Origin of the sequence: uncultured Roseobacter sp., from assembly GCF_947495275.1 — a bacterium.
Lineage (GTDB): Bacteria > Pseudomonadota > Alphaproteobacteria > Rhodobacterales > Rhodobacteraceae > Roseobacter.
This window is the reverse complement of the sequence record NZ_CANLYL010000002.1, coordinates 403,068-458,605: the sequence shown is the minus strand read 5'-3', so window position 1 is coordinate 458,605 and position 55,538 is coordinate 403,068. Positions and strand designations below refer to the sequence as shown.

The window sequence follows — 55,538 nt, the reverse complement described above, 5'->3', positions numbered from 1 at the left end:
AACGCGCCCATGTGAATTTCCAAAGGCGACCAAAGCCACGAAACAGCGGGGTCGTGTTTCATTGCCCATTGCGGAAAAAGCCGATCTTCGACCGGCTCCGAGACCAGCGGCAGAACGTCCACGTGCCGATCATCCGCACAAATCCGTTCGAATGTGGACTCGACCTGAGCTTTGGGCCCTTCAAGTAATTGCAAAAAGATATCAAACCGGCAAATCAGGGCACCTGTAATATCGGCGCGGGCATTGCGCTCGCGAGATGTGGCCAAAATACTGGCCAGCATGTTCAAATCGTAACCAAATGGCCGCGACGCATATATAAGTTGCAGCATGGGCATCCCGCCTGCCCCCCCCGAGAACATAACACTACCATCTCGCTTGCGAGACCGTCTGTCCAGAAAAACGATGCCGTAGAATGAGATTGCGCCTCCTTCAATCTGAGGTCATGATCTGGCCAATAAAGGGGGACATCGAAAGATGCGTAAGTTTCTCGTCGTGCTTGATGACAGTCGCGAATGCCTGAATGCGATGCGATTTGCAGCCATGCGGGCCGCTCATACAGGCGGCGGGGTCGAAATCCTCTCCGTCATCCCGCCAGATGAGTTCAATCACTGGATCGGCGTGGGCGAGGTCATGCGCGAAGAGGCCCGTGAACGCATTGAGGTGCATTTCGAGGTCTTTGCCAAATGGATGCGTGACCGGCAGGGAATCGATCCCGAACTGGTGATCCGCGAAGGGCGTCCGGTGGAAGAAATTCTTGCCCGAATTCACGAAAATTCCGAAATCGGCGTTTTGGTTCTGGGTGCCGGCACGGACAAGAAGGGCCCCGGCCCGCTTGTGACGCAACTGACGAAAAGCGCTGGCGCTTTGCCTATTCCGATTACCATCGTGCCCGGCGATCTGAGCAAAGAAAAACTGGAAGCCATCACCTGATCCACAAATCAAACGTGTCCGGGCGTGATCCGGCTTGATTTGACAGATTAGAATGATTCCAAACCTTGACTTAGGAGGCACTGATCCGCATATCTGGATCAGCTTCAGGAGATGTCCCATGTTCATCCAAACAGAATCGACCCCAAACCCGGCCACCTTGAAATTCCTGCCCGGACAGACCGTGCTGGAAATGGGGACAGCCGATTTCCCAACGGCGGACACAGCTGACAAATCACCGCTGGCCACGCGAATTTTTGCGGTTGAAGGTGTAAGCGGCGTGTTCTTCGGGACGGACTTTGTGACCGTTACGAAAGAAGATGCGGTCGATTGGGATCATATCAAACCCGCCCTACTGGGTGCGATTATGGAGCATTTTCAATCCGGTCAGGCGGTTATGGCCGGGGACCACACACCTGTTTCCGGACATGCCGAACATACTGGCGAAGACGGTGCGATTGTCGGTCAGATCAAGGAACTGCTCGACAGCCGCGTGCGCCCGGCGGTGGCTCAGGACGGTGGCGACATTACCTTCCACGGCTTTGACCGCGGCGTTGTCTATTTGCACATGCAGGGGGCCTGCGCGGGGTGTCCGTCATCCACGCTCACCCTGAAAATGGGTATCGAAAACCTGCTGCGGCATTACATCCCGGAAGTTACCGAAGTCCGCCCGGTCGCTCCGTAACGCCTTGATGGCAAACGACAGCAATCAACAGGAAAAGATCACCGGCAGGTGCTACTGCGGGGCAAAATCGCTGCGTGCATCTTCCGAACCTCTAAGCGTTGTCTATTGCCATTGTTCTGATTGCAAGCGCGTCACTGGCGCGCCGCTGGCCGCTTTTGCAGGGTTTTCCGAAGCCATACTGACCATTTCGCCTGATCCGGGCCCGCCGTGCTCGCACCATCCGGGTGTGGATCGGTGGTTTTGCAAGGACTGCGGCTCGCCTCTGGCCGCGCGATACGACTATCTGCCCGGCCAGATTTACGTGCCGCTTGGACTTCTGGATCAGGCAGAGACGCTGCAACCTTCGATGCATTGCCATGCGGCCTCGAACTACGCCTGGCTGCATCTCGCGGATGGGCTGCCCAGGCAACAAAACAGCGGCAGAGACGCGCTTCTTTCCGACGAACCGGCCAGATAACGCCGCGCAATGTCACTCCCAAGCCCCATCATCCTGGCCTTTGATACCTCTGCGGCATTTTGTGCGGCGGCGGTTCTGGTCGGTGACCAGATCGTCGCACAGGCCGAAGAACACATGGCAAAGGGTCAGGCCGAACGATTGATCGGGCTTTGCCAAGAGCTGTTGCAAAGCGCTGGCCTCGATTTCAAAAATCTCAGTGCGGTTGGGGTCGGAATTGGTCCAGGGAATTTCACCGGCATCCGTATCTCGGCGTCAGCAGCGCGTGGATTGGCACTGGGGCTGGGCATCCCCGCTGTCGGCGTTTCGGGGTTTGACGCGCTCAGATTGGGAACCAGCGGTCCCTGTGCCTGTGCGATCGCTGCGCGCCGGGATCAATTGTATCTGGAAGTTTTTGACGGTGAAATTGCGCAGAAACCGATTCTGGTTCATGCAGATGAGCTGCCGGAATTCAAAGGACCTCTTGTCGGCGCAACCGGGCAGGCACCCCGGCATCAAGGAGCGGTTTCCATCGCCCGGCTGACGGCCGAGAGATACCAGCATACGCCCCCTCGCCCGGCACCGCTTTATCTGCGGCCCGCTGATGCCGCCCCGGCGCGCGATGCCCCACCGGTGATTCTACCGTGACGCCAGCGCAGATGGCCGAAATACATACCGCTGCCTTCCATGACGATCGACCGTGGTCAGAGATCGAGTTCGCCGATCTGACGGCGGGCAACCATATTGATCTGCTCACCCAAGTGGGTGGATTCGCGCTGATTTCGACGGTTGCTGGGGAATCAGAATTGCTGACCCTCGCGGTTCATCCTGCGCGGCAGCGACAGGGGATTGCGACCACCCTGATAGTCAGATGGCTCTCGATCCCTCGGATAAAGGCGGCATTTCTCGAAGTCGCCGCTGACAATGACATAGCACAGTCTCTCTATGTCAAACATGGATTCGCAGAATGCGGGCGGCGGGAAGGCTATTACAAGCGCCGTGATCGCAATCCGGTCGATGCGGTGATCATGCGCACTGAGCTAACCCACGGGTAACAAGCCAAAACCCCCGGCATCTCTTGAAAAACCGGTTGACCCTGCCCGTCAGCTAGGCCCTAATTTACGCAGGAACAGATTACCTCTGCTCATACTGGGTGACGAGACGCCGAACACTGCCGAAACGTTACCCCAAAATCACAACTGGGAGACCCCTGAATGACCCTAATGCATAAATTCCTCGGTGCCACCGCAGCGCTTGCGCTGTCAGCTGGTACCGCATTGGCAGACCCCGCGCTGATCTTTGATCTGGGTGGCAAATTCGACAAATCTTTCAACGAATCCGCTTATAATGGCGCGCAGCGTTGGGCCGACGAAACCGGTGGCAAGTATTTGGAAATTGAACTGCAATCCGAAGCGCAGCGCGAACAGGCGCTGCGCCGCTTTGCAGAAGCTGGCGCAAATCCAGTGATCACAACCGGTTTTGCCATGAGCGATCCAATCGGGCAGGTTGCGCCCGATTACCCTGACACCGTTTTTGTCACCATCGACGGATGGGTGCCTGATCAGGACAATGTATTGACCATCGGTTTCGCCGAGCACGAAGGGTCTTATCTCGTAGGTATGATGGCGGGAATGGCGTCTGAATCGGGCACCGTTGGCTTTATCGGCGGTATGGACGTGCCATTGATCCGTAAATTCGCCTGCGGCTATGCGCAGGGTGTCAAGGCGGTGAACCCCGATGCGACGGTCATTTCCAACATGACGGGCACCACGCCGTCGGCTTGGAACGATCCGGTGAAAGGATCTGAGCTAACCAAGGCGCAGATCAGCCAGGGCGCAGATGTGGTCTTTGCCGCAGCAGGCGGCACCGGTGTTGGGGTTCTGCAAACGGCCGCCGATGAAGGCATCCTGTCCGTTGGCGTGGACAGCAACCAGAACCCGCTGCACCCCGGCAAGGTTCTGACATCCATGCTCAAGCGCGTGGACGTGGCTGTCTATGACATCATGAAAGCGGGCGATGATGTGAAGCCCGGTTTCCGCGCGATGACGCTCGCGGATGAAGGCGTTGACTACGCAATGGACGAACACAATGCCGCCCTTGTGTCCGACGATATGAAGTCCAAGGTCGATGCTGCAAAGGCAAGCATTGTCGATGGATCGACGGCGGTTCACGACTACACTTCGGACGACAGCTGCCCTGCTCTGAGCTTCTGAGCATGAGCGCTGAAAACACGTCGGGGCGGCAGGAAACTGCCGCTCCGGGTTCTGCTCCGGCCATTGAACTCAAAGGTATTTCCAAAGCTTTTGGGCCGGTTCAGGCCAACAAGGATATCTCCATTCGCGTTATGCCCGGCACGATCCACGGGATCATCGGCGAAAATGGTGCGGGCAAATCCACCCTCATGTCGATCCTTTACGGATTTTACAAAGCCGATAAGGGTGAGATTTTCATAAGCGGTCGAAAAACCGAAATCCCCGACAGCCAGGCGGCCATTGCAGCAGGCATCGGGATGGTTTTCCAGCATTTCAAGCTGGTCGAGAATTTCACGGTGCTGGAAAATATCATTCTGGGCGCGGAAGACGGCGGTTTGCTGAAACCGTCCTTGTCCAAGGCCCGCAAGACGCTTTTGGAGCTGGAACACGAATACGGTCTCAATGTGGACCCCGACGCGGTGATCGAGGATCTGGGTGTGGGCATGCAACAGCGTGTCGAAATCCTCAAGGCGCTGTACCGTCAGGCCGATATTCTGATCCTGGACGAACCCACGGGCGTGCTGACACCTGCGGAGGCAGATCAGCTTTTTCGCATTCTGGACCGTCTGCGCGAAGAGGGCAAAACCATCATTCTGATCACGCATAAGCTGCGTGAAATCATGGAAGCCACCGATACGGTCAGCGTGATGCGGCGCGGTGAAATGACCGCAACCGTCAAAACCGCCGAGACCTCGCCTGCCGAACTGGCAGAGCTGATGGTCGGTCGCAAGGTTCTGCTGCGGGTGGACAAGGCCCCGGCCACCCCCGGCAAGGTGATATTGGACATCAAGGGGCTGCGGGTCGTGGATGACGCCGGTGTCGAACGGGTCAAGGGAATTGATCTGCAGGTGCGGGCCGGTGAGATTGTCGGCATTGCCGGTGTTGCCGGCAACGGGCAATCCGAACTGCTCGAAGTTCTGGGCGGCTACGCAGATGCAACAGGCGATATTCAGGTCAATGGGCAGCAACTTGATCTCAGCGGTAAACTATCGGACGGACGATCCCGGCGCGCACGCGGCATCGCCCACGTGCCCGAAGACCGCCAGCGCGAAGGCCTGATCATGGATTTCTCCGCCTGGGAAAACACTGCCTTTGGCTATCACCGTGATCCGGCCTATCAGTCCGGCATCCTGCTGAACAACAAGGCCATCAAAGGCGATACCGAAGCCAAGATGCAGCGCTTTGACGTCCGTCCGCCCAATCCGGCACTGGCGGCCAAGAATTTCTCGGGCGGAAACCAGCAAAAGATCGTCCTGGCCCGCGAGATCGAACGCAACCCTGACTTGCTTTTGATCGGCCAGCCGACGCGCGGCGTGGACATCGGTGCCATCGAATTCATCCACCAGCAAATCGTTGCCCTGCGCGACAAGGGCAAGGCGATCCTGCTGGTCTCGGTGGAGCTTGAGGAGATTCTCGCACTCGCAGATAGGGTTGCGGTGATGTTCGACGGACACATCATGGGGGAACGTCAGTCTGCGGAGACCGACGAAAAGGAACTGGGGCTTCTGATGGCCGGTGTGGGGAGCTAACGCATGGAAGTGATGCCAAAATGGGCCGAGGTGATCCTCGTGCCGCTCATCTCGCTGCTGCTCGCGGCGGTCCTGTCGGCGCTGGTCATAATGGCGATAGGCGAGGATCCGATTGAAGCGGTCAACCTGATGGTCACCGGTGCCTTGGGCAGCACCTACGGTTGGGGATATACACTTTACTACGCCACCAATTTCCTCTTCACCGGATTGGCCGTCTCGGTCGCGTTCCATGCTGGGCTTTTCAACATCGGTGGCGAAGGTCAGGCGATGCTCGGTGGTCTGGGCGTGGCGCTGGCCTGTCTGCTGATCCCCTGGCCGCATTGGACCCTCGCCATTCTGGGCGCGACCGCAGGGGCTGCCCTCTTTGGGGCAGCCTGGGCCGCGATTCCGGCTTATCTGCAAGCCAAACGCGGCAGCCACATTGTGATCACAACGATCATGTTCAACTTCATCGCTGCAGCCCTACTGAACTACCTGCTGGTCAATGTCATGCGCCCCCAAGGCAGTATGGACCCGGCCTCAGCCCGCTTTCCCGAAACGGTGCATTTGCCAACGCTGCATGATCTGCTGGCGCCCATCGGCATCAATTTTTCCAAGGCAGCCCCGGCGAATGTGACGTTTCTCATCGCGGTGCTGGCCTGTGTGCTGGTCTGGTTTCTGCTCTGGCGCACTTGGTTGGGCTACGAAATTCGCAGCTATGGCAAATCCGAACCGGCCGCGAAGTACGGCGGCATCTCCCCCACGGCAATCACCATGATCGCGATGCTGATCTCCGGTGGTTTGGCGGGAATGATGGCGATCAACAACGTCATGGGCGAAGCTGAACGGCTGGTCTTGAATGCTGTCGAAGGTGCTGGCTTTATCGGGATCGCGGTCGCGTTGATGGGCCGCAGCCATCCCTTTGGTGTGTTTCTGGCGGCCGTGCTTTTTGGGTTCCTCTATCAGGGCGGGGCGGAACTGGCGCTCTGGACGAACATCCCGCGCGAATTGATCGTGGTGATCCAGGCGCTTGTGATCCTCTTTACCGGCGCGCTCGACAACATGGTGCGCATGCCGTTGGAGCGCCTGTTCCTGATGATGCGCAGGGGGAATGTCTGATGGATTTCCTGACCCTCATTCAGCTTTTGGACAGCACCGTGCGTCTGGCCACGCCGTTATTGCTGGCCTGTCTTGCCGGTCTCTTTTCCGAACGCGCAGGCATCTTCGACATCGGTCTTGAGGGCAAAATGCTTGCGGCCGCTTTCTTTTCTGCCGCAATCGCCGCCCTGACCGGCTCTGTCTGGTTGGGCCTGCTTGCGGGGATCGCCGCTTCCATGGCGTTCAGCCTTCTGCACGGACTGGCCTCAATCACCTTTCGTGGCAACCAGCTCATCTCCGGCGTCGCCATCAACTTTCTGGCCGCTGGTCTGACAGTTCTGATCGCGCAGGATTGGTTTAGCCAAGGCGGGCGCACACCCTCGCTTATGGGCGGTGGGCGGTTCGAACCCCTGATCCTACCCTTCGCCGAGAGCATTGGAACCATTCCCTTTCTCGGACCGATCTATCAGGAATTGATCTCAGGTCATTCCATCCTGGTCTACATCGCCTTTGCCATGGTTCCGCTGACCTGGTGGGTCCTTTTCCGCACCCGTTTCGGGCTGCGTCTGCGCGCCGTGGGGGAAAACCCGGGGGCGGTCGATACTGCGGGTGTTTCAGTGGTGGGGCTGCGCTATGCGGCGGTGATGATCTGCGGCGTGCTCTGCGGAATCGCGGGCGCCTATCTGTCCACCGCCCTGCAGGCCGGTTTCGTCAAGGACATGTCCGCAGGCCGCGGTTTCATCGCACTGGCAGCGTTGATATTTGCCAAATGGCGTCCCTGGCACGCGCTTTATGCGACACTCCTATTCGGCCTTTTCGGCGCGCTGGAAACACGCCCGGATGTGATTCAGGCTATTTTTGGCATTAAGGTTCAGGGCGCGTTGCTCGGTGCGCTACCCTATGTGATGACCGTGATCATCCTTGCAGGGTTCGTCGGTAAAGCCATTCCGCCCCGCGCCGGCGGCGAACCTTATGTCAAAGAACGATAGCCGCATAAGGCCAGTTTCGCCAATTCTGTCAGTCCTCTTTTCTGCACAGCAGCAAGAGGCATTGATTTCACACCCGCCCTTGCTCTAACAGGGGACATGCAAATCTACCTTCCCATCGCCGAAGTATCGGTCAATGCCTTTCTGCTGCTGGGCCTCGGCGGTATTGTGGGTGTTCTATCAGGTATGTTTGGCGTGGGCGGCGGCTTTTTGATGACACCACTGTTGTTCATCATCGGCATCCCGCCCGCCGTAGCAGTTGCTACCGAAGCCAATCAGATCGTTGCCTCATCGTTTTCGGGCGTTCTGGCGCATCTGAAACGAAAAACCGTGGACCTCAGGATGGGCACGGTGCTGCTTGTCGGCGGCCTGATCGGGGCTGCTTTGGGCGTTGTGGTCTTTAACTATCTCAAGGCGCAGGGGCAGGTGGATCTGCTGGTCAAGCTCTGCTACGTGGTCTTTCTGGGCGTGATCGGCGGGCTGATGTTCATCGAAAGCCTGAACGCGATCCGCAAGACAAAATCCGGCAAGGCGCCCGCCCGCAAAAAACACAACTGGATTCACGGTCTGCCCTTCAAGATGCGTTTCCGCGTCTCCGGTCTTTATATCTCGGTGATCCCACCGGTTTTGGTCGGAATCTCCGTCGGCATTCTGGCAGCCATCATGGGGGTTGGCGGCGGTTTTATCATGGTCCCTGCCATGATCTACCTGCTCGGCATGCCTACCAAGGTGGTTGTCGGAACCTCGCTTTTCCAGATCATCTTCGTAACCGCCTTCACGACTCTACTGCACGCCACAACCAACTTTACCGTTGATATCGTTCTGGCGGTCTTGCTGCTGGTGGGTGGTGTCATCGGAGCCCAGATCGGCACCCGCATCGGCGTCAAGATGAAAGCGGAACAACTGCGTATCCTGCTGGCCCTCATGGTGCTGGTGGTCTGCGGCAAGCTTGCCCTCGACCTTCTGTTGATGCCGGCGGAGCTCTATTCCATCGGCGCGGCAGGTCACTGATGCGATACCTTGCGGCCTTTCTCATTTTCATTCTCACCTTGCCTGCCCTGGCCGAAGAAGTCGTGCTGGGATTAAGCAAGGATACCGTCTCGATCGACACCAGTTTTGACGGTTCCGAAATCCTCATCTTCGGTGCTGTCAAACGCGAAGCACCGATCCCGGCTGAGCCACGACTACAGGTTATCGTAACCGTGTCCGGCCCGTCGGAAGAAGTTGTCGTACGGCGCAAGGAAAAACGGCTGGGCATCTGGGTGAACACAGATGCCGTGGAAGTCGACCGGGCGCCCAGCTTTTATGCAGTGTCGACCAGCACCCTGCTCGGACTGTCCTTGACTGACACCGAAGACCTTCGGCACCGCGTGTCCATTCCCCGGGCAATCCGCTCGGTCGGCGCACCGGATACGATTGAGGATGCTACGAAGTTCACCGATGCATTGATCCGTATCAAATCCAAAGCGAACCAGTATCAGCTGAACGAAGGCACGATCAGCATTGATGAGCAGACGCTATTTCGAACCGCGATCAAACTGCCGGCGGCACTAACGGAAGGCGACTACAAGACACGTATCTTCCTGACCCGTGGCGGCAATGTGATCTCGAAATATGAAACCAGCATCTACGTCCGCAAGGTTGGTCTGGAAAGATGGTTGTTCAAGCTATCACGTGAAAACGCGCTGATCTATGGGCTGATGTCGCTAGCCATTGCGATCAGTGCGGGATGGTTGGCGTCTGCGGTGTTCAGGATTTTCCGGGCGTAGCGAGCGCGTTCCTGCGTCGGTGGGATGCGGCGGTATCTGCCGTCAGCCGCGCCCGATGTAGGGCATTGTGGTCGCCATCACCGTCATGAACTGCACATTAGCCTCGGCAGGCATCTGCGCCATATGCAGCACCGAGTTGGCGGCATTGCGCACATGCATGGTTTCGGTGCCGGGCTGCGTCTTTTTGAGCTTTTCCAGCAATTCGGTCTCTGCATTGCCAATGTCGATCTGACCGCAGGCGATACCAAACGGTCGCCCATCCAGCGAGAGTGTCTTGGTCAAGCCGGTCACCGCGTGTTTCGTGGTGGTGTAACAGACCGAATTGGGGCGCGGCACATAGGCCGATAGCGAGCCATTGTTGATGATCCGCCCGCCTTGTGGGGTCTGCTGGCGCATCCGCCGAAATGCCAGTTGTGCGGCGATGAACATGCCACCGATATTGACCTGCATGACCTGCGCCCATTCGGACAGCGGCACCTCGTCGATTGTGGCCGCAGGTCCAAAAAGCCCGGCATTGTTGAACAGCACGTCGAGCGGCCCAAAGGCCTCAAAAGCACCCTCCATCGCAACGGCATCCGTCACATCCGCTGGCAGGGCCACGGCACTGTCGTATTTGTCCGCCAAAGCCTCCAACCGCTCCGCACGCCGCGCGATCAGGCCCACGCGCCAACCGGCATCCAGAAAGACTTCAGCGGTTGCATGACCAATTCCCGAACTCGCCCCGGTAATGACAATCGACTTCACGGTATATTCTCCACTTCCGGTTCACTCAGGGTCAGCGCGGGTGCACTCAAGCTGCGCAGATCGTCTACGGCCAGAGGGCCTGTCGGCATCGACAGACGGTTGCGCACAACCCATATCAGGCGCTCCTGTGCACGGGTGATCGCAACATAGGCCAGACGTTTCCACAAGGGTTGACCGGCCTCTGATCGCCCCATGCGCGCCGCAGCGTAGAGATCTGGCGCAAAGACCTGTACCGTATCCCACTGGCTGCCCTGCGCTTTGTGAATGGTTACAGCAGCCCCATGCAGGAACGTCGCCCCCATGCGCGCGGCAAAGGGAATGAACGGCTCCTCTTCATCGGGCTTTTCGATTTTCACAATCGAGGCTGCAGATACCTGAGGATCCTCTGCGCCCATCACATGCAGGCGGCTGAAACCGGGTTTGCGACCTTCACCCAGATAGATGACCTGCGCGCCCTTGATCAATCCGCGCGCTTCGAGATCAAGGCGTTTTTTGCGATGTTTGAGCGGCAGCTCCAGGCCGTCGCAGATCAGGGGCTCGCCTTCGAGCAGAGCGTCTGTCGGTGCACCATGCACTTGCCGGAACGCGTTGATCAGCCGGATGCGTGTCGCATTGCGCCACACCAGAACAGGGCTGCGTGCCATCAGATCAACCTCAACCCTCTGCCCCCAAACCACACGTTCGTCACGGCGCGCCGCCTGCTCGACCATGCGCTCGAAGTCTTCGAAACCCACCTCGGGATCCCCCAGCGCATGGGCCAGATCAAGAATGGGGTTGTCAGCCTCTTGCCGGTGGATTCTCTGCAAGCTGAGCACCCGCGTTTCGGGCAGCTTTTCAAAGACCATCGCACCGGACTGATTTACCGGCGCAAGCTGAGCCGGATCGCCGAACAGCAAAAGCGTGGGGAAAATCTCCTTAAGGTCCTCGAACTGCTTGTCATCCAGCATAGAGGATTCATCGACAAACCCGATGTCCAGCGGTTCTTCGCGCCGTTTCCAGCCGGTAATGAAATCTGAACCGCGCAGGCCCGCGGCCGCAAGAGCACCGGGGATTGATTTGTTTGTCGCATAGAAGGCCGCAGCGCGATCAAGAGCGACATCTGTCAGCCCCTCTATTTCCGGGCGATCGTCGCCTCCCGTGGCCAGCCATTCTGCGATGCGTTCATACTCCGGATCGTAGACCGGCGTATAGAGAATACGGTGAATGGTTGTCGCAGGCACCCCGCGCAGACGCAGCACGCTTGCGGCTTTATTGGTGGGCGCAAGGATGGCCAGGGTTCGTTTGTCGCGCCGTTTTCGGGATTCGTAATCCCCTGAAACCACGTCGACGCCTGCCCCTTCCAGCGCCTTGTAAAGCTCTGCAAGTAATAGGGTTTTCCCCGAACCAGCCTTACCCGTGATCGCCATGACGGAAGTGGCAGTCCCCCGCGGCGGGGTCAGCAACTGATCGTCCAGATCAATGCCCGCACTGCGCAGCAGGTCGGTTACGCTGTCAAATGCGGAGGCTTGGTCATCGGAAAATGTAAGGGCCGGTTCGCTCATGGCGCGACCCTACAGGGGGGACGCGCCGGGGACCAGATGCGACCTGCGCTGTTTCAGCCAGCCTGCGCAAGCTGGCGCGTTTCAACCCGGCCAAACGCGCGGTCAAACCAAAGCCGGGACAATTCCAGAGAAACCCCGGCGCGCGCGGCAATCTTGGCCTGCGCCTGTGGCGTGAATTCCCACAAACCAACACTGATTTGGTCGCGGCCCTTGCCTTCACTGCCCAAAACTTCCGGGGACGACCCGATCATCCGGTAAATGCGTACCATGCGTGCATCAAAGACGCCCACGAAATGCCTCACCCCAAATCCGTTCATGATTTCACCACCTGCGAGCATCAGGGCTGCGGCGACCCGGCTGGGCGCATCACGGTTAAGGCAGAACCGGGTGCACTCCCAGATCAGCGGGCTGGTGATTGTCCCGCCCCCCATGAGTTGGGTGAAATGGTCGTTGACCATGGTACGTTCGGTGGTCGGCAAGAACCGCATGGATCCGCCGTGCGTGCCATCGGGCATTTCCCAAATGACATAGAGCGGATTCATCGCATCATATTCGTCACGCTCGTAACCTGCGTCATCTACATCCACTTCCCATCCCAGCCGCGCCTTGAACTGATCCGCACGATCTTTGAACATGGAAGCTTTGAGTTTGGGGTGGTTATCAAGCTGATCTGCGTAGATGTAACGAAGCATTGTGTATCCTTTGGTCAGTGCGAGGCGTGAACAAAGGATGGCTTGAGGATGCTTAACACCGCCCAACCCGCTCGTGCGGATTGGTAACCATTGAACGTCAAAACCGGTCGAAAATTACACGACAATCAGCCCGCGGCTCAGTGCCCGGGCGACGGCATGAGTTGTATTTGAAGCACCAAGTTTGAACCGGGCGCTTTCGATGTAGACCCGCAGTGTGTGCTCGGAAATCGAAAGCGTATCAGCGACTTGCGCGCGGCTATAGCCGATCGCAAGCAGTGTCATCGCGTCGATTTCGCGCGGGGATAGGGGCTGCGATTGTTCCGGTGCGCGGTTCGGCTCGAACTCCAGTGCCTTTTGGTTAAAATAATGCGCGATCAAGATAAGTTCGCGCCGGTTAGTTTCTGTAAACTCTTCCCATTCCGTGTCGTCGCAGGTGTGATTCACCGTAAAGAGGGCGAACTGCCCGTTAGGTCCGCGAATCGGAATTGAATATCCCTGATTTCCAATTCCGTATTCAATTGCCTCCGCCTGAAACGCCTTTACTGCCTTGCCGGACCAATCGAGCCTTTTCCAATCCACCGGGTGAAACCGTTTGTAGCACCCGGCGATGACCGGATCGATCCGTATGTAGTTCTGCTCCTGATAGTGTGCGGCCCATTCCAATGGGTAGGTGCCGTAGCCGTATTGCTCTCCGGCGCTGTCCACCCAGTGGTAGACCATATTGTCAATTCGGAAATACTCCCTGAGTTTGAGGATAGCCTCCTGGATGGCTTCAAGCGTGTCCGCCTGCTCCAGCGCCGCCAAAACCTCCTCCACCGTCGTGTTCGTTACCATGAGCCGTGCCTTGCGTCCTATCGTGAAGGGCGGCGATCTCGGCCAGGGCTACAATTGCGGTATCATCCAACTGTTCGGCGAGCACCGGCAGATCGTTGGCAGTCGCAAAAGTTTTCAAGTCCGTAAGAACGTCCAAAATCCAGTCACTTCTCATGTCAGACTCGCCCCTTAAAGGTTAATGAAAGATTAACACAACTCTAACATGTATGAACGGGGGTTGAAAATTCGCGGATATTAACTCCCCAGAAATAGTGAGGGCCAGAAATGTAAGTCGTTGATACTAAAGTGCGTCACACGTATAGCGGGAAACGCCCCCGAGTCATATACATGATTCGGGGGCGTTAGGTAGTGTAAAACTTCAAGTTTCAGGTATTAACGATGCGCCTCTAACGCATCTTCGAAGGTGCGCAGACCTGTCGTTGGGGCCTGAACCAACACCGACATATTGCCCGGTTTATGCGCGTTTCGGAGCATCTTCATATGGGCCTGAGGCAAATCCGCCCAGGTAAAGACCTCTGACATGCAAGGATCGAGACGACGCTCAAGCATCAGACGGTTTGCAGCGCTTGCCTGTTTGAGGTGGGCAAAGTGACTACCTTGCAGGCGTTTCTGGTGCATCCACATGTAGCGCACGTCAAAGGTCAGATTGAACCCGCTTGTACCCGCGCAGATCACAACCATGCCGCCCTTTTTCACCACGAATGTCGAGACCGGGAAAGTCGCCTCGCCGGGGTGTTCAAACACCATATCGACATTCACGCCCTTGCCGGTGATCTCCCAGATGGCCTTGCCAAACTTGCGCGCTTCCTTGAACCACTCGGCATATTCCGGAGTGTTGACCGTCGGCAACTGACCCCAGCAGTTGAAATCCTTGCGGTTCAGAACCCCCTTGGCACCCAGATCCATAACAAACTCGCGCTTGCTTTCGTCCGAAATCACCCCGATGGCATTTGCGCCTGCCGTGTTGATCAACTGAATGGCATAAGACCCCAGACCGCCCGAGGCCCCCCAGACCAGCACGTTCTGACCAGGTTTCAGATCATGCGGTTCATGGCCGAAAAGCATCCGGTATGCGGTGGCCAGCGTCAGCGTGTAGCAGGCACTTTCTTCCCATGTCAGATGTTTGGGGCGCGGCATCAGCTGCTGGCTTTGGACACGGGTGAATTGCGCGAAAGACCCATCAGGGGTTTCATATCCCCAGATCCGCTGGCTTGAAGAATACATCGGATCGCCGCCGTTGCACTCTTCGTCATCGCCATCGTCCTGATTGCAATGAATGACCACTTCGTCGCCGACTTTCCAGCGCGTCACCTTGTCTCCAACCGCCCAGACGATGCCCGACGCGTCAGACCCGGCGATGTGATAGGGCTGCCTGTGCCCGTCAAAGGGGCTGATCGGCTGGCCAAGCGAGGCCCAAACGCCATTGTAGTTGATCCCTGCTGCCATCACGAGCACCAGCACGTCCTGACTGTCCAGCTGTGGGACATCAACCACTTCTTCCAGCATCGCCGTGTCGGGCTCACCATGACGTTCCCGTCGGATTGCCCAAGCATACATCTGTTTGGGCACGTAACCCATCGGAGGCATTTCGCCCATCTCATAGAGGTCTTTTTCCGGCGCATCATATTGCGCGATGGTTGTATCCAATGCCATGCCAGCCTCCAGCCTTTCCCTGTTTTCCAAACTCATTCATGCCGCATTGCAGAATCGCAGCGGTATCAGGATTGGATATGCAGTGTTGCGCAACATTGCAACACCAGAGGGATCAAAAACGTAACTTTATGACCGAGCAACCGCAGAAATTATTCTGCAACTGCATCCATCTTCGACCGGAGCGCGATCGAATTCGCGTAATAGGACACGACGTCCGCCTGTCCTGTTTTGACCTGCCAGCCTTCCGACACCTGCGCGACCACACCATGTTTGCGCAGTTGAACGAGCGCCTGATGTATGGCTTCCGCGAGGTTATTGAATGTGACATCCGGAACCTGCGGCTGAAGCTGCGTCGCTACTGTCTTCACCCGCGCTGCAAGGTCTGCCTCCGAAATCGGCAGGCTTTGTCGCTGCAAGACATCGCAAACAAGCGGCACAGCGAGAACCGGCATGGCCTCCTGAATACGCGACATCAACGTGTCAGCGAGGTCTTCGACGGGTTTTTCGGGGCCAAAGTCGCGCAACGAAAGCGGTTTGCCAAAGGCGACCGCTGCCGTGCCAAAGCGCGTGACACGACCGCGCAGCCCCTGCCAGAACTTACTCAGGATGAAGCGCACCACCACGGAAATGCGCGCACCAAAACGACGATCCCCACGGGCGGCCGCCGCGATCAGCACCCGATCTTCCAACACCCGATCATAATTGATGGCAACGGGGACAAAGACAACATCCCGCCCCTCAGGGTCATAGCCCTCCAGCACATAGGCCAAAAGCCCCAGTTTCGGTGGCATAAGCTGACCATTGAGGCTGAGCCCGCCTTCGGGAAATATTCCCTGCGCCACACCGCCTGCGGTTGCCATCTGCACATAGCGCGCCAACACCTTGCGATACAGGGCACCCCGTGACCGGCGCCGGATAAAATAGGCCCCCATCATCCGGATCAAACGGCTCAGCGGCCAGACCCGCGCCCATTCGCCCACGGCATAGGACAGGGTGGAGGTTTGCGCCGCGAGATAGGTCACCAGCACATAGTCCATGTTGGAGCGGTGGTTCATGATAAAAACCACTGTCGCGTCGCGCGGGATATCCCGGACAATCTCTTCATTTTTCGGCCCTGTCCAAACCGTGTAGATCGCGTTGACCAACAGCCTCGCCAACCGAATGCCGATGCTGAAATAGGCCACAGCACTAAAGCTCGGAACGATTTCGCGCGCATAGCTTCGCGCTTTTTCGAAGGCGACGTTTTCAGGCACATTATGCTCATTGGCATAATTGACGATCTCACGGGTGACTTCGGGATCATAGATCAGGCGCTGGATCATGTCATAGCGCCGCGCCAGCTTGAAAGGTTCGATGGGACGCGTCAGCCGCTCGTTCAATCGTGTGACCGCACGCTCCAGCCGTCGTCGAAAAAACCAGCGCACCGATGGAAACAGGAAGTGCGACGCGAACGTCACGGCCGCAAAGAGCACAATCAGCACAAAGAGCCAAAGCGGGAGTTCTACGACCTGCGTCATGTTTCGACCCTTGCAGGCTCGGCGCTTCAGGACAATATGAAAAGAATGGAATACAGTATCTCAACCGGGTTTACCCCTGATGAGCGGGCAACCGTAGCGGCTCTTTACTGGCAGGCGTTTGGATTCAAGCTGGGACGTGTCCTTGGGCCAGAAGAAAAAGCACTGGCGTTTCTGTGCGATGTTTTGGACCCGGAATTTGCGCTTGTTGCGCGAGACACCGAGGGCCAGCTGCTCGGCATCGCAGGTTTCAAGACCTCCAAGGGCGCGCTGGTCGGCGGGGAATATGATGATCTGCGCAAGATCTTCGGCGCTTGGGGAGGCCTCTGGCGCGGCTTGATCTTGTCGGTGATTGAACGTGATCTGGCCCCGGACATCTTTCTTATGGACGGCATCTGCGTGAAATCAGAGGCGCGTGGGCTTGGTGTGGGAAGCGCTTTGCTGGAAGCAATCAAGCAAAAAGCGATGGAACTCGAAAAAACGGGCGTTCGGCTTGATGTCATCGACAGCAATCCGCGGGCGCGGGCGCTTTATGTTCGGCAGGGCTTCGAGCCGCAAAAGACCGAACAAACCGGCCCTTTCCGCTACATTTTCCGATTTGAAAGCGCCACTCAAATGATCTGGCGGTGTCCGGCGTCTTAAGTCGCCATGCCGCAACGCAGCGAATTGACATTGGCATAATATTCCAAGTATTCATCCCTCAACGTAATAAAATTGCTCGAATGATTCATGAGGTCCCCATGTCAGACGCCCAGAAAGATCGCCCCTGGTTGATCCGCACCTATGCCGGGCATTCAACGGCACAGGCCTCCAATGCGCTCTACCGCGCCAATCTGGCCAAGGGGCAAACCGGGCTGTCGGTGGCATTCGATCTGCCCACACAGACCGGCTATGACAGCGATCACGTGCTGGCGCGGGGTGAAGTAGGCAAGGTTGGCGTGCCCGTCAGCCACCTGGGCGATATGCGGGCGTTGTTTCAGGATATCCCGCTGGAACAGATGAACACCTCCATGACGATCAACGCGACGGCCCCGTGGTTGCTGGCGCTCTATATTGCCGTGGCCGAGGAACAGGGCGCAGACGTCAACGCGTTGCAGGGCACGGTGCAGAACGATCTGATCAAGGAATATCTCAGCCGGGGGACATATATCTGCCCGCCCGCGCCCAGCCTGCGGATGATCGCGGATGTGGCCGAATATTGCTACACGAACGTGCCCAAATGGAATCCGATGAACGTCTGCTCCTATCACTTGCAAGAAGCAGGCGCCACGCCGGAACAGGAGTTGGCTTTTGCTCTGGCGACTGCCACGGCCGTTCTGGATGCGTTGAAACCCCGTGTTCCGGAAGAGGATTTCCCCACGCTCGTGGGCCGGATTTCCTTTTTCGTGAATGCAGGTATCCGTTTCGTGACCGAGATGTGCAAGATGCGCGCCTTTGTCGATCTCTGGGATGAGATTTGTCTGGAGCGTTACGGCGTCGAAGACCCGAAATTCCGCCGGTTCCGCTACGGCGTGCAAGTGAATTCGTTGGGGCTCACCGAACAGCAGCCAGAGAACAACGTCTACCGCATCCTGATCGAAATGCTGGCCGTGACATTGAGCAAAAAGGCCCGCGCGCGCGCTGTGCAATTGCCAGCCTGGAACGAAGCGCTTGGCCTGCCGCGCCCCTGGGATCAGCAATGGTCCATGCGCATGCAGCAGATCATGGCCTATGAGACCGACCTGCTGGAATTCGACGATCTCTTTGATGGCAATCCAGCGGTGGATGCCAAGGTTGCGGCGCTGAAAGAAGGCGCGCGGCACGAATTGGCCACGCTGGATGCGATGGGCGGTGCGATTGAGGCCATCGACTATATGAAAGCGCGCCTTGTGGACAGCAATGCCGAGCGTCTGGGCCGGATCGAAGCCGGTGAAACCGTGGTTGTGGGTGTCAACAAATGGACGCAGGGCGAGCCTTCCCCGTTGATGACCGGTGATGGCGGCATTATGGTTGTGGACCCGGCGGTAGAGGCTGAACAAATCACCCGCCTTGACGCCTGGCGCACGGATCGCGACGCCGACGTCGTCAAACAGGCGCTGGCCGATCTGCGCGCCGCAGCCGCCGAAGGGCGCAACGTCATGGAACCTTCCATCGCGGCGGCCAAGGCCGGCGTGACCACCGGCGAATGGGCGGCCCAGATGCGCGCTGTGCATGGTGAGTACCGTGGGCCGACCGGTGTGTCCGGGTCCCGCTCCAACAAGACCGAAGGACTGGATGATCTGCGCAATGCTGTCGATGTGGTCAGCGACAAGCTTGGACGGCGGCTCAAGTTCCTCGTCGGCAAGCCCGGCCTCGATGGCCACTCGAACGGCGCTGAACAGATCGCCGTGCGCGCGCGCGACTGCGGCATGGACATCGCGTATGAAGGCATCCGTCTGACCCCTGCCGAAATCGTGGCCGCAGCGCAGGAAGATCAAGCGCATGTGGTGGGGCTGTCCATTTTATCAGGCTCGCACATCCCCCTCGTCGAAGACCTCATGGATCAGATGCGGGCGGCTGGTCTGGGCCATGTGCCGGTGATCGTTGGCGGCATTATTCCTGATGATGACGCGGACCGCTTGCGCGGAATGGGCGTGGCGCGGGTCTACACGCCCAAGGATTTTGAACTCAACACCATCATGATGGATATTGTGACGTTGGCCGATCCTCAGGCGGTGGCGGCGGAATAGGCACTAAAGTGCCTTTGGTATCTTTTTTCTTGTGACCGCGCCAAGGGCCGGGCAGATTGCCCGCGAGAGCTTGAGGATACCATACAATGACCGTTCATATTGGCGCCGCTCCCGGCGATATTGCTGAAACCGTTTTGATGCCGGGTGATCCCTATCGCGCCAGATGGGCAGCGGAGACCTTTCTGCAAGATGCAAAGCTGATCAACGAGGTCCGAGGCATGCTGGGCTTCACCGGCACCTACAAGGGCAACCGCGTGACGATCCAGGGGTCTGGCATGGGCATGCCGTCGCTGTCGATTTACGCCAACGAACTGATCTCTGAATATGGCGCGCAGACGCTGATCCGCATCGGGTCCTGCGGGGGCATGCAGTCGCATGTCGCGGTGCGTGACGTGATCATCGCCATGTCCGCTACAACGATCACCTCGCCTTCCTCCGGTATCTTCAAGGAGATCAATTACGCGCCCACGGCCAATTACGATCTGCTTGCCGCAGCGGTCACAGCAGCCAAGGCCAAAGGCACCCGGACCCATGTGGGCGGGATTTATTCGTCAGACGTCTTTTACGCCGAACGCCCCGATCTTGATGAACAGATGACCCGCCACGGCATTCTGGGCGTCGAGATGGAAGCAGCAGAGCTTTATACGCTGGCCGCGCGGCATGGGCGACGGGCGCTGGCCATCCTGACGGTGAGTGATCATCTGCAAACGGGCGAAGCGCTGCCCTCCGAAGATCGCGAAAAGACATTTGGCGATATGGTCGAAATCGCGCTGGAGGCGGCATTCACCTGAAATCTCAGGGGCCGTGCGTTCCGTCATATGCGTTCACAGCGGGTGGCTCCCAACCGTCCAGCGCCCCGGGTTGCGGCGCGAATATCTCGACCAACAATGGATGGCAGGTCGCCTCATCGCTGGAATGTTCGGACGAGCAATCGCCGCCCGGGCAAGCGCTGAGGTTGCCCAGAAGATCAATCTCGGCAAAGAACTCCAGATAGTCGCCGGGCCTGACCGGTGACGCTTTCATGAAGTACTGACCCGTGTCGCGGGTAAATCCGGTGCACATGAAGACATTGAGCACATCATGCACCAGCGGTTCGGCCTCCGCGCGCGGCACGCCCATGTGATCGGACAGCGAACGTATCAGATTGGAATGGCAGCAGTGATGATATTGCCCGCCATCCGACAGCAAGGCATGGGTGTATGGATCGCAGCGTGTGCCAATCACGTCATGGACCGAGCCACCGAAAGCGTCGATGCCATACCATCCCAGCGTGTCATAGGTAATCGTCGCCATCGGGCGCAGATGCGGGAAGCTGGACCACATGCGCTGACCGGTCGTGATATGGGTGCCGTGCAGCGCGCGCGTTTTTCCGGAATAGAAGCGTTCTGTCAGATCATGCGCATGATGCAGGTTCAGATCACCCACCTGCGACCCTTCCACCGAGATGATCCGGAAAAAATGACCCGCCGGAACGGAGAAAACACGCGCCTCGCGGGGCGGCACCAAAACCTCATCCGTCTTTGTCAGCGATTGGCGGGCGGCGGTGAACAGCGCCATGTCGGGCTGGGTAAGCGTTTCCGGCGGGTAGCAGATGACCGGGGCAATCGCACGGCGACTATCTGCGTCACTGGGTTCAGACATGGCGGCTCCTTCGCGGTGATTAAGCGGGGGGCAGGTCGGATTTGCAATCCCGAGGCGGCCCTTTGGTGGCGGTGAAGGCCTCTGCGCCGCAAGCCGCACAGCGGTATTTGCGCAAACTCCCCCGATCACCGCTACGGTCCTCCCGCCAGCGGCAGCCTCGGGTCGCCCGGTTACGACGCGCATAAATTGCAACGATGAGAAATGCGATGAGAAGGCCGATGATGATATGCATGCGGTCGATCCAACGCGCTCCGGGGTTACTGAAGACGGGCAACTGTGCGGGTGGCAATATTCACCGACCAGCGCGCCGGTGTCGAGGGGCAGCATTGCGGTTCGTTGAAACCGTGGACCGTGGTTGTCAGGTCGATGCGCCCTGGCGAAAAACTCACGTCCCGAGGTTCGACACCAAAGAGCCCGAGGACCGGACCGGAGTAGCGCCAGCCGCCCTCAATCTGCTGGAAGAGACCGACGTTCATCTCGATCATCGTGCCGCCATAGCGGTTGCGGAAATAGTGAAATCCAAGCGCGTTCTGTGCAAGCACCGGATCAGCGTGATCGGGAAACAGCTTTGGCGCGCCCTCCCCGGGGCGGACATCCAGCACCTGGGCCATCATGACACTAATAAACGACCAGGGCGTGGTTTGCGCGGGCGCAGCTGGGGTCGCAGCAATACAAAGCTGGTCAACGCATCGATGGTAAGCCGGATTTGTGGCCGGACCGTTCGAAGCAAGACAGCGCCAGATGCAGCGCTGCAACTCCATCGGATCCTCGGCAGCGGCGGTTTGCCCCAGCAGGGTCGTCGCCACCGCCAGGAACCCCGGCAGGCGCATCAGACGCGGCGCTCCACCATCATTTTCTTGATATTGGCAATCGCCTCGGCCGGGTTCAGACCCTTTGGACAGGTCTTGGCGCAGTTCATGATCGTGTGGCAACGATAAAGCTTGAACGGGTCTTCGAGATCATCGAGCCGTTCGCCCGTGGCCTCGTCGCGGCTGTCGATGATCCAGCGATAAGCGTGCAGCAGCGCTGCGGGCCCGAGATAGCGGTCGCCGTTCCACCAGTAGCTTGGGCAGGAGGTCGAACACGACGCACACATCACACATTCATAAAGCCCGTCGAGTTTCTTGCGGTCCTCGATGGACTGCTTCCATTCCTTGGCCGGGCGGTTCGTCTTTGTCTCCAGCCACGGCATGATGCTGGCGTGCTGGGCGTAGAAATGGGTGAGGTCGGGAATGAGGTCCTTGACCACAGGCATATGCGGCAGCGGGTAAATCTTCACATCGCCTTTCACCTCATCCATGCCGTAGATACAGGCCAGCGTGTTGATCCCGTCGATATTCATGGCACAAGAGCCGCATATCCCTTCGCGGCAGGACCGGCGGAAGGTCAGCGTGGGGTCAATCTCGTTCTTGATCTTGATCAGCGCATCCAGGATCATCGGCCCGCAGCTATCGAGATCGACGAAATAGGTGTCGACACTTGGATTTTCCCCATCATCCGGGTTCCAGCGGTAGATCTGAAATTTCCGCAGGTTGGTCGCACCATCCGGTTTGGGCCAGGTTTTACCCTTTGTCATACGCGAGTTCTTGGGGAGCGTCAGTTGAACCATGATCGGGGTCTCCTGTCTGGTCTAAAGGGTCTGCAACGCCGTGGGGGCGGCGGCTGCCAGACATTGTTGTGTTGCAGGGCGGGTCAGCACCGCGCGAATGGTTGTGGCCGTGCCTTCATCCACACCTGTGATCGCGTCCGCGGCAAGCGACTGCACTTCGCTGGCGTCTGCATTATCGACAATGCAATTGGTGAAGGGTTGGAAAAGCTGCTTTGGCACTTGTGGAAAATAGACGGCCAACGCCTCGGGAAGGATCGATTTTGCCGCGTTGCGACCGGCCGTATCGGTTGCTTGCTGCACATCGGCACACGCCGATAAAACCAGCATTGCCGGGAGAAGAAATCGGATCATGACACCCACCTTGTAAAAAGAACATCCATATAGCGCGGTCGCGCTTTCTTGCCAGCGGGCGCACCAACGTGCAGTACGTCCCGCCATTCCAAACCTGCATCGGCCAAAATGGCGACCACTTCCGAAGGCATGCCAACGCCTGCAAATCGCTGCGTCAGAGACATTTCCAGAATGACGAATTCACAGCGTTTCAGGGTTTCCGTTGCCCCTTTCAAAACCTCCAGTTCCGACCCTTCGGTATCTATCTTGAGGCCCAGATTGCCGGAATAAGCCACCGCAATATCATCCAGTTTTCTGACCGGAACGTAATGCTTGTCCAGCTTGGTGAACGACTTGGCCCGCTGATCGGTGCGCCGCAAGAGGCTTGCCATAGCAGGGTGTTCACCCTTGTCGGAATGCGGCACCATAAGCGTGGCCTTGCCCTCCCGCGCGCCAAGAGCAGAGGCGTGAAAATGAAATTCCTCCAGATGGCCCTTGTCGCGCACCCGCTCCGCACTGGCGGGTTGCGGGTCAATCAGAACAAACCGTGCCTGCGGAAAACTCCGATATAGCCAGGGCGTACCATTATCGACGCCCACATCAATGACGACATCCGGCGCAAACCCATATCCCCGCAGATAAGGCGGACGTGTCTTGATCGGATGCGCGACCATCCCTTCAGACTTGAGCGTGCGGCGCAGATCCTGAAGCATTTCCTAAACCCGCTCCCTCAGCGCTTGCCGGTGCAAAAGAGATTGCCGCGATACAGCCCCCGGTAGCCCCGAGGACAGTTGGGATTGTTGGCCACCGGCGCGCGCGGTGCAGCACTTTGTCGCGCAGCAATTGGGGCGCTCGAAGCCGAGGCCAACGTAGGCTGGCTGGCCGCCGCCGCTGCCGGTGCAGCGCCGCGCAGCTTTGCCCGCGCACAGGCGTTGATCGCACGGGCATCATTTTCGGTGACCGCGCCAGCAGGGGTAATCAACACCTCGCTTGCACGCGATCCGTAGGAAAAGACGGTTGTTTCAAACGGACCCGGCACGCCCCTTTCGTTCTTGCAGGCAAGGATCGCCGCATTCTGGTCCGGAACGCTGCGGGCAAAAACATCGCTGCCAGCGCCATAAGTTGCCAAAAGCCGGTCCCTTGCACAGCGATTGACGCTGCGGGCTTCTGCCAGCGAGATACCGTTTTCGTTGGCCACGAAAACCGAGACACGCCCATCGTCTAGAGCCACTTTTTGCGGGGCGAATGGCCCCTCGATACCCAAACCCGCATGGCACGATCGCAATGCGCTGGCCTGCGTGTTTTCGTCCAAGGACAAGATCACATCCGCGCCCGGTGTCGCGCAGCCAATCAGCGCGGCACACGCCCCTATAGTCAAAATTCCACGCATCAGAACGTCCGCTTCTTGGGGGCGATCTTCTTGGGATCGATGCCGCCGTCATTGTGGCTCGTCAGCGGTTGTTCGTGCACGCCGCGGTAACCCAGCGAAGCCTTGTTGCCTTTGAACCAAATGAGCGAGTGCTTGCGCCAGTTCTTGTCGTCGCGTTCGGGGTGATCCTCATGCGCATGCGCGCCGCGGCTTTCCTTGCGCGCCTCAGCACCGGTGATCGTCGCCACCGCGTTGGGGATGAGGTTCGCCAGTTCCAGCGTCTCCATCAGGTCGGAATTCCATACAAGGCTGCGGTCGGTGACGCCCACATCGGCCCATTTGTCGGCCACTTCCTCCATCGCTTTCTTGCCATCGGCCAGCGTGTCGTTGGCGCGGAAAACGGCGGCGTCTTTCTGCATGGTCTGCTGCATTTCCAGCCGCAACTCAGCGGTCGGCATCGCACCCTTGGCGTAGCGCGTGTTGTCAAAGCGGTCGAGCGCGGCCTGAACCGATGCCGCATTGGGCGTGGGCACAGCGCTTTCAGGATCGACAATCTTGCCCGCCCGGATCGCGGCGGCGCGTCCAAAGACCACCAAATCAATGAGTGAGTTCGACCCCAGACGGTTCGCACCATGCACCGACGCACAGCCCGCCTCACCCACGGCCATCAGCCCCGGCGACACCCGGTCGGGATTGTCCGATGTGGGCGCCAGCACTTCGCCCCAGTAATTCGTCGGAATACCGCCCATGTTATAGTGAACGGTCGGCAGCACCGGGATCGGCTCCTTGTTGAGGTTCACCCCGGCAAAGATGCGCGCGCTCTCTGATATGCCCGGCAAGCGTAGTTTCAATGTCTCGGGCGGCAGGTGGTTGAGGTTCAGGTGAATGTGATCGCCGTTCTTGCCGACGCCCCGGCCCTCGCGGATTTCCATCGTCATGCAGCGGCTGACGTAATCGCGCGGCGCAAGGTCCTTATACTGCGGCGCGTAGCGCTCCATGAAGCGCTCGCCTTCGGCGTTGGTCAGATACCCGCCCTCGCCGCGCGCACCTTCGGTGATCAGGCAACCCGCGCCGTAAATGCCGGTAGGGTGGAACTGCACGAACTCCATATCCTGCAAGGGCAGCCCTGCGCGGGCGGTCATGCCGCCGCCGTCACCTGTGCAGGTATGCGCGGAGGTGGCCGAGAAATAGGCGCGGCCATAGCCACCCGTGGCCAGCACAACCATCTTGGAGGCAAAAAGATGCAGCGTGCCATCATCGAGTTTCCAGCAGAGCACGCCCTGACAAATGCCATCATCGGACATGATTAGGTCGATCGCGAAATATTCAATGTAGAATTCCGCGTTGTTCTTGAGCGACTGGCCGTAGAGCGTGTGCAGGATGGCGTGGCCCGTCCGGTCTGCGGCAGCGCATGTCCGCTGCACGGCGGGGCCTTCGCCGAATTCGGTGGTGTGGCCGCCAAAGGGGCGCTGGTAGATCTTGCCTTCTTCGGTCCGGCTGAACGGCACGCCGTAGTGCTCCAGTTCATAGACCGCTTTGGGGGCCTCGCGTGCGAGATATTCCATCGCGTCCGTATCGCCCAGCCAGTCCGATCCCTTGACCGTGTCGTACATATGCCACTGCCAGTTGTCGGGCCCCATGTTCGACAGGGATGCAGCAATCCCGCCCTGCGCGGCCACGGTATGGGAACGCGTCGGGAAAACCTTGGTCACGCAAGCCGTGCGCAGCCCCTGTTCGGCCATGCCCAGCGTGGCGCGCAGCCCGGCACCACCGGCCCCTACGACGACGACATCGTATTCATGTGTTTCATATTCATAAGCAGCCATGGAAGTCTCTCCCGGTCTCAATCAGAGGGCACGCGCGTCAGCGACACGCGGCATGTGTTCTAAAGTGCGAGGCGCACGATGGCATAAAGCCCCACCGCCATGGCCGCATAGGACAGGCAGGTCATCGCCACGATGGCGATCTTCTGGGCCAGCCCATGCACGTAATCCTCGATCAGCGCCTGCACACCGCCCGCGAAATGCTTGAACGTCACGATGATGGTGAGGCCCGCGATAACCGCCGGGAACGGGCGGCTGAACGTGGCGGTGACCTCTTCATAGGACGCGCCCAGCATCGGGCCGAACGTAAAGACAAAAAGCGGGATCAGGATCAGCAGTGCGCCGGAGCTGACGGTCATGGACCAGTGGTGCTCCGTCCCGGTTTTGGCCGACCCGAGGCCTGTCGCGCGTTTGCGGTCTGTCAGATAGCTCATGGCAGGCTCCTTATATCACCACGATGGTCAGCAGGGTCAGCACCACCGAGCCACCAATGACTGCGTAACCCAGCTTGTAGGCTGTCTCCAGATCAAGGCCGATGCCCTGATCCCAAACCAGATGCCGCAGACCGGCCAGCGTGTGATACCAAAGCCCCCAAAGCGACAAGGTCATCACCAGATCGCCAAACCAACTGGTCAGCACCGCATCCGCATAAGCGAAATATTCTGCCGAGGTTGCCGCGGCCAGAAACCACCAGACCACCAGCAAGGAGGAGATCAGCAGCGCATTGCCGGTGATTCGCGTCAGGATGGAGGTCATGGAAGTCAGCTGCGGGCGATAAATCGTCAGATGTGGCGACAAGGGGCGGTTACCCCGATTGACATCAGCCATATTAGATTCCTTTTGTTCCCTGCCTCTCTTTTTACTTCTTATTACAGCAATGTCACGCGCCCCGGCCCATCTGATGCGCGGTTTATTAGCGCGGTTTGTACAAAAATCGTTAATCTTTGCAGATTTGTGATCACACGCGGAACACGCGTGATCACATTACGGCAAGTGACTGAGTTGCCGCGTGGTTTCGCGCTGCAATTTTCGCCTGATCTGAGCAGGATAATCCTCGAACCCATTGGCGGTGATCACAAATGCGCCTTCACCCCGGATCAGGTTTTCGTAGAACCAGCCGGTGACGTCCTCATCGTCAGTTTCGATCGCAAGGGCATTGACCGTCACCTCCTTGGCTGCCAGCGCCGCATGGCGCGCGCGCGGCAGGATCCCTTCGTTGGAAATGCCATCGCCTGACACATCAATGACGCGCCGTTTGCACTGCGGCACGGCGGCAAGCGCGTCTTCGGCTGCAATCAAGGCTTCACCGATAGCGGTCGAGTAATTGCGCCAGACCCGGCGGTTGGTGGCAATCGTTTCGGCCAGCGCTTCGACATCATCAGCGGTGCGCACCCCGGTCCAGGGCACGGTTTGGCGCTGCCGGGAACTGCCGGTCCACTGGATCAGGGTCACCTGTGCCTCCTGTTCGATCAGTGCATCAATCACGATCCCATCGCGCAACGCCGCCGCGAGGCCCTGCATTTGGACCTGATATTCACGGTCGTCCACCGAGCCCGACACATCCACAGCCAGCACCAGCGCAAGCTGACAGGCGACGGCAGCACAAGGGCCACTGATCAGGACTAGTGTAGATGTAAGGAGCCGTATCATGGGCACAGACTACGCAATCTGCGTACCAAACCCGCAAGGATTAATTTGCGTCAGCCGATCAAAATGCCGCCAGATCGCGTAAATAGCCGTCAAGTTCTTCGCAAAGAATGACCTCAAGGGTTTCAGGATCGAAAAAGCCATTGGCCTCGCCGCAGCTTTGCACCGACAGATACAAGCTCTGCGGCAAAACGAAATCGGCATTCAGGGCGGCCACTTCCTCTTCCAGTATCCGACCGATGAAGCTGTCGCTGTCGCCTTCCAGAACAAAGGAGCCCCCCGGTGCATCCGCTGCGATGTCATCGAGCACTGCACCCCAACTGTCATTGGCCAGATCATATTCTTCCGGGCAGGTCTCCAGCCGTTCCTCCGGCAGTTCCAGTTCCAGCGCCAATTCCTGCCGGGCATCCGGATCAGCCCCGTAAAACAGGCAGACCATGGTGAAATACCGTTGCAGGTCAGGGCCATGCACATCCCACAGCGCCATTTCATTCTCTTCGGATTCGCGCAAAAATCCGAAGGCGGCATCATACATGATCTCCGATGCATCGTCTTCTTCGAAAAAGGCGTCAATCAGCAGCAGGCTGAGCACGTCAGCGGCATCTTCTTCCTGTCCCAGCACCGGTAGCTGCATGACCTCGATCAGCGCGTGCCCGATCTCGTGGTACAGGATGGCCAGGACATTGGCGGACACAAAGCCGTCTTTCCTGTCCTCGGCACTTGCCGCACCACCAAACAGCATCCCGCAGGCAACCAAAACCGCAATCAGCCTGGCAAACATGCCGGTCTCCTTGTGATTTTTTCCGTCAAAAATGCCATGGGATCACAGCGGCACAAGGGCCCAATAGTCGAGATCCAGCAGCACATGGGACAGATACTTGCCATCCTCGCCCTTCAGCGTAAAGGCCTCCCCCCCTTTCGTCGCGACCAGCCTCAAACGCAGCGCGCCCACGCCGGGGGCGTCGGTTTCAGCCTTGTCCAGCACTTCCGACCACGCCCGGATCGTATCGCCCGCAAGGCAGGGATTGGCGTGGGCGCCGCCGTTCAGGCCGACGACCATCTGCGCGTTGGCCAGCCCATTGAAGCTGAGCGCACGGGCCATGGAAATCACGTGCCCGCCATAGATCAGGCGGGACCCGTCAGGGCGCGCCGTTGTGTCGAAATGCACCTTGGCTGTGTTTTGCCACAGGCGCGTGGCCATCATGTGTTCGGCATCCTCCACCGTCACACCATCCACATGGTCGATCTGCTCGCCAATCTCGTAATCGGCCCAGCGGTGCGGCTCCCCCGCAAGCGTGAAGTCATACCCCGAAAAATCCAGCCGCTTGGGGATCACCAGCCGGTCCGCCGGGATCACCTGCGCCAGATCGGGAATGAGTGTTTCGGGTGCCGGGGCTGCGGCATCGCGTTTACGCACCATGACCCAGCGCACGTACTCCAGCACTGTCTCGTCATGCTGATTGAGGCCCGTGGTGCGCACCCAGACAACGCCCGTCTTGCCGTTGGAATTCTCCTTGATGCCAATGACATCAGAGACCGATCGCAACGTGTCCCCAGGCCAGACCGGCGTGATCCAGCGCCCCTCGGCATAGCCCAGGTTGGCCACGGCGTTCAGCGACACATCCGGCACGGTTTTGCCGAAAACGATGTGAAAGGCGATCATGTCATCCAGCGGGCTGAAGGGCAGCCCGCAGCCCTGGGCAAACTGGTCCGACGAATAAAGCGCATGCCGCGCCGGGTAGAGCATGTGATAAACCGCGCGCTCGCCCATCTTGACCGTGCGCGGGACCGCGTGGTGGATGGTTTGACCCACGGCATAGTCTTCAAAAAAGCGCCCCGGATTGGTTTTTGGGGCCATCACTGCTCTCCCAGCTTGGTGTCGGGGGTGTAGGTGCCGTCAACCTCTTTCACCACCGCCTGCCCGCAACGCATCACGCCGCTGGCATGATCAAATGTCTGGGTCGGGTTGCCGTGCAGAGCCCAGCCTTTGTTCAATGCCTCCGTCACCTTGTGACAAAAGGCCGACGTATCCTCTTCGGACAGAAATCGGTAGAGTTTCATGGCAGTCTCCGAGGATTCAGGCAGGGAAAGGCCAGACGCCCAGCCAGATGTGTACCGATGCGATCAGGGCAAAAAGCACCAGCGTGATCACCGCGAGCCGGACGCGCGGGGCGGTGCCCGCAGGCGCCGGCGCGGTCCAGTCGGGTTCCGCCCGGTTGATCAGGATGACCGACCCCACGGCCCATCCCAGCAAGCCGCCGAACAGCAGGATCGAGGCCAGATCGCCATTGACCAGCAAATGCGCAAACGCCCAAATCTTGAACCCGGTCAGCTGCGGGTGCCTGATCCGGGTGGCGGGCCAGACCTTGGCCCCTTTGGCCGCACTTGATCCGAACGTCCAAAGCGCCAGCAGCATCAGGGTATTGTTCACATGCACCATAAAGGCCGGTGGCTGCCAGATGGGGATGAATTCAGCCGCGCGGTAGCCCATGATCATCAGAATGAGGCCCGCGACAATACCAATGGTTGCGACCAGCTTGCCCGGCTCTCCCAGTGCCGCGCGCCGTTCTGGGGCGAGGCGTTTGAAATAATGCGCGAGGGTCCAAAGGGCCAGTCCGGCAATCAGCATGATCATGGGGGCTACTCCGCTGCGAGGGCTTGGATTGCGTCCATCTTTGCCAGTGTTTCACGGGCAGTTGCAACATGTAGATTTTCGACGATCCGCCCATCAACAACGGCAACGGCCTGCCCCTGCGCTACCGCAGCTTCATAAGCTTCAATCTGGCGCGCGGCCAGTTCCAGATCGGATGGCGACGGCGAATAGGCTGTATTGGCGATATCAAGTTGTGCCGGATGTATCAGGGTTTTGCCGTCAAATCCCATATCGCGGCCCTGTGCACATTCCGCCGCAAGACCTTCCTCATCCTTGAAGGCGTTATAAACCCCGTCGATGATTGCCACCCCGTGCGCCTTGGCGGCCAGGACACAAAGACCCAGACCGGTCATCAGCGGCAGGCGATCCGCCCGGTGTCTGGCGTTCATGTCCTTGGCCAGATCATTGGTCCCCATCACCATCCCGTGGCAGCACGGATGCGCCGCAATCTGGCTGGCATTGAGCATGCCCAGCGGTGTCTCCATCATCGCCCAAAGCGGCACATCACCTGTCAGTTCCGCCAATGCGTCCAGATCTGCCGGGCCGTCGACCTTCGGCAAAAGCACCGCATCCGCACCCACATCACGCGCGGCCTGAGCATCAGCAAGACCCCAGGGCGTGGACAGCGCATTGATCCGCACGATTTTCACCCGCGCCCCATAGCCACCTTCGTCGAGCGCCTCGACCAGCAATTCCCGGGCGGCTGCTTTTTCGTCCGGGGCCACTGCATCTTCGAGGTCAAAGATAATTGCGTCTGTTGCCAATGACTTGGCTTTCACCAGTGCGCGTGGCTTGGAGCCAGGAATGTACAGGACAGAACGCAAAGGGCGGGGTTGTGCAGTCATCGGAACGGTTCCAGTTAGGCAGGTTGTTACAAAGTTGCGCAGAATTGCGCATTTTTTTAAGGAAAGTTCAAGCTGAATCATGCCGCATCGCAGCAAAGATCAAATGCAATCTTTTTGAGTTCGGTCGATTAACCATTATTTCAACCCTGAGACGGATGCTGGTCGCGTCGAATGTCTCCAGGAGCAGATGTTGCAGCAAGGCCGCTGTGCGCTCGGTATCAAAGGGATGTTGCAGACATTTATCTTGAACCGGGGCCGCCCGGTCATCGCCGGGAATCCGGTTGGGCCAGATGACAAAGGGTGCAGCCTTTCGAATGAAGGCAGACACATTATGACACGCATAACAAAGATGCTGCATCTGGGCGCCCTGAGCGCGGCAGCCGCAATTTATATCGCCTCCACCACCGATGCAGCTGCGCAAAATGCGCGAAATTGTGCACCACGTGAGGCTGTTGTTGACCGGCTTGCAGAAGGCTACGGCGAATCCCGTCAGTCCATGGGGCTGGGCGCAAACAACGCCGTGATTGAAGTATTTGCTTCTGACGAGACCGGCACCTGGACCATCACGGTGACCACGCCGAACGGTCTGACATGTCTTGTCGCTTCCGGTCAGTCCTTCGAGACGCTTGCAGAAGCACTGCCCGCCAAGGGTAACGACGCCTGATTTCAAGCTCGGTGTTTCTCGCCGTATCAGGCCCTGCCGCGCGACTGCGGGCATAAAATTCCGCGGGTGCCGATGACATCGGCACTCAGGTAAGACCGTCCCATATCAGCTTGATTCCCGTCAGGCTCAGCAAGACATACGTCAGGGCGAAGAAAAGCCGCTCGGGAACCATGTAATGGGCACGCACACCCAGCCATGCTCCGAAAAGGGCGAAGGGTGCCAGCACCAGATTCGCTGTTGCGGTTTGCAGGGTGAACATGCCCAAAAAGGCATATGGTACGAATTTTGCAATATTGATCACCCAGAAAACCAGAACGGTTGTCGCCTGATATTGGGTCTTCGACACCTTTCTTGACAGCAGATATACAGCGGCCGGCGGCCCACCGGCATGGCTTACAAAACTGGTGAAACCTGCTACGGCCCCCGCAAGCGCGCCGGCCCAGTTGGGAAGCTTGTGGTTCCCCATTTTCACCCAACCGCGTTTGACCGATAGCTGCCAAAGCACAAAGCCGACGGAGATCGCCCCGATCAGAACGCGAAAGACGTCCGGCTCCGCAATCCGGTAAAGCGCGGTACCAAGCGCCACGCCCGGCAGCCCTCCCAGTATCAGCAAGACGGCAGCCCGCCCGTCCCATTTTCGCCAATAGGGACGCAAGGTAGACAGATCGATCAGCATCAAGAGTGGCAGCATCACGCCCAGCGCCTGACCCGGTTCGATGACCAGCGCCAGCACGCTGGCGGCCGCAAACGCCGCCCCTGACCCAAATCCGCCCTTGGAAATACCTGCGAACACAACAGCAGGCCCCGCTACGGCAAAAAATACCCAGTCCAGCACCAGCATTCGTTGCCCCTTTTTCGCGCAGACCGCCCTGCGGTCCTGCCGGAAATCCGCGATTCGCCTGAGCGAAGATCACGATATCGCGCTGGCGAACACAACACCGCAACGCAACTTGCGCTGGCACGCGCTATTGGATAGCACAGGCGCAATCTCAACCGAACGCGGAGAAATATCTCATGGCCAGACCCAAAATCGCACTGATCGGCGCCGGCCAGATCGGCGGCACGCTCGCCCATCTGGCAGCACTCAAGGAATTGGGCGACGTCGTCCTTTTCGACATTGCGGAAGGCATTCCGGAAGGCAAGGCGCTCGATATCGCAGAGAGCGGACCATCTGCCAAATTCGACGCAGCGATGTCGGGCACACAGTCCTATGAGGATATCGCGGGTGCCGATGTTTGCATCGTAACAGCCGGGGTGGCCCGCAAGCCGGGCATGAGCCGCGATGATCTTCTGGGCATCAACCTCAAGGTCATGAAATCCGTGGGCGAAGGCATCCGCGACCATGCGCCGGACGCTTTCGTCATCTGCATCACCAATCCGCTCGACGCGATGGTCTGGGCGCTGCGCGAATTCTCCGGCCTGCCCCATGCGAAAGTCTGCGGCATGGCGGGTGTGCTGGATTCGGCCCGGTTCCGTCACTTCCTGGCGGACGAATTCGACGTTTCCATGAAGGATGTCACGGCCTTTGTTCTGGGCGGTCACGGCGACACTATGGTGCCGCTCGTGCGCTATTCCACCGTGGCTGGCATCCCCCTGCCCGACCTGGTCAAGATGGGATGGACAACCCAGGACAAGCTGGATGCGATCGTCCAACGCACCCGTGATGGCGGTGCTGAAATCGTTGGGCTGCTGAAAACCGGCTCTGCCTTTTACGCGCCCGCAACCTCGGCCATTGAGATGGCGGAAAGCTACCTGAAAGACCAAAAACGCGTTCTGCCCTGTGCTGCTTATGTGGACGGGGCCTATGGTCTGAACGGATTTTACGTGGGCGTACCGACTGTCATCGGTGCGGGCGGCATCGAACGGGTTGTCGAAATCTCCATGGACAGCGATGAGCAGACCATGTTTGACAATTCGGTCAACGCAGTCAAAGGGCTGGTCGAGGCCTGCAAAGGGATCGACGGCAGCCTGTCGTAATTTCCACTTGCTTTGAACAGGAAGGGGCGTGTTTCGGCAGGCCCCTTTGCTTTTGGCACACCCCTTGGTCGCCGAGCGACTCCCCCAAAGGTACCTCTGTCGACAATTCCACGCGCAGCGCCCGAAGGATCGAAAGGCTGCGAATCCCCTCATTTTAAAGAGATTCGTTCGCATCACGTGATTTGTGATCACAGCATTTCATCGTGTGATCACAAAACTGGATTTTCACCAACCGATCTCCCGCGAAATGGAAAAACCGGTTCCATACCATCCCGTTTGCCGCTTTAAATCCAGCAAGATCTGATCCAAACAGCACGGGACCCTATTCCATGAATATCCACGAATATCAGGCGAAAGCATTGTTGCGCAGCTACGGGGCACCCGTTTCGGACGGTCGGGTGGTGTTGCGATCAGAAGAGGCCAAGACAGCCGCAGGTGCGCTTGATGGTCCGCTGTGGGTGGTCAAAGCGCAAATCCACGCCGGGGGGCGTGGCAAGGGCAAATTCAAGGAAGGTGACGCTGGCGAGAAAGGCGGTGTGCGCCTGACCAAATCGGTTGAAGAAGCCGCCGAGGAAGCCAAAAAAATGCTGGGCCGCACTCTTGTCACACATCAGACCGGGCCCGTGGGCAAACAGGTCAACCGCATCTACATCGAAGACGGTTCGGGCATTTCCACCGAAATGTACCTGGCGCTGCTGGTCGATCGCCAAACATCCCGCGTGTCCTTCGTCTGCTCAACCGAGGGCGGCATGGACATCGAAGAAGTGGCCGCCAGCACGCCCGAAAAAATCCTGTCCTTCTCCGTTGATCCGGCCTCGGGGTATCAGGCGTTCCATGGCCGCCGCATCGCTTTCGCACTGGGTCTGGAGGGCAAGCAGGTCAAACAATGCGTGGGTCTGATGGGGCTGCTTTACAACGCCTTCATGGAAAAAGACATGGAGATGCTGGAGATCAACCCGCTGATCGTGACCGACGGCGGTGATCTGAAAGTGCTCGACGCCAAGATCAGTTTTGACGGCAATGCGATCTATCGCCACCCCGATATTGCCGAGTTGCGCGATGTGACCGAAGAGGACAGCAAGGAACTGGAGGCGTCGAAATACGACCTCAACTACATCGCGCTGGATGGTGAGATCGGCTGTATGGTCAACGGTGCGGGGCTGGCCATGGCGACGATGGACATCATCAAGCTTTATGGTGCGGAGCCTGCGAATTTCCTCGACGTGGGCGGCGGGGCCACCAAGGAAAAAGTCACCGAGGCCTTCAAGATCATCACCTCCGATCCCAACGTCAAAGGCATCCTCGTGAACATCTTCGGCGGCATCATGCGCTGCGATGTGATCGCCGAGGGCGTGGTCGCCGCGGTCAAAGAGGTGGGCCTCAAGGTGCCGCTGGTGGTGCGTCTGGAAGGCACCAACGTGCAGCAGGGCAAGGACATCATCAACAATTCCGATGTCGACGTGATCGCCGCCGATGATCTGAAAGACGGTGCGCAGAAAATCGTGAAGGCCGTCAAGGGGTGAGCACTGGTCCGACCTATAGGTCGGCCAACGTTCCCGAGGAACGTTTGAGGTCTGAGCGGGCAAAGCCCTGGATCGGTGTCCGGTCCGAAGGGGCTGTCGCCCGCGTGCTCGGTCTGGGAGCTTTGGGATTTGCCCTGAGCCTCGCATCCCCCACCTCTGCGCAGAGCTTTGAGGAGGCTGTGTGGACCAACGCCAGCCTCGCGTTGCAATTCTGCCTGAGCGGGTTTGCAGCCCCGGAAGACAGGGCAAGCTGGTTCCGGGATGCAGGCTTCGCTGAACAGGTGAGCCGATCACAGGTCAATTCTGACACCACACATTTTTTCTCCGCGCCCGCTGATACTGTGTCGGTCGAGCTATATTACGGGGAGATGCCGGAGCATTGCATCGTGACCAGCGACCATATGGGCGTTGCGCGCGGCAGCGCCTTGCTGGACGCGCTGATCCCGCAAATCCTGCCGGGTTACCTGCGCAGAACAGTCGCAGGTGCCGGGGCCAATTGCGTCACCTACGAGGATCCGACAAACCCTATCGGTCAGATCGTCGGCGTTGTGGCGCGCGGTGATCTGGGCTGCGTCGAAAATGGCACCGTGCGCTTTTACAGCAGCTATAGGGTGTAGTGACGATGCCTGCACCCTTGATCATCGCTTTGTCCGGCTCATTGCTGATGGCCGCCTGCGCATCCGGGCAAGTCTCCCCCGACACCGCTGAGCTGCGTAATATGTGGCGTGCCAATCTGGTGCCCAAAAGCAATCCTGCGTCGATGGTCCGGGCGTTCGAGCGGTTTTGCGTGCAGGCTCCGCAGGATCGCAGCGCGTCGGAGCAAAAGCTGCGCAATGCCGGATATGTGCCTCTGCCTCAGGAAGTTGCGGGTGTCAAAGCCTACGTCGTTGATGATCGGCGCCCCGCCGTTGCGGTGTCGGATACCATGTGCCTTGTGCAGGCAGAGTCGCGCACAGGTCAGACCACTCGATTCCAGAATTTCGTCGCCGAAACCTATCCGGAGGCGCAACCCGTTGATCCCGCGCCGCTGGGCGACAACATCGAGCAAGCCTGGTCCGTGCCCTCCGATCCACCTCAGCTGATTGCCACCGAGCGGACGGAAAGTTTCGGATGGTATCGCTATGCCCTGATCCTATTCCAGCCGGGGGCGCCATGATCCGCAGCCTGATCATATCCTGCCTTTTAGCGTCGCCTGGAACGGCGGGGACGGTGGCGAGCACGGCCATCGACAGTTTCAACGCGATCTGTTTCAAGGCCGGTCAGACCGCCGCCGAGGCCCGCATGCGGATGGAGGCGCGCGCAGGCAGCCCCCTGCCGTTCGATCTGACGTTCTGGGATAAAACCCTGCAACCGGCCCCCGATGCGCCGCCCAAAATCGAGCGGCGCTGCGAAGTGGCATTTGATGGAGACCACACAGGCACAGCGATTGCAGCCTTGCGCAAGCAGATGGCCACGCCGCCTGTCTTCGGCTTCGCAATTGACCTGCCCGACACCCACGCCGAGGCGTCGGGAACCGCGCTCATCGAAGGGCGCGAATTGCTCCGGGGCCGTGTCGCGGTGGTGCATGTAGGCACCCGCGACGGCCAGACCTTCATGGCGGTCGACAGGCTGCCCCGTGGCTGGGAGGGCGGCTGAGATGCTGGATGCTGCACCCCGCCCCTGCCCCTGTTGCGCGGCAACAGACGCTGCCCCCTGGGAACAATATTCTCCGCCCGACTGGCAGATTGTGCGCTGTACCGCCTGCGATATGACCTACCTGCGCAATCCGGTTGCCTATGAAGCGCTGGAAGAGGATTTTGCCTGGGAAAAGACCTATGAGGTCAAGAAAGAAGCCACGAAAGGCTCCACCTCACTCAGCCCCGGCATTCGCGCCTTGCGTCAGAAACTGGGCCTGACCCATCGCAACAAACACGACAGGTATCGGGCGTGGTTCAACGACGGGCATGTGCTCGATATCGGCTGCGGGCATGGCGCGCGCATCGCCCCGCCCATGACGCCCTACGGCATTGAACTCTCCAAATCCCTGCATGCCCAGGCCGACGCCTACATGCGGCAGCAGGGTGGTTATTGCGCCCATGGCGCGGGGGCCGAAGCGATCTGGACGTTTGATGAAGGCCAATTCGACGGGATCATCATGCATTCCTATCTGGAGCATGAAACCGAAGTGATGCAGGTCCTGAAGGGATCGCATCGCGCGCTCAAGCATAGCGGTGCCGTCTACATTCGCGTGCCGAACTTCGGCTCGCTGAACCGCCGTGTGGTGGGGGCCAAATGGTGCGGGTTCCGGCATCCGGACCACGTCAACTACTTCACTCTGAAAACACTGACCGAGACCTGCCGCAAGGCTGGTTTCACAACCGAACTGATCAACAGGATCGCCCTGCCGGTGGATGACAACATCACCGTGCTTTTGCGCAAAGCAGGGGCTCCATGACCCAGACCACTCAACATCTCATCCGGACCTTGAAATACCAAAAAGGGAACCAAAATGGCCGTACTTATTGACGAAAACACCCGCGTGATCTGCCAGGGGCTCACCGGCAGCCAGGGCACATTCCACTCCGAACAGGCCATTGCTTACGGCACCAAGATGGTCGGCGGTGTAACGCCCGGCAAGGGCGGTCAGACGCATCTCGATCTACCGGTCTTCAATTCCGTGCATGAAGCGCGCCATGCCACGCAGGCCAATGCCTCCGTGATCTACGTGCCGCCGCCCTTTGCCGCGGATTCCATTCTGGAAGCCATTGATGCGGAGATGGAACTGATCGTCTGCATCACCGAAGGCATCCCGGTGCTGGACATGATGAAGGTGCAGCGCGCGCTCGAAGGGTCTGCATCGCGGCTCGTGGGGCCGAACTGCCCCGGGGTGATCACGCCCGATGCCTGCAAGATCGGCATTATGCCCGGCCATATCCACAAGCGCGGATCGTGCGGCGTGGTCTCGCGCTCCGGCACGCTGACCTATGAGGCGGTCAAACAGACCACCGATCTGGGCTATGGCCAGTCCACGGCGGTGGGCATCGGCGGCGACCCGATCAAGGGGACCGAGCATATTGACGTTTTGGAAATGTTTCTGGCTGACGACGAGACGCAAAGCATCATCATGATCGGGGAGATCGGCGGCTCTGCGGAAGAGGATGCCGCGCAGTTTCTGGCCGATGAGAAGAAGAAAGGCCGCTGGAAGCCCACCGCGGGTTTCATCGCGGGCCGCACCGCCCCTCCGGGCCGCCGCATGGGTCACGCTGGTGCCATTGTTGCCGGTGGCAAGGGCGGTGCCGAAGACAAGATCGAAGCCATGCGCGCGGCGGGTATCGTCGTCGCCGACAGCCCCGCCACGCTGGGCGAAGCGGTGAAAGAGGCGATTGAGAAAGGCTGATTCATGACTATACGTCTCCGGCGACTAACAACTGGCATTTCCCTGACAGCGAGCCTGTTGGTGGGAAGCCCTGTGGTTGCCGGAGAACTTTTGCAAGCAACATCCAACATCTGTGTTACCAACGGCACCGACAAAAACGCGGTGGTCGACGCGGCCATGTCCCTTGGATGGACACCTGTGAAACCTGTTAATTTTTCCGGAAATCTACGCGAACTTTATGCAGTCAGTTTTCTTGCAAACGCAGCTTACAAAAATGAGCATTCTCCGACGTGGGAACAAGCATGGAACGAGGGCTTATTGAAAGCCGACCGACACACCGACAGAGGAGCAAAAACGAGCAAGTTCTCTTCTGCCGACCTGTTCACCCGGGACGGTGATACCGCATTGCTATTTGTGGAAAGTCGGACACTTCCCAATTGGTTTCATCTGTCTTGCTATGTTGTTGATAGCAAATATGCCTTCGACAACGCAGCCACCATTCCCGATGCCGGGGCCAAGAGGTTGGATCCTGCAGGGGTTCTCAGCATAGTTCTTGCAGAACAAGTCAAATTGGGTGCGTTCAAGGTAGCGCGCACCGGAATACGCCTTGATGCCGATTTGGTAACCGCTTCTCTTGGCCACCCGATACCCGCCACCGCGTACGTACTCACATTCGTCAGCGGCTCTCCAAAGGACTGAAAAATGACCGAACACTCCCCCAACGACCAGTTCCATGCTTCCTCCTTCATGCAGGGGCACAATGCGGAATATCTTGAACAGATGTACGCGCGATACGCCAATGACCCGAACGCGGTTGATGACGCGTGGCAGGCGTTTTTCAAGGCGATGGGGGATGATGAGGTCTCCGTCAAGCGCGAGGCGCAAGGCCCGAGCTGGGCGCGCACGGATTGGCCGCCGCAGCCGGGCGATGAGATGACGCAGGCGCTCACCGGGGAATGGGCCCCCGAAGCCGAACTCAAAGGTGCGGGCGACAAGATCAAGGCCAGGGCTGCCGCTGCCGGTGTTGCGGTCACCGATGACCAGATCAAACGCGCCGTGCTTGACTCTATCCGTGCGCTGATGATCATCCGCGCCTACCGCATCCGCGGCCATCTGGTGGCCGATCTTGACCCGCTGGGCATGCGCGAGATGACACCGCACCCCGAGCTTGACCCGAAATCCTACGGTTTCACCGAGGCCGACATGGACCGGCCCATCTTCATCGACAAGGTGCTGGGGCTGGAGACCGCCTCGATGCGCGAAATCCTGTCGATCGTGCGGCGGACCTACTGCGGCACCTTTGCGCTGCAATACATGCATATTTCCAACCCCGAAGAGGCGGGCTGGCTGAAAGAGCGCATTGAGGGGTTCGGCAAGGAGGTGTCTTTCACCCGCGAAGGACGCAAGGCGATCCTGGCCAAGCTGGTGGAGGCCGAAGGCTTCGAGAAATTCCTGCATGTCAAATACATGGGCACCAAACGCTTTGGTCTGGACGGCGGCGAAAGCCTGGTGCCGGCGATGGAGCAGATCATCAAGCGCGGCGGGGCGCTGGGGGTCAGGGATATCGTGATCGGCATGCCGCACCGGGGGCGTCTGTCGGTGCTGGCCAATGTGATGGCCAAACCCTACAAGGCGATTTTCAACGAGTTTCAGGGCGGCAGCTTCAAGCCCGAGGATGTGGATGGCTCGGGCGATGTGAAATACCACCTCGGGGCGTCGTCAGACCGCGAGTTTGACGGCAATACCGTGCACCTCAGCCTGACGGCCAACCCCTCGCATCTCGAAGCGGTCAACCCGGTGGTTCTGGGTAAGGCACGCGCCAAGCAGGACCAGAACAACGATGATGCGCGCACCTCCGTGATGCCGATCCTGCTGCATGGCGATGCGGCTTTTGCGGGTCAGGGCGTGGTGGCGGAATGTTTCGCGCTCTCGGGCCTCAAGGGGCACAAGGCGGGCGGCACCATGCATATCGTGGTCAACAACCAGATCGGCTTTACCACCGCGCCGCATTTCTCGCGCTCCTCGCCCTATCCCACGGATAACGCGCTGGTGGTCGAAGCGCCGATTTTCCACGTCAACGGCGATGACCCGGAGGCGGTTGTGCATGCCGCCAAGGTCGCCACGGAATTCCGCCAGAAGTTCCGCAAGGATGTGGTGCTCGACATCTTCTGCTACCGCCGCTTCGGCCATAACGAAGGTGATGAGCCGATGTTCACCAACCCGGTGATGTACAAGCGGATCAAGGGGCACAAGACCACGCTCACGCTTTATACCGAACGGCTGGTCAAGGACGGTCTGATCCCGGAAGGCGAGATCGAGGATATGAAGGCCGCGTTTCAGGCCTATATGAACGAAGAGTTCGAGGCCGGGAAGGAATACCGGCCTAACAAGGCCGACTGGCTGGACGGCAAGTGGTCGCATCTGGACAAGCAGAAGAACAGGTATCAGCGCGGCAAAACCGCCATTGCCAAGGGTACGTTCAACGAGATCGGCAGCGCGCTGACCACCGCACCGGACGGCTTTCCCATGCACAAGACCGTGGGGCGCTTGCTGGAGGCCAAAAAGGGCATGTTCGAGAGCGGCGAGGGCATCGACTGGGCCACGGCCGAAGCGCTGGCCTTTGGCTCGCTGCTGACCGAAGGCTACCGGGTGCGGCTGGCCGGGCAGGACAGCACGCGCGGTACCTTTTCGCAGCGCCACTCCGGTTTTGTCCATCAGGAGACGGAGGAGCGGTATTATCCGCTCAACAACATCAAGGCGGGTCAGGCGCATTATGAAGTGATCGATTCGATGCTGAGCGAATATGCGGTGCTGGGCTTTGAATATGGTTATTCACTGGCCGAGCCCAATGCGCTGACACTCTGGGAAGCGCAGTTCGGTGATTTTGCCAATGGCGCGCAGATCATGTTTGACCAGTTCATCTCAAGCGGCGAAAGCAAATGGCTGCGCATGTCCGGTCTGGTCTGCCTGCTGCCGCATGGGTTCGAGGGTCAGGGGCCGGAGCACTCTTCGGCGCGGCTGGAACGCTTCCTGCAGATGTGTGGTCAGGACAACTGGATCGTGGCCAATTGCACCACACCGGCGAATTACTTCCACATCCTGCGGCGGCAAATTCATCGTTCTTTCCGTAAACCGCTGATCATGATGACGCCAAAATCGCTGTTGCGTCACAAACTGGCGATCAGCCGGGCTGAAGAATTCACCACCGGCTCGAGTTTCCACCGTCTGATGTGGGATGACGCCCAGCAGGGCAATTCCGACACCAAGCTGGTGGCCGACAACAAGATCAAGCGCGTGGTGATGTGCGCGGGCAAGGTCTATTATGATCTGCTCGAAGAACGCGATGCGCGCGGGATTGACGACATCTATCTGCTCCGGGTCGAACAGTTCTATCCGTTCCCGGCGCAATCGGCGGTCAAGGAGCTGGAACGGTTCAAGCAGGCCGAGGTGATCTGGTGTCAGGAAGAACCGAAAAACCAGGGGGCCTGGACCTTTATCGAACCCAACATCGAATGGGTTCTGGGACGCATCAAGGCCAAACATACGCGGCCCGTTTACGTCGGGCGCGCCACATCCGCGTCCCCGGCAACCGGTCTGGCCAGCCAGCACAAAGCACAACAGGCAGCGCTCGTGGATGACGCGCTGACCCTCAAGTAATCATGGGCGAAGGAAAATACACATGACCAGCGAAGTTCGCGTCCCGACACTGGGCGAATCCGTTACCGAGGCCACCGTCGCCACCTGGTTCAAGAAACCCGGCGATGCGGTTGCCGTGGATGAAATGCTCTGTGAGCTGGAAACCGACAAGGTGACCGTTGAGGTGCCGAGCCCCGTGGCCGGAACCCTCGCCGAAATCGTTGCCGCCGAAGGGGAGACCGTGGGGGTGGATGCTCTGCTGGCAAATATCTCCGAAGGGAGCGCAGGTGCCGTGAGCAAAGCTCCCGCCGCTGCGCCCGCCCCGGCCGCTGACGCGCCCGCGGCCGCGGGTGGCTCCGTGGACGTCATGGTGCCCACCTTGGGTGAAAGCGTCACCGAGGCCACAGTCAGCACCTGGTTCAAGAAAGTCGGCGACAGCGTGGCACAGGACGAGATGCTCTGCGAGCTGGAGACCGACAAAGTCAGCGTCGAGGTGCCGGCACCTGCTGCCGGCACGCTCACCGAAATTCTGGCCCCCGAAGGCGCGACCGTGGACGCCAGCGCCAAGCTCGCGGTCCTAAGCGCCGGTGCCGGAGCCGCCGCAACCCCCGCTGCTGCCCCAAAAGCGCCAGTGAACCCTGCGCCCTCCAGCGGCAGCAAGGATGTGGAAGACGCGCCGTCGGCCCGCAAGGCCATGGCGGAAGCCGGTGTCAGCCGCGATCAGGTCACAGGGTCCGGCCGTGACGGGCGGGTGATGAAAGAGGACGTAAACGCGGCCATTGCTGCCGCCAGTGCTGCCCCGGCACCTGCCGCTGCTCCCGCTGCCCCCCGCGCGCCTGTAGCCGCCAATGATGCCGCCCGCGAGGAGCGGGTGAAGATGACAAGGCTCCGGCAGACCATCGCCAAACGCCTCAAGGACAGCCAGAACACCGCTGCCATGCTGACCACCTATAACGAGGTCGACATGACCGAGGTCATGGCGCTCAGGAATGAATACAAGGACCTGTTTTTGAAAAAACACGGGGTGAAACTGGGCTTCATGTCCTTCTTCACCAAGGCCTGTGTGCATGCGCTGAAAGAAGTGCCCGAAGTGAATGCGGAGATCGACGGCACCGACATCGTCTACAAGAACTTCGTACATATGGGCATCGCCGCAGGCACGCCCACGGGGCTTGTGGTGCCGGTCATCCGGGATGCCGATGCCATGAGTTTCGCCGCCATCGAAAAGGCGATTGCGGAGAAAGGCGCGCGGGCGCGGGATGGCAAACTCTCCATGGCTGAAATGCAGGGCGGCACCTTCACCATCTCCAACGGCGGCGTCTACGGCTCACTGATGTCCTCCCCGATCCTGAACCCGCCGCAATCGGGTATTCTGGGCATGCACAAGATCCAGGACCGACCCATGGCGATCAAAGGTCAGGTGGTGATCCGCCCGATGATGTATCTGGCACTTTCCTACGACCACCGGATCGTCGACGGCAAAGGGGCCGTGACCTTCCTTGTGCGGGTGAAAAAAGCGCTGGAGGATCCGCGGCGGTTGCTGATGGATTTGTGAGACCATGATTGCGGAATCGATATCTGCGGTTCGAAGTTCGGGTCAAACACTTAATCGGTTCTGCTTTGGCTTCCTTGCCTTAGCAGGGCTGTACTATGTAGACATGTTGCCGGTGAGGTTTTTCGACAACTTAGGAAACGAGGGACCCGTATCGTTTCAATTAATAATACTGTACGTCTTAGTGTTTGTGCTTTCTTTAGCGCTCGGAACGATCGTCATGTTTTTAGGATGTATTGGTCAAGGGAAACGGTTTTCCGAAAAAAGCTTTGCGCTCAGGGCCAAAAGAGTTGGGGACACGCAAAACGCACTGCTTGCCGAATTCCTTCGAGACGCAAATAACAAGCATCAAACGGCTTCTGGAATTGCGGGTTTGTTGGTGTTTCTGACGGCGGCACTAATTGTTGGGATTTTACTTAACTCGTGGAACCATTCTGAGGTCTTTTCAGAAGATGTTTCCGCAAGTTCGGGCGGTTGGCGTAGTATTGCGGCTATTATGGTCGGCACTGTTCTCAGTCATCTGATGAGGGCTTCAGCTGCTGCCGGAATCGTAGCATTAGACGAACTGCTTTTTGAGGACGAATCTGAAGGGGGCGAACAAAAATGACCGAAGTCACCATCCTCGCCCTTTACGGCCTTCTGGTCATTCTCACGCTGATCCTGCAGGCCACCGGCGCCATGACCCAGTTGGGCATGGGGTATCTGCTCTCCAGCCGCGATGAGCAGCGTACCGTCTCCGGCATTGCGGGGCGTCTTGACCGGGCGCTCAGCAATTCTGTCACGGCAATGGCGCTCTTTGCCCCCGCCGTTCTGCTGCTGGAAGTGACCCAGAGCACCTCCAACGCCAGCCTGCTGGCCGCACAGGTCTTTCTGATCGCGCGGCTTGTGTATCTGCCCGCCTATGCCTTGCGCATCACCGGCATTCGCAGCCTCGCCTGGATGGTCGGGATCGTCGCCACCATCGCGCTTTACCTGCTGGCGTTATGACACCTGAACTGACGGCGCTGACGCTGGCCGCTTTGCTGCAGCTGGTCCAATTCGGCCTGATGGCGGTGCCTGCCAATCTGGAACTGGGCACCGGTAAAACCCTTGGACCCCGCGACCCCAAGACCCTCGGTGCCGCGAAACTTGATGCATTAGTCTCTGACCGCACAGGCCGTTTGTTCCGCGCCATGAACAACCATTTCGAAGCGCTGATCCTTTTTACCATCGCGGTGCTGGTCGTGACCCTTGCGGAGCAATCCAGCCCTGTGACACAGACCTGCGCCTGGGTCTATCTTGCCGCCCGCTTGGCCTATGTGCCGGCCTATGCCTTCGGGCTGGTGCCGTGGCGGTCGCTCATCTGGTGTGTGGGATTTTCGGCAACCTGCGTAATGTTGCTTGCAGCCCTGATCTGAGCAGGTGAGTATGCAGGTCAATAGAGAACGATTTGGTTTGAACGGTGTACGGTCGGTGCACAGATAGTGCACAGGCTGTGCATAGCGGAAAAAGACTTTGAAATACCTCCAAGGAGAGACCCATGGCAAGTTATGACGTCATCATCATCGGCTCCGGACCCGGCGGCTATGTCTGCGCGATACGCTGTGCGCAACTGGGTCTGAAAGTGGCCTGTGTGGAGGGGCGCGATACGCTCGGCGGCACCTGTCTGAACGTGGGCTGCATCCCCTCCAAGGCGCTGCTGCACGCCAGCCATATGCTGCATGAGGCGGAGCATAATTTCGCGGCAATGGGTCTGAAGGGCAAATCCCCGTCGGTCGATTGGAAACAGATGTTGTCCTATAAATCCACGACCATTGAGCAGAACACCAAGGGGATCGAATTTCTCTTTAAGAAGAACAAGGTGGACTGGTTGAAAGGCTGGGGCTCGATCCCTGAAGCGGGTAAGGTCAAGGTCGGTGACGAGGTGCATGAAGCCAAGAACATCATCATTGCCTCGGGATCTGAGCCTGCGTCCCTACCCGGTGTCGAGGTCGATGAGAAGGTCGTTGTCACCTCCACCGGCGCGTTGGAACTGGGCAAGGTGCCCAAGAAGATGGTGGTCATCGGCGCGGGTGTGATCGGGCTGGAACTGGGGTCTGTCTATGCGCGGCTCGGGGCCGAGGTTACCGTGATCGAGTTTTTGAAATTCGTCACCCCCGGCATGGACGGCGAAATCCAGAAAACATTCCAAAGAACGCTGAAAAAGCAAGGGCTTACCTTTGTCATGGGGGCCGCCGTTCAAAAGACGGATGCCACAAAAACCAAGGCCAAAGTGACCTATAAGCTGCTCAAGGACGACAGCGAACATGTGGTCGATGCGGATGTCGTTCTGGTTGCGACCGGGCGCAAACCCTTCACCGAAGGTCTGGGCCTTGACGGATTGGGCGTGGAGATGACCAAGCGTGGCCAGATCGCGGTCAATGCCAAGTGGGAAACCAATATCCCCGGTATCTATGCGATCGGCGATGTGATCGAAGGGCCGATGCTGGCGCATAAAGCCGAAGACGAAGGCATGGCCGCCGCCGAACAGGTTGCAGGTAAGCATGGTCATGTGAATTACGGCGTTATTCCGGGGGTGATCTACACCCATCCGGAGGTGGCCAATGTGGGTGCCACCGAAGAGATGCTCAAGGAAGAAGGTCGCGCCTATAAGGTTGGCAAGTTCAGCTTCATGGGCAATGGACGGGCCAAGGCGAATTTTGCCGGTGACGGCTTTGTCAAGATACTGGCAGACAAGGAAACGGACCGGATATTAGGCGCGCATATCCTGGGACCTGCGGCAGGTGATCTGATCCATGAGATTTGCGTTGCCATGGAATTCGGGGCGTCAGCGGAAGACCTTGCGATGACTTGCCACGCGCACCCGACTTATTCCGAAGCTGTGCGTGAAGCAGCACTTGCCTGTGGGGATGGTGCCATCCATATGTGACCCGGCCCGCCCGGGGCTACCACATGGTTTTCGCGGCGCGCGCCCCCCACGCATCATCATAGGGTGCGCCGCCTTCTTCCCCATCGGTCATTTCCGCCAAGATTTGGCCGACACTGGGCAAGTCGACCGCCTGATCAGTCCCGGACCAGACTGCCGAGCGCAGAAAAGCACGCGCGCATTGCGTGTATATCTCTCTGATTTCAATGATGATCACAATCGCGGGGAGCTTTGTACCCTTGGCAAACCGATGCCGGATTTCTGTATCAGCCGTCAGCCACGCCTGCCCGTTCACCCGGACGACGTTATTCGACCCCGGCACGATGAACATCAGCGAAACACGCCCATCTTCGACAATATTTCGCAGCGAATCCAACCGGTTGTTGCCACGCCAATCGGGCATTGCAAGAGTCCCGCGGTCAAGTTCCAGCACCACCGGCCCGTCATCACCGCGCGGGCTGCCATCGGTGCCTGCCGCACCAACGGTACTCAGAACACAGAGCTTCGAGGCCGTGATCCACTTGCGATAGAGCGGCGTCATGCGGCCTGCAACCTTGCGCAGCGACGGTGCGCCGGGCTTGCCGTAAAGCTCCAGCAATGCGTCCGTTGTCTCAATCTTCTCAGGACGTTTCGTCACGCTCAAATCCCGCCTCAACCATCAATGCATCGGAGCGATCTTCAACCGATGTCTCCAGCTCTTTCATGAAGGCGTTCCGCTCCATGCCGGGAGCAATCTGTGGCATGAATTCCACAACCGCGACGCCGGGTTTGCGCAACATGCCGCGCTTCGGCCACAAGACACCGACGTTTGTGGCCACAGGTACGCATGGCTGGTTCAGCTGTTCATACAAGACGGCTGTACCGACCTTGTAGGGCATTTTCTTGCCCGGTGGTACGCGCGTCCCCTGCGAATAGATAATCAGCTGCCCGGGTTCAGCACGGCCCGCATTCACATCTGCCACCATCTTTTCGATGGCCGCACCGCGTTTGCCACGATCAACCGCAACACAGCCCAGACGCCGGGCATATTGCCCAATCACCGGGGTCATGAGTATTTCCTTTTTCATAATGAATTTGGCGGCCGGAAGCGCGGTGAAGATCATCATGATGTCCAGGAAACTCTGGTGTTTGGCGGCAATCAGCGCCTCTCCCTGAGGCACCGTGCCCCGCACTTCGCAGCGCAGACCAACCATCCAGCTTGCTGTCCAGAAAACGTAGCGCGAATAGGTTTTGCAGGCGGCATACGCACCCTTACGGCTGAACATCGCCCAGGGTGCAAAGAGCAGACCAACAACCGGCATGGAGATATACATTTGAATGATGAATATCACCGACCGAACGTATTGAAACATCACGCCAACCTCTTCAGTGCGCGGCCCGCCGCAGCGCCCGTTGCGAAGAAAGCAAAACAAGCGGCAAGCAGGGGAATGGTGAAAGGCAAAAACCAATGCCAGCCCTGAAAGCCCAGACCGGTTAAAAAGCCGCCGGTGTCGGAAGCTGCGGGTAAAAACAGCAAAGCTGTCATCGCGATAACGGATCCAACCAGAGCCCCGCCAAAAGCGCGCAGGGTAAAGCGCCGGATGAATGCCTGAGCAATGTAGCGATCCGTGGCCCCAACCAACCGCAGAACGGCAATGACTTGCGCGTTGGCAGCCAGCGCCGCATTGGCGGCCAGTGTGATCATAGCAGCCACTGACACACCCAATAGGGCTGCCGACAGCCAACCCAGCAGCTTCAGTCTGTTGGCCGCCTGCACAAGCGGTGCGCGCCATTGTGTATGATCGTCCAGAACGGCACCCGGAACCTCTGCCGCCAATCGCAAACGCAACCCCGCCGCATCAAACCCGCTGTCTTCTTCGATGACCTCGATCAGCCTCGGCACCGGCAAGGCCTGAAGGTCCAGATCAGCACCAAACCACGGGGCCAGAAGCGCCTGTTGCTCGGCGTCATCCAAAGCCCGCGCAAAAGCCACGCCAGCAGTGGTTTGCAGAATGCCCAAAGCAGCCTCGGTTTGCGCCGCTCTTTGATCGAGTGGGGCCACGATGCGGATGGTTGAGGAACGCGCCAGTTCGTCGCCCCAACGCACAGCCAGTCGACCGGAGGCAAGTGACAAAGCCATCGCAAAAACGGCAAGGAACGCCATGGCGCCAGCGGCGAACACGGTCAAATGGGCGGTAAATCCCGTTGGCGGGACAACCCGGTCAGCCTGACGATCCCCCCAGACAAGACGGCGCAAATCTTTGCTGACGACTTTCATAGGTCGGCTCCGGCAAGTTGGACGCGCTGGTTTGCAATGCGCAGAACCCGGGCCTGAACCTGGCTTTTGGCGGCGCGAATGAGGCTGAGATCATGGGTTGCGACCAATACGGTCTTTCCCATCTTGTTGAGTTCCACCAACAGCCTGAGCAGACGTTGCGACATTTCCCAATCCACGTTGCCGGTCGGCTCATCGGCAAGAATGACATCTGGTGACATGATCACAGCGCGTGCGAGCGCCGCGCGTTGCCGCTCGCCTCCCGATAATTCTGGCGGAAGAGCATCCGCGCGGTGCGTCAGACCAACCCAGGCCATCAGCTCTGTCAGATCATCGCCTGCGGCATCCACGTGACGGCCAGACACACTGAGCGGCAAGGCGATGTTTTCCGCAACTGACAGATGGTTGAGAAATTGACAATCCTGATGCACGACACCCATGCGACGTCTCAGAACCGCAATCCCATCGCGCTCCATTTTGCGCAGATCGTCGCCGAAAAATGTCACCTCACCGGAAGTCGGCAATAGAGCGCCGTAGCATAATTTGAGCAAGGTCGTTTTCCCGGCGCCTGATGGGCCTGTCAAAAAATGAAAGGACCCCGGAGCCAGTTTGAGCGAAATCTCAGAAAGTAGCGCGCCGCCGCCATAGCTGTAGGCGACATTATTCAGCTCGATCACACGGTCCCCCGAAAAACTTCTGCGCTGTTGTGCCTCAGCACCGGTCTGGTTTCAATGCATCACATACCTGCATTGTTCGCAGTTAACACTTTTCGCACAGCGATGATGGCAATATGGTGCAGAAAAAAACAACAGGAACCGGGGTTGATATGCAGCAGGATGTAACATGCGCTTGATTTGTCCCAATTGCGACGCGCAATACGAAGTGCCCGATGCTGTGATGCCACTGGATGGGCGGGATGTACAATGCTCCAATTGCGGGAAGACCTGGTTTCAGGAACACCCCGACGCGGTGGCAGAGGCAGAAGAGGCCGAGCGACTGGCCCCGCAGCCGGATGAAGAGGTCATTCGGCCTGACGAAGACCCCGCCGAGACACCACGCGAGGATGAAGAGCCCCAGGCAGACCCTGCCCCGGTGGCCGACGAAATCCCCGAAACACCTCAGGACGACGAGACCATCGGGCAACCCACACGCAGATCACTGGATCCCAATATTGCAAACCTGCTGCGCGAAGAAGCGGAGCTGGAAGCGCGGGCACGTCAAAACGAAACTTCAGGGACCGTGGAGAGCCAGCCGGATCTAGGCTTGGACGACGCGGATGGCAGCAATGAGGCCCGTAAACGCGCACGCGAAGCGCGAGACCGCATGGCGCGGATGCGCGGCGAAGATCCGGCCGAATTCGCCATGGAGACAGCCGCGGCCATCGGATCACGCCGCGACCTGCTCCCCGATATCGAAGAGATCAATTCCACGCTAAGGTCCAACAGCGACCGCTCACCCAACGATGATCCCGGCCAGACCGCTCAGGTCGAAGCGCAAGAAAAGCGTCGCTTCGGGCGCGGGTTTCTGACGGCAGTCTTTACGGTTGTGGTACTCGTTTGTCTTTATGTGTACGCGCAGCCGGTCGCAGAGACCCTGCCGCAGGCCGATCCATGGATCAGTGCCTATGTCGGATACGTCGATCAAGGGCGTATGTGGCTCGATACCAAAGCCGAGGGCGTTCTGAGTTGGCTGGATGCCGCCGCCGATTCAAGCAGTCGCTAAAACGGGCAGACGGCTAGAACCGATCCAGCAACCGTTTGAGATAGTCACGCTCGACTTCCGGGCGTTCGACCTGTCCCGAACGGCGGCGAATTTCATCCAGAAGTTCGCGCGCCCGACCATAGGCATCATCGTTGAGCGCCAAGGGGCCATTGTCCCCATCCGCGCCTGAATTACCTGCTTCGCGACCCAGTGGATCGCGGTTTTCCGCACGGCGGTCGGACTGCTGTGTCCCCTGCCCCGGCTGCTGGTTCTGTTCCTGCTGCGCCATCATTTCGCCCAAGGCACGCATGCCTTCTCGCAACGCCTCCATGGCCTGACCCTGATTGTCGATTGCTTCCGCCAGATCGTCGTTCCGCAGCGCCTCTTCGGCGTCATCCATCGCACGACCGGCCCGATCCAACGCCCCTCTGGCCGCATCCCCTTCGGTGGTGCCAGCTCCCGGCAGATTTTGCTGTTGGCGGCGCAATTCCTCACGCAGCGCACGCTGACGCTCGGCGATAGATCCCTCTGTGCCCTGCCCTTGCTGTCCCTGCGACGGATCACCATCCTGCGCCCCGCTTTGTTGGTCTCCGCCTTCACCGCGACCCTGCTGCCCTTCATGACTTTGACCCTGGCCCTGCCCGCCGTTGCGCCCTTCGTTGCCTTCACTTTCGCCAGCCTGCGCACCGGGATTGAATTGTTCCTGAAGATCACGGAAAGCCTGATCGGACAGCCCTTGTTGTTCACGCAACGTTTCTGACAGACCTTCCATGGCCTGCTCGCCAGCGCTTTGCCCGCCCTGTCCCTGTTGGCTTTGGGTGACGCGCATATTTTCCATCATTTCCTGCAATTCCTGCAGAGCCTGTTGCGCCTCAGCCATCCGGCCTTGTTCCATCAGTTCCTGAATGCGGTCCATCATCCGCTGCAGGTCATCCTGGGTCATCTGCATGGAATTCTGCTGGTCCCCGGGCGGGCCGTTTTGGTTTTCCTCCTGCTGACGCTGCGCTTGACGAGAGAGCTGTTGCAGATAGTCTTCCGTCGCTCGGCGGAGCTCACGCATCAATTCCGCAATCTCCTCGTCCGATGCGCCGTTCTTGATGGCTTCGTTCAGGCGTTCCTGTGCCCGGCGCATGCGCTCGGCAGCATCCGCCAGATCACCCTCTTCGAGAATGAGCGCCAAATCCCACATCTCCTGCGCCAGATCTTCCTGCATGTCATCGCTGAGGCCATAGTTGGCAAAAGTCTCCAACTGACGGATCACCTTGCGCAGGCGCAAGGCGTCGGTCTGTTTGCGAAACAAGTCTTCCGGCAGATAGGAGGTTGCGCGCAAAATCTGGCTGATGCGCCCGTTGTTGACACGCGACCACAGCAAATCTCGGCGCTGTTCGATGACCGCCGCCGCGACCGGATCAAAGAAACGGCGCCCCGGCAAAACCATCGGGCGCGGTGCTGTCTCAAACTTTTGCTCCGCGCCATCAAGGGCCGAAAGATGCGCCAGCACAGGCAGATTAGCCCATGGATGTTCGGAAAAATCCTCAATCAGATTTTCCTCGAAGGCGCGTCGGTTGCCCGCGATCGGGGTTGGCAGGGGTACAATGAGATCCGGACGCGTTTCCGGATCAATTGTCAGGCCATAACGCCGTTCCACCGATGCCAGATCGAGCGTGAAGCGCGCTTCACCGGCCTCGACGCCGTAATCGTCGCTCGCCTCGAAAGGCAATGTCATTTCCCCCATGGCGGAGGCGTCAGGGTCAGCGAGGACCGCAATCTGGGGCGGCGCATCGGGAATGACCTCGATCTCCCAACTGCGCCCACCGGGACCGTTGATGGTGACCGTGCCATTCTGAACAACGGTGAAATCCTGCGCAGGGTCCGATGCGGGCGGAACGTCGGTCCGGCCGGATACCGTTTCCGATAAGGTGAGGGCACCGACCTCTCCATAGAGCCGCAGCGTGATGAGGCTGCCAACAGGCACACGCAACGCCCCTTCGGCGATATCGTTGAGGTAGATCGTCGGGCGCCCTGTGTAACGCGGGCTTTCAGCCCAGCCTTCCCAAACCGGCCCTGCGGCAAGACCTGCGCCACCAGGGGCCATCTGCGCCACGGAACCGACACGCCAGATGGAGCCAAAGAGAAGGGCTATTCCAAACACCAGAATGGCCAGGTAGCGAAGCGCATAAGGATCGCGGGCAGAAACCCGCAGATCAGCTGCCACCGGTTCGGCACTGGCTGCCCGCGCCGCCATGCGCGCCTGATGTGCCCGCCACACTTCGGTCGATGCGGCGTCATCTGCCCCAATCGTCTGTTGATCCGACAGCGCCTGAAGCGGGCGCCCCGGAAGGCTGGCATCAAGACGGGCAACTGCCTGCACCTTCGACGGCACGCGGAATTTGACAAAGGCGTACCCGAGCGTTGCAAGAGCACCGGTCCCGGCAATGACCGCGGCGGCCCAGACGACTTCCACGATCACAACATCCTGAAGCCCCAGCATCAGGGCACCCAGGACGAAAAGGCAAACCGTCAGGAGCGGCCAGAGGCTTTGAACAAGCGCCTCGGCCAGCATTCCCAGCCAAGTGAGTCGCAAAGGCCAGCGGACAGCCCTAAGGCTGCGCTGCGCATCATGGTTTGAAAAAGACGCCATCGCTTGCTCTCCGCAGGTCCATAACCGCGGGAATACGCGATTAGAGCCATTCCGGGATGGTATCGCGATTTATCATTTCGTCAAAGGTCGGACGTCGGCGAATAACCGCAAATTGATCTTTATTCACCAGAACTTCGGGAATAAGGGGCCGGGAATTGTATTCACTGCTCATCACGGCACCATATGCCCCGGCAGAACGAAAGGCGACAAGTTCGCCCGCCGCGACCGGCGGCATGATCCGCGCCCGGGCGAAAGTATCGCCGGATTCGCACACCGGCCCCACAATATCATATTTGACCTGCTCGACCCCGGGCGCTGGTTCAACAACCGGAATGATATCGTGATAGGCTTCATACATCGCCGGGCGGATGAGGTCGTTCATGGCACCATCAATGATCAGGAAATCGCGATCCTCACCGGATTTCACGTAGATGACCTCGGAGACCATCAAACCCGCGTTTCCGGCGATCAGCCGTCCGGGTTCGATTTCGATCTCGCAGCCCAGATGACCTAAGGTGCGTTTGACCATGGCGCCATAATCGACCGGCAGCGGGGGCGCCTGATTGTCGCGCGCATAGGGAATGCCCAATCCCCCCCCCAGATCAAGACGACGGATCAAGTGCCCCTCCGCGCGCAGGACTTCCGTCAATTCCGCAACCTTTTGATAAGCCAGTTCAAAAGGCGCGAGATCGGTCAGCTGGCTGCCGATGTGAACGTCAATACCAATGACCTCCAACCCCGGCATTGAAGCGGCCAAAGCATAGACTTCGCGAGCGCGGGAAATGGGAATACCGAATTTGTTTTCAGACTTTCCAGTGGCGATCTTGGCGTGGGTTTTCGCGTCCACGTCCGGATTGACCCGGATCGTAATCGGCGCAACTTTTCCCATCGCGAGGGCCGTCGCATTCAAGACAGCCATCTCGGGCTCGGATTCCACGTTGAACTGGCGGATACCGCCCTCAAGCGCCAGTCTGATTTCCCCAGCGGTCTTGCCGACACCAGAGAACACGATCTTGTCACCCGAAACCCCGGCGGCTTTGGCCCGCAGGTATTCGCCACCCGAGACCACATCCATACCCGCGCCGGCCTGTGCCAGGGTGCGCAGGATCGCCTGATTGCTCGCCGCCTTCATCGCGTAGCACACGAGGTGGTCTGTGCCCTCGAGCGCATCGTCGAAGAGACGGAAATGGCGCAGCAGCGTTGCCGTGGAATAGACGTAAAATGGCGTGCCTACAGCTTTCGCAATCTCGGCCACTGGCACATCTTCGGCAAAAAGCGCGCCTTCACGATAAAGAAAATGATCCATGATCCGCCCACCTGACCGAGTTAAAACCAGTGCGTCATATCAGACCGGCATTCTAACGCAATTGCAGGACGCGTGGATTGCGCGTTTCTGTTGCTGGGTGGTTTCATTTAGAAACCCAAATGTCAGGATAGGGCATTGCCCTGGCCCGGGCGCGCGCGCAAAAACAGATAAAGGGGCAGTCCACAGCTTACGCCGATGCAAAAGGTTGCTGGCACGGCCAGAAGGCCAATCCAGCGCCTTTGCTGAACGCTTTCGACAATCACCCAAAGGGTCAGCGCGCTGGCGGCGATGGTCAGATCCCAGACCAGGCCGCTTGAGGCCGCGTTCGCGTGCCAGGCATCCACCATGGCCATGAGATCATAGCCATTCTCGTTGAACCACTGCAAGAAGTAGCTCATCGGATGGATGGTACCCCAGACGGCGAGGGCGAGATAGATCAGCCTGAGGGGCGACACAAAGCTACAGCCCTAGCCACAGCGACAATGGTCCCTTGGAAAGCCCCACGCTTGCGCTGGGATAAATGCCGTTCTGATCTATGGTGACGCCCCCGTTGACGCGCGGCGCAATGGGTTCGCCATCCGCCCCACAAGCGGCCAGCGTCAACACCATCATCACAGTTGCCAAACGGATCACGTGATCATCTCCTTCCAACGGGCGACTTGCGCGCGCACCTGAGACGGTGCGGTGCCCCCGTAGGATGTACGACTATTAACTGAATTTTCCACACCGAGCACGTCAAAAACGTCAATCGTGATGTCCGGAT

At 58.9% G+C, this 55,538-nt stretch carries 62 protein-coding genes (2 of these 62 cut by a window edge); 30 read left to right on the top strand and 32 right to left on the bottom strand.

What is annotated here, in order from left to right:
- Window positions 1-329 carry the 5' portion of a BLUF domain-containing protein gene (locus Q0802_RS05515; protein ID WP_298914764.1) on the bottom strand. 67 nt of this gene lie to the left of the window's left edge, so 329 of the gene's 396 nt are visible here — the first part of the coding sequence; its start codon is at window positions 327-329; its stop codon lies beyond the left edge, outside the window.
- 145 nt (window positions 330-474) lie between these two features.
- Here Q0802_RS05515 and Q0802_RS05510 point away from each other — a divergent pair, with 145 nt between their 5' ends.
- The 11 genes from Q0802_RS05510 (at window position 475) to Q0802_RS05460 (ending at window position 9,658) form a co-directional block, all read left to right on the top strand.
- Complete coding sequence (locus Q0802_RS05510; protein WP_298914761.1) at window positions 475-930, top strand: universal stress protein; 456 nt, start codon at window positions 475-477, stop codon at window positions 928-930.
- A gap of 118 nt (window positions 931-1,048) precedes the next feature.
- Window positions 1,049-1,612 (top strand): NifU family protein, encoded by a 564-nt coding sequence (locus Q0802_RS05505; RefSeq protein WP_298914760.1) that lies wholly within the window; start codon window positions 1,049-1,051, stop codon window positions 1,610-1,612.
- A gap of 7 nt (window positions 1,613-1,619) precedes the next feature.
- Entirely contained in the window at window positions 1,620-2,069 is a 450-nt protein-coding gene (locus Q0802_RS05500) for a GFA family protein (RefSeq protein ID WP_298914757.1), read from the top strand.
- Window positions 2,070-2,078: 9 nt separating this feature from the next.
- Window positions 2,079-2,693 (top strand): tRNA (adenosine(37)-N6)-threonylcarbamoyltransferase complex dimerization subunit type 1 TsaB, encoded by a 615-nt coding sequence (gene tsaB / locus Q0802_RS05495; protein WP_298914754.1) that lies wholly within the window; start codon window positions 2,079-2,081, stop codon window positions 2,691-2,693.
- Window positions 2,690-3,100, top strand: a complete 411-nt coding sequence (locus Q0802_RS05490) for a GNAT family N-acetyltransferase (RefSeq protein ID WP_298914751.1) — start codon at window positions 2,690-2,692, stop codon at window positions 3,098-3,100. Before tsaB ends, Q0802_RS05490 begins: the two co-directional genes overlap by 4 nt.
- A 159-nt stretch (window positions 3,101-3,259) precedes the next feature.
- Window positions 3,260-4,258 (top strand): BMP family ABC transporter substrate-binding protein, encoded by a 999-nt coding sequence (locus Q0802_RS05485; RefSeq protein ID WP_298914748.1) that lies wholly within the window; start codon window positions 3,260-3,262, stop codon window positions 4,256-4,258.
- 2 nt (window positions 4,259-4,260) lie between these two features.
- Complete coding sequence (locus Q0802_RS05480) at window positions 4,261-5,826, top strand: ABC transporter ATP-binding protein (RefSeq protein WP_298914745.1); 1,566 nt, start codon at window positions 4,261-4,263, stop codon at window positions 5,824-5,826.
- A gap of 3 nt (window positions 5,827-5,829) precedes the next feature.
- Window positions 5,830-6,924: an ABC transporter permease gene (locus Q0802_RS05475; RefSeq protein ID WP_298914742.1), complete on the top strand. Its 1,095-nt coding sequence runs from the start codon at window positions 5,830-5,832 to the stop codon at window positions 6,922-6,924.
- Complete coding sequence (locus Q0802_RS05470) at window positions 6,924-7,892, top strand: ABC transporter permease (RefSeq protein ID WP_298914740.1); 969 nt, start codon at window positions 6,924-6,926, stop codon at window positions 7,890-7,892. Before Q0802_RS05475 ends, Q0802_RS05470 begins: the two co-directional genes overlap by 1 nt.
- Window positions 7,893-7,988: 96 nt before the next feature.
- The gene (locus tag Q0802_RS05465) at window positions 7,989-8,900 is read left to right on the top strand and encodes a sulfite exporter TauE/SafE family protein (RefSeq protein ID WP_298914737.1); all 912 of its coding nucleotides are present in this window, start codon (window positions 7,989-7,991) and stop codon (window positions 8,898-8,900) included.
- The gene (locus tag Q0802_RS05460; RefSeq protein WP_298914734.1) at window positions 8,900-9,658 is read left to right on the top strand and encodes a TIGR02186 family protein; all 759 of its coding nucleotides are present in this window, start codon (window positions 8,900-8,902) and stop codon (window positions 9,656-9,658) included. Before Q0802_RS05465 ends, Q0802_RS05460 begins: the two co-directional genes overlap by 1 nt.
- 42 nt (window positions 9,659-9,700) lie before the next feature.
- On the opposite strand, the gene Q0802_RS05455 is transcribed toward Q0802_RS05460, so the two are convergent.
- The 6 genes from Q0802_RS05455 to Q0802_RS05430 all read right to left on the bottom strand — a co-directional run bounded on the left by Q0802_RS05455 (window position 9,701) and on the right by Q0802_RS05430 (window position 16,639).
- Window positions 9,701-10,402, bottom strand: coding sequence for an SDR family oxidoreductase (locus Q0802_RS05455; protein WP_298914732.1), 702 nt, complete (start codon window positions 10,400-10,402; stop codon window positions 9,701-9,703).
- Complete coding sequence (locus tag Q0802_RS05450) at window positions 10,399-11,943, bottom strand: AAA family ATPase (protein WP_298914729.1); 1,545 nt, start codon at window positions 11,941-11,943, stop codon at window positions 10,399-10,401. The genes Q0802_RS05455 and Q0802_RS05450 overlap by 4 nt, the downstream gene beginning before the upstream one ends.
- 53 nt (window positions 11,944-11,996) lie before the next feature.
- Complete coding sequence (locus tag Q0802_RS05445; RefSeq protein WP_298914726.1) at window positions 11,997-12,635, bottom strand: acyl-homoserine-lactone synthase; 639 nt, start codon at window positions 12,633-12,635, stop codon at window positions 11,997-11,999.
- A 114-nt stretch (window positions 12,636-12,749) separates the two neighbouring features.
- Window positions 12,750-13,469, bottom strand: coding sequence for a LuxR family transcriptional regulator (locus Q0802_RS05440; protein WP_298914723.1), 720 nt, complete (start codon window positions 13,467-13,469; stop codon window positions 12,750-12,752).
- Window positions 13,470-13,841: 372 nt separating this feature from the next.
- Window positions 13,842-15,122, bottom strand: coding sequence for a crotonyl-CoA carboxylase/reductase (gene ccrA / locus Q0802_RS05435; RefSeq protein ID WP_298914720.1), 1,281 nt, complete (start codon window positions 15,120-15,122; stop codon window positions 13,842-13,844).
- Between the two features lie 149 nt (window positions 15,123-15,271).
- The gene (locus Q0802_RS05430; RefSeq protein ID WP_298914717.1) at window positions 15,272-16,639 is read right to left on the bottom strand and encodes a 1-acyl-sn-glycerol-3-phosphate acyltransferase; all 1,368 of its coding nucleotides are present in this window, start codon (window positions 16,637-16,639) and stop codon (window positions 15,272-15,274) included.
- A 45-nt stretch (window positions 16,640-16,684) separates the two neighbouring features.
- Between Q0802_RS05430 and Q0802_RS05425 the strand changes: the two genes are divergently transcribed.
- From Q0802_RS05425 to deoD, 3 genes are all read left to right on the top strand, one after another.
- On the top strand, window positions 16,685-17,278 hold the full coding sequence (locus Q0802_RS05425; protein ID WP_298914714.1) for a GNAT family N-acetyltransferase: 594 nt from the start codon (window positions 16,685-16,687) through the stop codon (window positions 17,276-17,278).
- 98 nt (window positions 17,279-17,376) lie between these two features.
- Complete coding sequence (locus tag Q0802_RS05420; protein WP_298914711.1) at window positions 17,377-19,344, top strand: protein meaA; 1,968 nt, start codon at window positions 17,377-17,379, stop codon at window positions 19,342-19,344.
- Window positions 19,345-19,430: 86 nt separating this feature from the next.
- The gene (gene deoD / locus Q0802_RS05415) at window positions 19,431-20,135 is read left to right on the top strand and encodes a purine-nucleoside phosphorylase (RefSeq protein ID WP_298914708.1); all 705 of its coding nucleotides are present in this window, start codon (window positions 19,431-19,433) and stop codon (window positions 20,133-20,135) included.
- A 4-nt stretch (window positions 20,136-20,139) separates the two neighbouring features.
- On the opposite strand, the gene Q0802_RS05410 is transcribed toward deoD, so the two are convergent.
- The 15 genes from Q0802_RS05410 to Q0802_RS05335 all read right to left on the bottom strand — a co-directional run bounded on the left by Q0802_RS05410 (window position 20,140) and on the right by Q0802_RS05335 (window position 31,261).
- Window positions 20,140-20,985, bottom strand: coding sequence for a DUF1989 domain-containing protein (locus Q0802_RS05410; RefSeq protein WP_298914705.1), 846 nt, complete (start codon window positions 20,983-20,985; stop codon window positions 20,140-20,142).
- Window positions 20,986-21,242: 257 nt separating this feature from the next.
- A complete protein-coding gene (locus Q0802_RS05400) occupies window positions 21,243-21,815 on the bottom strand; it encodes a hypothetical protein (RefSeq protein WP_298914700.1) in 573 nt (190 codons plus the stop codon).
- Window positions 21,815-22,594, bottom strand: a complete 780-nt coding sequence (locus tag Q0802_RS05395) for a succinate dehydrogenase iron-sulfur subunit (RefSeq protein ID WP_298914698.1) — start codon at window positions 22,592-22,594, stop codon at window positions 21,815-21,817. The genes Q0802_RS05400 and Q0802_RS05395 overlap by 1 nt, the downstream gene beginning before the upstream one ends.
- A 21-nt stretch (window positions 22,595-22,615) precedes the next feature.
- Window positions 22,616-22,945 (bottom strand): hypothetical protein, encoded by a 330-nt coding sequence (locus Q0802_RS05390; protein WP_298914695.1) that lies wholly within the window; start codon window positions 22,943-22,945, stop codon window positions 22,616-22,618.
- Window positions 22,942-23,637 (bottom strand): FkbM family methyltransferase, encoded by a 696-nt coding sequence (locus Q0802_RS05385; protein WP_298914693.1) that lies wholly within the window; start codon window positions 23,635-23,637, stop codon window positions 22,942-22,944. The genes Q0802_RS05390 and Q0802_RS05385 overlap by 4 nt, the downstream gene beginning before the upstream one ends.
- 17 nt (window positions 23,638-23,654) lie before the next feature.
- A complete protein-coding gene (locus Q0802_RS05380) occupies window positions 23,655-24,314 on the bottom strand; it encodes a hypothetical protein (protein WP_298914690.1) in 660 nt (219 codons plus the stop codon).
- Complete coding sequence (sdhA, locus tag Q0802_RS05375; RefSeq protein ID WP_298914687.1) at window positions 24,314-26,119, bottom strand: succinate dehydrogenase flavoprotein subunit; 1,806 nt, start codon at window positions 26,117-26,119, stop codon at window positions 24,314-24,316. Before sdhA ends, Q0802_RS05380 begins: the two co-directional genes overlap by 1 nt.
- Window positions 26,120-26,178: 59 nt before the next feature.
- Window positions 26,179-26,550: a succinate dehydrogenase, hydrophobic membrane anchor protein gene (gene sdhD, locus Q0802_RS05370; protein WP_298914684.1), complete on the bottom strand. Its 372-nt coding sequence runs from the start codon at window positions 26,548-26,550 to the stop codon at window positions 26,179-26,181.
- Between the two features lie 10 nt (window positions 26,551-26,560).
- A complete protein-coding gene (sdhC, locus tag Q0802_RS05365; protein ID WP_298914681.1) occupies window positions 26,561-26,944 on the bottom strand; it encodes a succinate dehydrogenase, cytochrome b556 subunit in 384 nt (127 codons plus the stop codon).
- A 156-nt stretch (window positions 26,945-27,100) separates the two neighbouring features.
- Window positions 27,101-27,766 (bottom strand): DUF1194 domain-containing protein, encoded by a 666-nt coding sequence (locus Q0802_RS05360; protein WP_298914679.1) that lies wholly within the window; start codon window positions 27,764-27,766, stop codon window positions 27,101-27,103.
- A gap of 58 nt (window positions 27,767-27,824) precedes the next feature.
- Complete coding sequence (locus Q0802_RS05355; RefSeq protein ID WP_298914676.1) at window positions 27,825-28,544, bottom strand: DUF4344 domain-containing metallopeptidase; 720 nt, start codon at window positions 28,542-28,544, stop codon at window positions 27,825-27,827.
- Window positions 28,545-28,586: 42 nt separating this feature from the next.
- Window positions 28,587-29,621: a MaoC family dehydratase gene (locus Q0802_RS05350; protein ID WP_298914674.1), complete on the bottom strand. Its 1,035-nt coding sequence runs from the start codon at window positions 29,619-29,621 to the stop codon at window positions 28,587-28,589.
- The gene (locus Q0802_RS05345; RefSeq protein ID WP_298914671.1) at window positions 29,621-29,824 is read right to left on the bottom strand and encodes a DUF1737 domain-containing protein; all 204 of its coding nucleotides are present in this window, start codon (window positions 29,822-29,824) and stop codon (window positions 29,621-29,623) included. Before Q0802_RS05345 ends, Q0802_RS05350 begins: the two co-directional genes overlap by 1 nt.
- Before the next feature lie 16 nt (window positions 29,825-29,840).
- Entirely contained in the window at window positions 29,841-30,398 is a 558-nt protein-coding gene (locus Q0802_RS05340) for an NnrU family protein (RefSeq protein WP_298914668.1), read from the bottom strand.
- Window positions 30,399-30,403: 5 nt separating this feature from the next.
- Window positions 30,404-31,261, bottom strand: a complete 858-nt coding sequence (locus tag Q0802_RS05335) for a CoA ester lyase (RefSeq protein ID WP_298914665.1) — start codon at window positions 31,259-31,261, stop codon at window positions 30,404-30,406.
- 331 nt (window positions 31,262-31,592) lie between these two features.
- Between Q0802_RS05335 and Q0802_RS05330 the strand changes: the two genes are divergently transcribed.
- The gene (locus Q0802_RS05330; protein ID WP_298914662.1) at window positions 31,593-31,925 is read left to right on the top strand and encodes a hypothetical protein; all 333 of its coding nucleotides are present in this window, start codon (window positions 31,593-31,595) and stop codon (window positions 31,923-31,925) included.
- A gap of 85 nt (window positions 31,926-32,010) precedes the next feature.
- Here the strand turns inward: Q0802_RS05330 and Q0802_RS05325 are convergent, their stop codons facing one another.
- Window positions 32,011-32,766 (bottom strand): sulfite exporter TauE/SafE family protein, encoded by a 756-nt coding sequence (locus tag Q0802_RS05325; protein ID WP_298914659.1) that lies wholly within the window; start codon window positions 32,764-32,766, stop codon window positions 32,011-32,013.
- A gap of 173 nt (window positions 32,767-32,939) precedes the next feature.
- Between Q0802_RS05325 and mdh the strand changes: the two genes are divergently transcribed.
- From mdh to lpdA, 14 genes are all read left to right on the top strand, one after another.
- The gene (gene mdh / locus Q0802_RS05320; RefSeq protein ID WP_298914656.1) at window positions 32,940-33,902 is read left to right on the top strand and encodes a malate dehydrogenase; all 963 of its coding nucleotides are present in this window, start codon (window positions 32,940-32,942) and stop codon (window positions 33,900-33,902) included.
- 329 nt (window positions 33,903-34,231) lie between these two features.
- Window positions 34,232-35,425, top strand: a complete 1,194-nt coding sequence (gene sucC, locus Q0802_RS05315; protein ID WP_298914653.1) for an ADP-forming succinate--CoA ligase subunit beta — start codon at window positions 34,232-34,234, stop codon at window positions 35,423-35,425.
- Entirely contained in the window at window positions 35,422-36,042 is a 621-nt protein-coding gene (locus Q0802_RS05310; RefSeq protein ID WP_298914650.1) for a hypothetical protein, read from the top strand. The genes sucC and Q0802_RS05310 overlap by 4 nt, the downstream gene beginning before the upstream one ends.
- Before the next feature lie 5 nt (window positions 36,043-36,047).
- Window positions 36,048-36,581, top strand: a complete 534-nt coding sequence (locus Q0802_RS05305; protein WP_298914647.1) for a hypothetical protein — start codon at window positions 36,048-36,050, stop codon at window positions 36,579-36,581.
- Window positions 36,578-37,060 carry a hypothetical protein gene (locus Q0802_RS05300; RefSeq protein ID WP_298914644.1) on the top strand — a complete coding sequence of 161 codons (483 nt, stop codon included), beginning with the start codon at window positions 36,578-36,580 and terminating at the stop codon, window positions 37,058-37,060. Before Q0802_RS05305 ends, Q0802_RS05300 begins: the two co-directional genes overlap by 4 nt.
- A gap of 1 nt (window position 37,061) precedes the next feature.
- Complete coding sequence (locus Q0802_RS05295; protein ID WP_298914641.1) at window positions 37,062-37,859, top strand: methyltransferase domain-containing protein; 798 nt, start codon at window positions 37,062-37,064, stop codon at window positions 37,857-37,859.
- A 54-nt stretch (window positions 37,860-37,913) separates the two neighbouring features.
- Window positions 37,914-38,801, top strand: a complete 888-nt coding sequence (gene sucD / locus Q0802_RS05290) for a succinate--CoA ligase subunit alpha (protein ID WP_298914638.1) — start codon at window positions 37,914-37,916, stop codon at window positions 38,799-38,801.
- Between the two features lie 3 nt (window positions 38,802-38,804).
- Window positions 38,805-39,479, top strand: coding sequence for a hypothetical protein (locus Q0802_RS05285; RefSeq protein WP_298914635.1), 675 nt, complete (start codon window positions 38,805-38,807; stop codon window positions 39,477-39,479).
- Between the two features lie 3 nt (window positions 39,480-39,482).
- Complete coding sequence (locus Q0802_RS05280) at window positions 39,483-42,437, top strand: 2-oxoglutarate dehydrogenase E1 component (RefSeq protein ID WP_298914632.1); 2,955 nt, start codon at window positions 39,483-39,485, stop codon at window positions 42,435-42,437.
- A 22-nt stretch (window positions 42,438-42,459) separates the two neighbouring features.
- Window positions 42,460-43,971 carry a 2-oxoglutarate dehydrogenase complex dihydrolipoyllysine-residue succinyltransferase gene (odhB, locus tag Q0802_RS05275; RefSeq protein WP_298914630.1) on the top strand — a complete coding sequence of 504 codons (1,512 nt, stop codon included), beginning with the start codon at window positions 42,460-42,462 and terminating at the stop codon, window positions 43,969-43,971.
- 4 nt (window positions 43,972-43,975) lie between these two features.
- Window positions 43,976-44,575 carry a hypothetical protein gene (locus Q0802_RS05270; protein ID WP_298914627.1) on the top strand — a complete coding sequence of 200 codons (600 nt, stop codon included), beginning with the start codon at window positions 43,976-43,978 and terminating at the stop codon, window positions 44,573-44,575.
- A complete protein-coding gene (locus Q0802_RS05265; RefSeq protein WP_298914624.1) occupies window positions 44,572-44,955 on the top strand; it encodes an MAPEG family protein in 384 nt (127 codons plus the stop codon). The genes Q0802_RS05270 and Q0802_RS05265 overlap by 4 nt, the downstream gene beginning before the upstream one ends.
- A complete protein-coding gene (locus Q0802_RS05260) occupies window positions 44,952-45,365 on the top strand; it encodes an MAPEG family protein (protein ID WP_298914621.1) in 414 nt (137 codons plus the stop codon). Before Q0802_RS05265 ends, Q0802_RS05260 begins: the two co-directional genes overlap by 4 nt.
- Window positions 45,366-45,487: 122 nt before the next feature.
- Window positions 45,488-46,876, top strand: coding sequence for a dihydrolipoyl dehydrogenase (gene lpdA, locus Q0802_RS05255; RefSeq protein ID WP_298914618.1), 1,389 nt, complete (start codon window positions 45,488-45,490; stop codon window positions 46,874-46,876).
- Window positions 46,877-46,892: 16 nt separating this feature from the next.
- On the opposite strand, the gene Q0802_RS05250 is transcribed toward lpdA, so the two are convergent.
- The 4 genes from Q0802_RS05250 to Q0802_RS05235 are packed head-to-tail and all read right to left on the bottom strand — an operon-like array spanning window position 46,893 to window position 49,804.
- A complete protein-coding gene (locus Q0802_RS05250; RefSeq protein WP_298914615.1) occupies window positions 46,893-47,510 on the bottom strand; it encodes an MSMEG_1061 family FMN-dependent PPOX-type flavoprotein in 618 nt (205 codons plus the stop codon).
- Window positions 47,494-48,225, bottom strand: a complete 732-nt coding sequence (locus Q0802_RS05245) for a lysophospholipid acyltransferase family protein (protein WP_298914612.1) — start codon at window positions 48,223-48,225, stop codon at window positions 47,494-47,496. The genes Q0802_RS05250 and Q0802_RS05245 overlap by 17 nt, the downstream gene beginning before the upstream one ends.
- Complete coding sequence (locus Q0802_RS05240) at window positions 48,225-49,130, bottom strand: FtsX-like permease family protein (protein ID WP_298914609.1); 906 nt, start codon at window positions 49,128-49,130, stop codon at window positions 48,225-48,227. Before Q0802_RS05240 ends, Q0802_RS05245 begins: the two co-directional genes overlap by 1 nt.
- Window positions 49,127-49,804 carry an ATP-binding cassette domain-containing protein gene (locus tag Q0802_RS05235; RefSeq protein WP_298914606.1) on the bottom strand — a complete coding sequence of 226 codons (678 nt, stop codon included), beginning with the start codon at window positions 49,802-49,804 and terminating at the stop codon, window positions 49,127-49,129. The genes Q0802_RS05240 and Q0802_RS05235 overlap by 4 nt, the downstream gene beginning before the upstream one ends.
- A 166-nt stretch (window positions 49,805-49,970) precedes the next feature.
- Between Q0802_RS05235 and Q0802_RS05230 the strand changes: the two genes are divergently transcribed.
- Window positions 49,971-50,849 (top strand): zinc-ribbon domain-containing protein, encoded by an 879-nt coding sequence (locus Q0802_RS05230; protein WP_298914603.1) that lies wholly within the window; start codon window positions 49,971-49,973, stop codon window positions 50,847-50,849.
- Window positions 50,850-50,862: 13 nt separating this feature from the next.
- Here Q0802_RS05230 and Q0802_RS05225 read toward each other — a convergent pair whose 3' ends face one another.
- The 5 genes from Q0802_RS05225 to argH all read right to left on the bottom strand — a co-directional run.
- Window positions 50,863-53,469 (bottom strand): TIGR02302 family protein, encoded by a 2,607-nt coding sequence (locus Q0802_RS05225; protein ID WP_298914600.1) that lies wholly within the window; start codon window positions 53,467-53,469, stop codon window positions 50,863-50,865.
- 40 nt (window positions 53,470-53,509) lie between these two features.
- The gene (gene lysA / locus Q0802_RS05220) at window positions 53,510-54,775 is read right to left on the bottom strand and encodes a diaminopimelate decarboxylase (protein WP_298914597.1); all 1,266 of its coding nucleotides are present in this window, start codon (window positions 54,773-54,775) and stop codon (window positions 53,510-53,512) included.
- A 122-nt stretch (window positions 54,776-54,897) separates the two neighbouring features.
- Window positions 54,898-55,230, bottom strand: coding sequence for a DUF2834 domain-containing protein (locus Q0802_RS05215; protein ID WP_298914594.1), 333 nt, complete (start codon window positions 55,228-55,230; stop codon window positions 54,898-54,900).
- A 4-nt stretch (window positions 55,231-55,234) separates the two neighbouring features.
- Window positions 55,235-55,408, bottom strand: coding sequence for a hypothetical protein (locus tag Q0802_RS05210; protein WP_298914591.1), 174 nt, complete (start codon window positions 55,406-55,408; stop codon window positions 55,235-55,237).
- Window positions 55,405-55,538: the 3' portion of an argininosuccinate lyase gene (gene argH / locus Q0802_RS05205; protein WP_298914588.1), read on the bottom strand. Its footprint extends 1,279 nt past the window's final position; the window shows 134 of its 1,413 coding nt (coding positions 1,280-1,413); its start codon lies off the right edge, out of view; it ends in the stop codon at window positions 55,405-55,407. The genes Q0802_RS05210 and argH overlap by 4 nt, the downstream gene beginning before the upstream one ends.

Coding starts and splice junctions, on each gene's coding strand:
- Q0802_RS05510 (WP_298914761.1), top strand. CDS start 475: ATGCGTAAGTTTCTCGTCGTGCTTGATGACAGTCGCGAATGCCTGAAT.
- Q0802_RS05505 (WP_298914760.1), top strand. CDS start 1,049: ATGTTCATCCAAACAGAATCGACCCCAAACCCGGCCACCTTGAAATTC.
- Q0802_RS05500 (WP_298914757.1), top strand. CDS start 1,620: ATGGCAAACGACAGCAATCAACAGGAAAAGATCACCGGCAGGTGCTAC.
- tsaB (WP_298914754.1), top strand. CDS start 2,079: ATGTCACTCCCAAGCCCCATCATCCTGGCCTTTGATACCTCTGCGGCA.
- Q0802_RS05485 (WP_298914748.1), top strand. CDS start 3,260: ATGACCCTAATGCATAAATTCCTCGGTGCCACCGCAGCGCTTGCGCTG.
- Q0802_RS05480 (WP_298914745.1), top strand. CDS start 4,261: ATGAGCGCTGAAAACACGTCGGGGCGGCAGGAAACTGCCGCTCCGGGT.
- Q0802_RS05475 (WP_298914742.1), top strand. CDS start 5,830: ATGGAAGTGATGCCAAAATGGGCCGAGGTGATCCTCGTGCCGCTCATC.
- Q0802_RS05470 (WP_298914740.1), top strand. CDS start 6,924: ATGGATTTCCTGACCCTCATTCAGCTTTTGGACAGCACCGTGCGTCTG.
- Q0802_RS05465 (WP_298914737.1), top strand. CDS start 7,989: ATGCAAATCTACCTTCCCATCGCCGAAGTATCGGTCAATGCCTTTCTG.
- Q0802_RS05460 (WP_298914734.1), top strand. CDS start 8,900: ATGCGATACCTTGCGGCCTTTCTCATTTTCATTCTCACCTTGCCTGCC.
- Q0802_RS05450 (WP_298914729.1), bottom strand. CDS start 11,943: ATGAGCGAACCGGCCCTTACATTTTCCGATGACCAAGCCTCCGCATTT.
- Q0802_RS05445 (WP_298914726.1), bottom strand. CDS start 12,635: ATGCTTCGTTACATCTACGCAGATCAGCTTGATAACCACCCCAAACTC.
- Q0802_RS05440 (WP_298914723.1), bottom strand. CDS start 13,469: ATGGTAACGAACACGACGGTGGAGGAGGTTTTGGCGGCGCTGGAGCAG.
- ccrA (WP_298914720.1), bottom strand. CDS start 15,122: ATGGCATTGGATACAACCATCGCGCAATATGATGCGCCGGAAAAAGAC.
- Q0802_RS05430 (WP_298914717.1), bottom strand. CDS start 16,639: ATGACGCAGGTCGTAGAACTCCCGCTTTGGCTCTTTGTGCTGATTGTG.
- Q0802_RS05425 (WP_298914714.1), top strand. CDS start 16,685: ATGGAATACAGTATCTCAACCGGGTTTACCCCTGATGAGCGGGCAACC.
- Q0802_RS05420 (WP_298914711.1), top strand. CDS start 17,377: ATGTCAGACGCCCAGAAAGATCGCCCCTGGTTGATCCGCACCTATGCC.
- deoD (WP_298914708.1), top strand. CDS start 19,431: ATGACCGTTCATATTGGCGCCGCTCCCGGCGATATTGCTGAAACCGTT.
- Q0802_RS05410 (WP_298914705.1), bottom strand. CDS start 20,985: ATGTCTGAACCCAGTGACGCAGATAGTCGCCGTGCGATTGCCCCGGTC.
- Q0802_RS05400 (WP_298914700.1), bottom strand. CDS start 21,815: ATGCGCCTGCCGGGGTTCCTGGCGGTGGCGACGACCCTGCTGGGGCAA.
- Q0802_RS05395 (WP_298914698.1), bottom strand. CDS start 22,594: ATGGTTCAACTGACGCTCCCCAAGAACTCGCGTATGACAAAGGGTAAA.
- Q0802_RS05390 (WP_298914695.1), bottom strand. CDS start 22,945: ATGATCCGATTTCTTCTCCCGGCAATGCTGGTTTTATCGGCGTGTGCC.
- Q0802_RS05385 (WP_298914693.1), bottom strand. CDS start 23,637: ATGCTTCAGGATCTGCGCCGCACGCTCAAGTCTGAAGGGATGGTCGCG.
- Q0802_RS05380 (WP_298914690.1), bottom strand. CDS start 24,314: ATGCGTGGAATTTTGACTATAGGGGCGTGTGCCGCGCTGATTGGCTGC.
- sdhA (WP_298914687.1), bottom strand. CDS start 26,119: ATGGCTGCTTATGAATATGAAACACATGAATACGATGTCGTCGTCGTA.
- sdhD (WP_298914684.1), bottom strand. CDS start 26,550: ATGAGCTATCTGACAGACCGCAAACGCGCGACAGGCCTCGGGTCGGCC.
- sdhC (WP_298914681.1), bottom strand. CDS start 26,944: ATGGCTGATGTCAATCGGGGTAACCGCCCCTTGTCGCCACATCTGACG.
- Q0802_RS05360 (WP_298914679.1), bottom strand. CDS start 27,766: ATGATACGGCTCCTTACATCTACACTAGTCCTGATCAGTGGCCCTTGT.
- Q0802_RS05355 (WP_298914676.1), bottom strand. CDS start 28,544: ATGTTTGCCAGGCTGATTGCGGTTTTGGTTGCCTGCGGGATGCTGTTT.
- Q0802_RS05350 (WP_298914674.1), bottom strand. CDS start 29,621: ATGGCCCCAAAAACCAATCCGGGGCGCTTTTTTGAAGACTATGCCGTG.
- Q0802_RS05345 (WP_298914671.1), bottom strand. CDS start 29,824: ATGAAACTCTACCGATTTCTGTCCGAAGAGGATACGTCGGCCTTTTGT.
- Q0802_RS05340 (WP_298914668.1), bottom strand. CDS start 30,398: ATGATCATGCTGATTGCCGGACTGGCCCTTTGGACCCTCGCGCATTAT.
- Q0802_RS05335 (WP_298914665.1), bottom strand. CDS start 31,261: ATGACTGCACAACCCCGCCCTTTGCGTTCTGTCCTGTACATTCCTGGC.
- Q0802_RS05330 (WP_298914662.1), top strand. CDS start 31,593: ATGACACGCATAACAAAGATGCTGCATCTGGGCGCCCTGAGCGCGGCA.
- Q0802_RS05325 (WP_298914659.1), bottom strand. CDS start 32,766: ATGCTGGTGCTGGACTGGGTATTTTTTGCCGTAGCGGGGCCTGCTGTT.
- mdh (WP_298914656.1), top strand. CDS start 32,940: ATGGCCAGACCCAAAATCGCACTGATCGGCGCCGGCCAGATCGGCGGC.
- sucC (WP_298914653.1), top strand. CDS start 34,232: ATGAATATCCACGAATATCAGGCGAAAGCATTGTTGCGCAGCTACGGG.
- Q0802_RS05305 (WP_298914647.1), top strand. CDS start 36,048: ATGCCTGCACCCTTGATCATCGCTTTGTCCGGCTCATTGCTGATGGCC.
- Q0802_RS05300 (WP_298914644.1), top strand. CDS start 36,578: ATGATCCGCAGCCTGATCATATCCTGCCTTTTAGCGTCGCCTGGAACG.
- Q0802_RS05295 (WP_298914641.1), top strand. CDS start 37,062: ATGCTGGATGCTGCACCCCGCCCCTGCCCCTGTTGCGCGGCAACAGAC.
- sucD (WP_298914638.1), top strand. CDS start 37,914: ATGGCCGTACTTATTGACGAAAACACCCGCGTGATCTGCCAGGGGCTC.
- Q0802_RS05285 (WP_298914635.1), top strand. CDS start 38,805: ATGACTATACGTCTCCGGCGACTAACAACTGGCATTTCCCTGACAGCG.
- Q0802_RS05280 (WP_298914632.1), top strand. CDS start 39,483: ATGACCGAACACTCCCCCAACGACCAGTTCCATGCTTCCTCCTTCATG.
- odhB (WP_298914630.1), top strand. CDS start 42,460: ATGACCAGCGAAGTTCGCGTCCCGACACTGGGCGAATCCGTTACCGAG.
- Q0802_RS05270 (WP_298914627.1), top strand. CDS start 43,976: ATGATTGCGGAATCGATATCTGCGGTTCGAAGTTCGGGTCAAACACTT.
- Q0802_RS05265 (WP_298914624.1), top strand. CDS start 44,572: ATGACCGAAGTCACCATCCTCGCCCTTTACGGCCTTCTGGTCATTCTC.
- Q0802_RS05260 (WP_298914621.1), top strand. CDS start 44,952: ATGACACCTGAACTGACGGCGCTGACGCTGGCCGCTTTGCTGCAGCTG.
- lpdA (WP_298914618.1), top strand. CDS start 45,488: ATGGCAAGTTATGACGTCATCATCATCGGCTCCGGACCCGGCGGCTAT.
- Q0802_RS05245 (WP_298914612.1), bottom strand. CDS start 48,225: ATGTTTCAATACGTTCGGTCGGTGATATTCATCATTCAAATGTATATC.
- Q0802_RS05240 (WP_298914609.1), bottom strand. CDS start 49,130: ATGAAAGTCGTCAGCAAAGATTTGCGCCGTCTTGTCTGGGGGGATCGT.
- Q0802_RS05230 (WP_298914603.1), top strand. CDS start 49,971: ATGCGCTTGATTTGTCCCAATTGCGACGCGCAATACGAAGTGCCCGAT.
- Q0802_RS05225 (WP_298914600.1), bottom strand. CDS start 53,469: ATGGCGTCTTTTTCAAACCATGATGCGCAGCGCAGCCTTAGGGCTGTC.
- lysA (WP_298914597.1), bottom strand. CDS start 54,775: ATGGATCATTTTCTTTATCGTGAAGGCGCGCTTTTTGCCGAAGATGTG.